49 protein-coding genes are annotated in these 48,581 nt (G+C 70.0%); 32 read left to right on the forward strand and 17 right to left on the reverse strand.

The genetic code is table 11. The features are described 5' to 3' along the window. The 5 genes from ABT367_RS20260 to ABT367_RS20280 form a co-directional block, all read left to right on the forward strand. Positions 1-1,607: FUSC family protein (locus ABT367_RS20260; protein ID WP_352254464.1), on the forward strand; the 1,607-nt coding region annotated here is incomplete at its 5' end. 75 nt (positions 1,608-1,682) lie between these two features. Further along, positions 1,683-2,069, forward strand: a complete 387-nt coding sequence (locus tag ABT367_RS20265) for a VOC family protein (protein WP_352254465.1) — start codon at positions 1,683-1,685, stop codon at positions 2,067-2,069. 16 nt (positions 2,070-2,085) lie between these two features. Next, positions 2,086-2,430: an ArsR/SmtB family transcription factor gene (locus ABT367_RS20270; protein WP_352254466.1), complete on the forward strand. Its 345-nt coding sequence runs from the start codon at positions 2,086-2,088 to the stop codon at positions 2,428-2,430. A gap of 28 nt (positions 2,431-2,458) precedes the next feature. Next, complete coding sequence (locus tag ABT367_RS20275; protein WP_352254467.1) at positions 2,459-2,917, forward strand: SRPBCC family protein; 459 nt, start codon at positions 2,459-2,461, stop codon at positions 2,915-2,917. Between the two features lie 190 nt (positions 2,918-3,107). Further along, positions 3,108-3,329, forward strand: coding sequence for a DUF397 domain-containing protein (locus ABT367_RS20280; RefSeq protein ID WP_165335632.1), 222 nt, complete (start codon positions 3,108-3,110; stop codon positions 3,327-3,329). Between the two features lie 59 nt (positions 3,330-3,388). Here ABT367_RS20280 and ABT367_RS20285 read toward each other — a convergent pair whose 3' ends face one another. After that, the gene (locus tag ABT367_RS20285) at positions 3,389-3,889 is read right to left on the reverse strand and encodes an ATP-binding protein (RefSeq protein ID WP_352254468.1); all 501 of its coding nucleotides are present in this window, start codon (positions 3,887-3,889) and stop codon (positions 3,389-3,391) included. Between the two features lie 276 nt (positions 3,890-4,165). On the opposite strand from ABT367_RS20285, the gene ABT367_RS20290 reads away from it, so the two are divergent. From ABT367_RS20290 to ABT367_RS20300, 3 genes are all read left to right on the forward strand, one after another. Then, positions 4,166-5,029 carry a helix-turn-helix domain-containing protein gene (locus ABT367_RS20290; RefSeq protein ID WP_352254469.1) on the forward strand — a complete coding sequence of 288 codons (864 nt, stop codon included), beginning with the start codon at positions 4,166-4,168 and terminating at the stop codon, positions 5,027-5,029. Positions 5,030-5,111: 82 nt separating this feature from the next. Continuing rightward, entirely contained in the window at positions 5,112-6,569 is a 1,458-nt protein-coding gene (locus ABT367_RS20295) for an aldehyde dehydrogenase family protein (protein ID WP_352254470.1), read from the forward strand. Positions 6,570-6,698: 129 nt separating this feature from the next. Continuing rightward, positions 6,699-7,247, forward strand: coding sequence for a DinB family protein (locus ABT367_RS20300; RefSeq protein WP_352254471.1), 549 nt, complete (start codon positions 6,699-6,701; stop codon positions 7,245-7,247). Positions 7,248-7,314: 67 nt separating this feature from the next. Here ABT367_RS20300 and ABT367_RS20305 read toward each other — a convergent pair whose 3' ends face one another. Next, complete coding sequence (locus ABT367_RS20305; protein WP_352254472.1) at positions 7,315-8,046, reverse strand: bleomycin resistance protein; 732 nt, start codon at positions 8,044-8,046, stop codon at positions 7,315-7,317. Between the two features lie 114 nt (positions 8,047-8,160). Between ABT367_RS20305 and ABT367_RS20310 the strand changes: the two genes are divergently transcribed. The 5 genes from ABT367_RS20310 (at position 8,161) to ABT367_RS20330 (ending at position 12,831) form a co-directional block, all read left to right on the forward strand. Continuing rightward, entirely contained in the window at positions 8,161-8,811 is a 651-nt protein-coding gene (locus ABT367_RS20310) for a PadR family transcriptional regulator (RefSeq protein ID WP_352254473.1), read from the forward strand. A gap of 277 nt (positions 8,812-9,088) precedes the next feature. Beyond that, positions 9,089-10,177 carry an ATP-binding cassette domain-containing protein gene (locus ABT367_RS20315; RefSeq protein WP_352254474.1) on the forward strand — a complete coding sequence of 363 codons (1,089 nt, stop codon included), beginning with the start codon at positions 9,089-9,091 and terminating at the stop codon, positions 10,175-10,177. Between the two features lie 92 nt (positions 10,178-10,269). Then, positions 10,270-11,019, forward strand: a complete 750-nt coding sequence (locus tag ABT367_RS20320; RefSeq protein WP_434975506.1) for an ABC transporter permease — start codon at positions 10,270-10,272, stop codon at positions 11,017-11,019. 287 nt (positions 11,020-11,306) lie between these two features. After that, complete coding sequence (locus ABT367_RS20325; RefSeq protein ID WP_352254476.1) at positions 11,307-12,548, forward strand: exo-alpha-sialidase; 1,242 nt, start codon at positions 11,307-11,309, stop codon at positions 12,546-12,548. Between the two features lie 25 nt (positions 12,549-12,573). Next, complete coding sequence (locus ABT367_RS20330) at positions 12,574-12,831, forward strand: hypothetical protein (RefSeq protein ID WP_352254477.1); 258 nt, start codon at positions 12,574-12,576, stop codon at positions 12,829-12,831. A gap of 66 nt (positions 12,832-12,897) precedes the next feature. Here the strand turns inward: ABT367_RS20330 and ABT367_RS20335 are convergent, their stop codons facing one another. Beyond that, a complete protein-coding gene (locus tag ABT367_RS20335; RefSeq protein WP_352254478.1) occupies positions 12,898-14,325 on the reverse strand; it encodes a glutamate decarboxylase in 1,428 nt (475 codons plus the stop codon). Between the two features lie 318 nt (positions 14,326-14,643). Between ABT367_RS20335 and ABT367_RS20340 the strand changes: the two genes are divergently transcribed. Next, a complete protein-coding gene (locus ABT367_RS20340) occupies positions 14,644-15,402 on the forward strand; it encodes a MerR family transcriptional regulator (protein ID WP_199549653.1) in 759 nt (252 codons plus the stop codon). 61 nt (positions 15,403-15,463) lie between these two features. Here the strand turns inward: ABT367_RS20340 and ABT367_RS20345 are convergent, their stop codons facing one another. Next, on the reverse strand, positions 15,464-15,832 hold the full coding sequence (locus ABT367_RS20345; RefSeq protein ID WP_352254479.1) for a YbjQ family protein: 369 nt from the start codon (positions 15,830-15,832) through the stop codon (positions 15,464-15,466). Between the two features lie 188 nt (positions 15,833-16,020). Here ABT367_RS20345 and ABT367_RS20350 point away from each other — a divergent pair, with 188 nt between their 5' ends. Then, positions 16,021-16,710, forward strand: a complete 690-nt coding sequence (locus ABT367_RS20350; RefSeq protein WP_352254501.1) for a DedA family protein — start codon at positions 16,021-16,023, stop codon at positions 16,708-16,710. 45 nt (positions 16,711-16,755) lie between these two features. Here the strand turns inward: ABT367_RS20350 and ABT367_RS20355 are convergent, their stop codons facing one another. Both ABT367_RS20355 and ABT367_RS20360 read right to left on the reverse strand, forming a co-directional pair. Then, positions 16,756-18,384, reverse strand: coding sequence for a threonine/serine ThrE exporter family protein (locus tag ABT367_RS20355; protein WP_434975502.1), 1,629 nt, complete (start codon positions 18,382-18,384; stop codon positions 16,756-16,758). Positions 18,385-18,567: 183 nt separating this feature from the next. After that, complete coding sequence (locus tag ABT367_RS20360) at positions 18,568-19,056, reverse strand: inorganic diphosphatase (protein WP_165332960.1); 489 nt, start codon at positions 19,054-19,056, stop codon at positions 18,568-18,570. A 91-nt stretch (positions 19,057-19,147) separates the two neighbouring features. On the opposite strand from ABT367_RS20360, the gene dacB reads away from it, so the two are divergent. The 6 genes from dacB to folE all read left to right on the forward strand — a co-directional run bounded on the left by dacB (position 19,148) and on the right by folE (position 26,847). Then, positions 19,148-20,686, forward strand: coding sequence for a D-alanyl-D-alanine carboxypeptidase/D-alanyl-D-alanine endopeptidase (gene dacB, locus ABT367_RS20365; RefSeq protein ID WP_434975503.1), 1,539 nt, complete (start codon positions 19,148-19,150; stop codon positions 20,684-20,686). Between the two features lie 201 nt (positions 20,687-20,887). Then, the gene (locus ABT367_RS20370) at positions 20,888-22,018 is read left to right on the forward strand and encodes a zinc-dependent metalloprotease (protein WP_352254480.1); all 1,131 of its coding nucleotides are present in this window, start codon (positions 20,888-20,890) and stop codon (positions 22,016-22,018) included. Between the two features lie 184 nt (positions 22,019-22,202). Next, positions 22,203-23,213 (forward strand): tRNA lysidine(34) synthetase TilS, encoded by a 1,011-nt coding sequence (tilS, locus tag ABT367_RS20375; protein ID WP_352254481.1) that lies wholly within the window; start codon positions 22,203-22,205, stop codon positions 23,211-23,213. Between the two features lie 69 nt (positions 23,214-23,282). Then, positions 23,283-23,843 carry a hypoxanthine phosphoribosyltransferase gene (gene hpt / locus ABT367_RS20380; protein ID WP_352254482.1) on the forward strand — a complete coding sequence of 187 codons (561 nt, stop codon included), beginning with the start codon at positions 23,283-23,285 and terminating at the stop codon, positions 23,841-23,843. A 214-nt stretch (positions 23,844-24,057) separates the two neighbouring features. Then, positions 24,058-26,121, forward strand: coding sequence for an ATP-dependent zinc metalloprotease FtsH (gene ftsH, locus ABT367_RS20385; RefSeq protein WP_352254483.1), 2,064 nt, complete (start codon positions 24,058-24,060; stop codon positions 26,119-26,121). A gap of 120 nt (positions 26,122-26,241) precedes the next feature. Beyond that, positions 26,242-26,847, forward strand: coding sequence for a GTP cyclohydrolase I FolE (folE, locus tag ABT367_RS20390; RefSeq protein WP_199549647.1), 606 nt, complete (start codon positions 26,242-26,244; stop codon positions 26,845-26,847). Positions 26,848-26,911: 64 nt separating this feature from the next. On the opposite strand, the gene ABT367_RS20395 is transcribed toward folE, so the two are convergent. The 6 genes from ABT367_RS20395 to ABT367_RS20420 all read right to left on the reverse strand — a co-directional run bounded on the left by ABT367_RS20395 (position 26,912) and on the right by ABT367_RS20420 (position 31,950). Beyond that, entirely contained in the window at positions 26,912-27,397 is a 486-nt protein-coding gene (locus tag ABT367_RS20395; RefSeq protein WP_352254484.1) for a DUF3180 domain-containing protein, read from the reverse strand. Positions 27,398-27,513: 116 nt separating this feature from the next. After that, the gene (gene folK, locus ABT367_RS20400; RefSeq protein ID WP_352254485.1) at positions 27,514-28,113 is read right to left on the reverse strand and encodes a 2-amino-4-hydroxy-6-hydroxymethyldihydropteridine diphosphokinase; all 600 of its coding nucleotides are present in this window, start codon (positions 28,111-28,113) and stop codon (positions 27,514-27,516) included. Then, the gene (gene folB / locus ABT367_RS20405) at positions 28,110-28,478 is read right to left on the reverse strand and encodes a dihydroneopterin aldolase (RefSeq protein ID WP_199549645.1); all 369 of its coding nucleotides are present in this window, start codon (positions 28,476-28,478) and stop codon (positions 28,110-28,112) included. Before folB ends, folK begins: the two co-directional genes overlap by 4 nt. A gap of 219 nt (positions 28,479-28,697) precedes the next feature. Further along, positions 28,698-29,168 carry a nuclear transport factor 2 family protein gene (locus ABT367_RS20410; protein WP_352254486.1) on the reverse strand — a complete coding sequence of 157 codons (471 nt, stop codon included), beginning with the start codon at positions 29,166-29,168 and terminating at the stop codon, positions 28,698-28,700. Continuing rightward, positions 29,165-30,079 carry a dihydropteroate synthase gene (folP, locus tag ABT367_RS20415; RefSeq protein ID WP_352254487.1) on the reverse strand — a complete coding sequence of 305 codons (915 nt, stop codon included), beginning with the start codon at positions 30,077-30,079 and terminating at the stop codon, positions 29,165-29,167. The genes ABT367_RS20410 and folP overlap by 4 nt, the downstream gene beginning before the upstream one ends. Before the next feature lie 77 nt (positions 30,080-30,156). After that, positions 30,157-31,950, reverse strand: coding sequence for a phosphatidylglycerol lysyltransferase domain-containing protein (locus tag ABT367_RS20420; protein WP_352254488.1), 1,794 nt, complete (start codon positions 31,948-31,950; stop codon positions 30,157-30,159). Positions 31,951-32,143: 193 nt separating this feature from the next. Here ABT367_RS20420 and ABT367_RS20425 point away from each other — a divergent pair, with 193 nt between their 5' ends. Then, positions 32,144-33,262, forward strand: a complete 1,119-nt coding sequence (locus ABT367_RS20425) for an alpha/beta hydrolase (RefSeq protein WP_352254489.1) — start codon at positions 32,144-32,146, stop codon at positions 33,260-33,262. Positions 33,263-33,475: 213 nt separating this feature from the next. Here ABT367_RS20425 and ABT367_RS20430 read toward each other — a convergent pair whose 3' ends face one another. Next, complete coding sequence (locus ABT367_RS20430) at positions 33,476-34,636, reverse strand: betaine/proline/choline family ABC transporter ATP-binding protein (protein ID WP_352254490.1); 1,161 nt, start codon at positions 34,634-34,636, stop codon at positions 33,476-33,478. 131 nt (positions 34,637-34,767) lie between these two features. On the opposite strand from ABT367_RS20430, the gene ABT367_RS20435 reads away from it, so the two are divergent. The 5 genes from ABT367_RS20435 (at position 34,768) to ABT367_RS20455 (ending at position 39,462) form a co-directional block, all read left to right on the forward strand. After that, a complete protein-coding gene (locus ABT367_RS20435) occupies positions 34,768-35,496 on the forward strand; it encodes an ABC transporter permease (protein WP_352254491.1) in 729 nt (242 codons plus the stop codon). Beyond that, positions 35,493-36,170 carry an ABC transporter permease gene (locus ABT367_RS20440; RefSeq protein WP_352254492.1) on the forward strand — a complete coding sequence of 226 codons (678 nt, stop codon included), beginning with the start codon at positions 35,493-35,495 and terminating at the stop codon, positions 36,168-36,170. The genes ABT367_RS20435 and ABT367_RS20440 overlap by 4 nt, the downstream gene beginning before the upstream one ends. Before the next feature lie 80 nt (positions 36,171-36,250). Further along, the gene (locus ABT367_RS20445; RefSeq protein WP_434975504.1) at positions 36,251-37,240 is read left to right on the forward strand and encodes an ABC transporter substrate-binding protein; all 990 of its coding nucleotides are present in this window, start codon (positions 36,251-36,253) and stop codon (positions 37,238-37,240) included. Between the two features lie 112 nt (positions 37,241-37,352). Further along, on the forward strand, positions 37,353-38,399 hold the full coding sequence (locus tag ABT367_RS20450) for a hypothetical protein (protein ID WP_352254493.1): 1,047 nt from the start codon (positions 37,353-37,355) through the stop codon (positions 38,397-38,399). A gap of 58 nt (positions 38,400-38,457) precedes the next feature. Beyond that, a complete protein-coding gene (locus ABT367_RS20455) occupies positions 38,458-39,462 on the forward strand; it encodes an SAM-dependent methyltransferase (RefSeq protein ID WP_352254494.1) in 1,005 nt (334 codons plus the stop codon). Here the strand turns inward: ABT367_RS20455 and ABT367_RS20460 are convergent. Beyond that, positions 39,427-40,578 (reverse strand): NADH-quinone oxidoreductase subunit D, encoded by a 1,152-nt coding sequence (locus ABT367_RS20460; protein ID WP_352254495.1) that lies wholly within the window; start codon positions 40,576-40,578, stop codon positions 39,427-39,429. The genes ABT367_RS20455 and ABT367_RS20460 overlap by 36 nt on opposite strands. A 53-nt stretch (positions 40,579-40,631) precedes the next feature. Here ABT367_RS20460 and ABT367_RS20465 point away from each other — a divergent pair, with 53 nt between their 5' ends. Both ABT367_RS20465 and ABT367_RS20470 read left to right on the forward strand, forming a co-directional pair. Then, entirely contained in the window at positions 40,632-41,129 is a 498-nt protein-coding gene (locus tag ABT367_RS20465; RefSeq protein ID WP_352254496.1) for a PH domain-containing protein, read from the forward strand. After that, the gene (locus ABT367_RS20470; RefSeq protein WP_434975505.1) at positions 41,126-42,532 is read left to right on the forward strand and encodes a PH domain-containing protein; all 1,407 of its coding nucleotides are present in this window, start codon (positions 41,126-41,128) and stop codon (positions 42,530-42,532) included. Before ABT367_RS20465 ends, ABT367_RS20470 begins: the two co-directional genes overlap by 4 nt. A 153-nt stretch (positions 42,533-42,685) precedes the next feature. Here the strand turns inward: ABT367_RS20470 and ABT367_RS20475 are convergent, their stop codons facing one another. Beyond that, complete coding sequence (locus ABT367_RS20475; protein WP_352254506.1) at positions 42,686-43,342, reverse strand: DNA alkylation repair protein; 657 nt, start codon at positions 43,340-43,342, stop codon at positions 42,686-42,688. Between the two features lie 265 nt (positions 43,343-43,607). Between ABT367_RS20475 and ABT367_RS20480 the strand changes: the two genes are divergently transcribed. From ABT367_RS20480 to ABT367_RS20490, 3 genes are read left to right on the forward strand one after another with little or no spacing between them, the layout of a single operon-like run. Further along, positions 43,608-44,813: a sensor histidine kinase gene (locus ABT367_RS20480; RefSeq protein ID WP_352254497.1), complete on the forward strand. Its 1,206-nt coding sequence runs from the start codon at positions 43,608-43,610 to the stop codon at positions 44,811-44,813. Between the two features lie 48 nt (positions 44,814-44,861). Further along, entirely contained in the window at positions 44,862-45,533 is a 672-nt protein-coding gene (locus ABT367_RS20485) for a response regulator transcription factor (protein WP_199549631.1), read from the forward strand. A 3-nt stretch (positions 45,534-45,536) separates the two neighbouring features. Further along, complete coding sequence (locus tag ABT367_RS20490; RefSeq protein ID WP_352254498.1) at positions 45,537-46,169, forward strand: AAA family ATPase; 633 nt, start codon at positions 45,537-45,539, stop codon at positions 46,167-46,169. Positions 46,170-46,347: 178 nt separating this feature from the next. On the opposite strand, the gene ABT367_RS20495 is transcribed toward ABT367_RS20490, so the two are convergent. Continuing rightward, entirely contained in the window at positions 46,348-47,151 is an 804-nt protein-coding gene (locus tag ABT367_RS20495; RefSeq protein WP_352254499.1) for an HAAS signaling domain-containing protein, read from the reverse strand. A 220-nt stretch (positions 47,152-47,371) separates the two neighbouring features. Continuing rightward, entirely contained in the window at positions 47,372-48,496 is a 1,125-nt protein-coding gene (locus ABT367_RS20500; RefSeq protein WP_352254500.1) for a DUF5937 family protein, read from the reverse strand. Positions 48,497-48,581: the final 85 nt, after the last annotated feature.

Consider the following 48,581-nt stretch of genomic DNA (forward strand, 5'->3'; position numbering starts at 1 on the left):
GGCTGCGCCACGACCCGACGGCCCCCTTCGACCCGGCGCCCCTGATGGCGGCGCGCGAGGCGGCGGTCGTCACCGCACGCCAGGCCCGTACGCGCCCGTCCGAACTGCACGGCGCGCGCGGCCTCGCGGAACGGATCCGCCCCGTCCTCGCCTCCCTCGCCGACCCGGCCGTGGGCGCCGCCGACGAGGGCCGCGAGCGCGACCGGGTACGCGAACTGCTCGCCGCCGCGGGCGAGATCCTCGACACCGCGGCCCGCGCGATCCGCCACGGCGAACCGGTCGCGCTGCCCCCGGGCGCGGTCGCGGCCCTGCGGACCCCGGACACCGGCGCGATCCTCACGGGACCGGCCGCCCGCGCGGCCCGGCGCCTCGCGGCCCTGCTCGACGACGTGGTGGAGACGGCCACCCCGGACACGGGCGCGGCCGCGCCGAGGACGGTGCTCGAACGCCTCGCCCTGGTGCTGCGCGGCAAGTCGCCCGAACTGTCGCTCCCGGCACGGCGGTTGAAGCTCTCGTCCGCCGAGACCGCCCGGGCCGTGCAGTCCGACACCCGCCCCATCCCGCTGATCCGCCCCGGCGTCCAGGCCCTCGGACCGCGCGCCGCCCGCACCTTGCGGGACGAGTTCAAGGTGACCGGGTCGCCGTATCTGCGCCATGCGATCCGTGTCACCGCGGTCGTCGTGCTCGGCTATGTCCTCGGCCACTTCCTGCCGTTCGGCCACGGCTACTGGGCGCCGCTGGCCTCCGTGATGGTGATGCGCCCGGACTTCTCGCAGACCTACGGCCGCGCGGTCGCCCGCTTCGGCGGCACGATCGTGGGCGTCACGCTCGCCTCCGTCGTGGTGTTCGCCACCGAGCCGGGCGTCCCGCTGTCGGTCACGCTCGCGATCATCTGCGCGGGCCTGATGTACCTGCTCCTGCGCACCGGTTACGTCGTCGGACAGGTCCTCGTCGCCGCGTACATCGTCTTCCTGCTCGGCACGATCGGCGCGGACGTCGGCCAGACCGTCTACGAGCGGGTGCTCCTCACCCTGCTCGGCGGTGTGCTCGCGATGCTCTCGTACGCGGTGTACCCGGCCTGGGAGACGCCGAGGCTGCGCACCAAGCTGGCCGACTGGCTGGTCGCGGACGGCCGTTACGCGGCGGCCGTCATCCACCAGTACGCCGAACCGGCCGGCCCCGGTGAGGTGCGCCAGGCGCTCCTCGACTCCCGCGCCGCCCGTATCGCCTGGCAGGACGCGCTGAAGCGAGCCGCCACCGAACCGGTGCGTCACCGGGGCCTGTCCCGTGCGGCGGCGGACGGTGCCGGTGAGGCGCTGGCCCAGATCGCCCGGATCGGGATGCTGATGGAGGCCCACCTCCCCGAGCGCGGCGCGACCCCGGTGCCCGCCGCGGCCCGACTCGCCGACGCGCTGCGGGAGTCGGCGGACCAGGGTGCGAAGGCGGTGCGCGAACGCAGGGTGCCGGACTGGAAGCCCGTACGGGAGTGCCTGGAGAACTGGGACGGCGAGGGCGTCCCCGACCGCGTGGTGCTGCGCGGCGCGCGCCTGCTGCTCGACGCCCTGGAGGAGCTGTCGGACGCCCTGGAGCCCGCCCCGGACCGGTGATCCCACCCCCGTAGGTATCCGTAGGAAATCACCTACGCTTGACAGGTAGGAAATCCCCTACCTATCGTGGCGTGCATGACCATCACCCACGCCTCCTTCATCACCGTCCCCGTCTCCGACCAGGACGCCGCCCTGCGCTTCTACACCGAGACCCTCGGCTTCAAGGTCACCGAAGACCGCCGGATGCCGCCCGGCCGCTGGCTGCAGGTCGCACCCGAGGGCGCCCAGACCGTGCTCACGCTCTCCGGTCCCGGCATGGGCGGATTCACCCCGGGCCAGACGCAGGGGATCATGTTCCTCACGACCGATGTCGACGCGGACGCCGAGCGGCTCGAGGCCGCCGGAGTCGAGGTCTCCGGACCCGACCCCATGCCGTGGGGCCGGATGGCGGGCTTCAAGGACCCCGACGGCAACGGGTTCATGCTGCTCACGCCGGCGCATCACGCGTACGGAACCGACTGAGACCGGAAGGACCGAAGTGGCCACCACCAGCGCCGCACCCGAGGACAGGGTCTTCGCCGCCCTCGCCAACAGCACCCGGCGCGAGGTGCTGCGGCTGCTGCGCGAGGACGGGCCGCAGCCCGTGCAGGCGCTCGCCGACCACTTCGACATGGCGCGCCCGAGCCTCTCGGAACACCTCAAGGTGCTCCGGGAGGCCGGTCTCGTCTCGGAGGAGCGCCAGGGCCGGCAGCGCATCTACCGGCTCGAGGCCCTGCCCCTCGCCGAGGTGCAGGACTGGCTCCATCCGTACGAGCGGTTCTGGCGCGACAAGTTCAAGGAGCTGGGCGCTCTGCTCGACCGGCTGCCCGACGATGAGGCATGACCCTTCCAGTACGAGATGAAGCGTGATCATGCCCGCGTACGAAGATGACGACGACCTCACCACGATCCGCGTCGCCCAGTTCCTGCCCCATCCGCCCGCCAAGGTCTGGCGCGCGCTCACCGAGCCCGAGCTGATCGGCCAGTGGATGATGCCGGGGGACTTCCGGCTCGAAGTGGGGCACCGCTACACGATGGCCGCGCTCCCGCGCCCCAACACCGAGTTCTCCGGGACGGTCGCCGCCGAGGTCCTCGCGTACGAGACGGAGCGGATGCTCGCCGTCCGCTGGCAGGACGCGGACCGTCCCGACGCCGTGGACTGGACGATCACCTGGACCCTGGAGCCGGAAGGGCGCGGGACACGTCTCTTCCTTGTGCACGAGGGATTCGACCCGGACGACCCCACGCAGCTCATGGCCCGCAAGATCATGGGAGGCGGCTGGCGTTCGTCCGTGATCACCGCGCTGGAAGCCGTCCTGGACGCTCTCTGACGGGAGCGCTCCCGCCGCAGAGCATCGCTGGGAGCGCGCCCGGGCCTGTAACCAGGCGCGCACCCCGCGTGCACGTGCATCTGCCCATGCATCTGCAGGTGAACACAGCTATGATCCGGGGCAGTTGACCGCACCGCATCATCAGTCACAGTGCCAACGGGAGCGACTTGTGGACCACGCGTACAACGGTATGGCGGCCACAGAGCTCGACGGGGTCGTCTGGCAGAAGAGCCGGCACAGCAACTCCCAGGGTTCCTGCGTGGAGTTCGCCAAGCTGTCGGAGGGGCGGGTGGCGATGCGCAACTCGAACTTCCCCGACGGGCCCGCGCTCGTGTACACGCGCGCCGAGATAGAGGCGATGCTGCTCGGCGTGAAGGACGGCGAGTTCGACCACCTGATAGCCGGGGCCTGATCGCAAAACGGCCGGGACGCGTGATCCGCATCCCGGCCCAACTCCCGTACGAACAAGCCTTATTCCGCACCCTCGAGCCGGAACAGCGCCCACACCACCTTGCCGCCCAGCGTCCCGGCGAGCGGATGCCAGCCCCAGCCGTCGGCGAAGGAGTCGACGAGGAAGAGGCCGCGGCCGCACTCGGCCGAGAAGTCCTCGTACGCCTCGTCCTCGCGCGAGACCGGGCTCTCCTGGCTGGGGTCGCGGACCGCACACACAAGGCGCGAGCTCCAGCGCATCAGATGCAGCCGTACGGGGGCGGAGTCTTCGCGCACCGTGTCGGCGGGAAGCGCGTGGCGCAGGGCGTTGGTGACGAGTTCGGAGACCACCAGGGCGACGTCGTCGAAACGCTCGTCGAGCTGCCACTCGGTGAGGGTGGAGCGGGTGAACTGCCGTGCCCCGCGCACCGCTTCGTAGCGGGCGGGCAAAGCGACCGAGGCCGCATTCGACACCGCGGAGGGGTCGATGGGGGGAAGCCCCTGCCGTAACGGCTCGAGCATGGTCGATCCATTCGTCCCCATGCGAGGCACTCCCGGTTCCGCGGCCGTAGCGATGTTGCGGTGGTGCGCGGGCCCATCGTTCCGAATGCGTACGGCGGATGCAAGGGCAGATGCACGTGCACGTGCCGGAGTTGGACCTTCAAGTACCAGTTCTTGCTTATTTCTTCCTGCGTATTCTTTCGTAGTCGTTCTGTGAGGAACCTGTTTCTGTAACCAGATGAGTACGCGCCGGAGCGTTTAATGGCAGACTTCGGCACCTGTAGGGGCCCGATGGGGGCTGGGGAGGGTTGAAGTTCAGTGACGGCTGGGGAGTCGAGCGGCTCAGTGGTGCGGCGCATCCTCCTGGGGTCGCAGCTGCGGCGCCTGAGGGAGTCGCGCGGGATCACGCGTGAGCAGGCCGGCTACTCGATCCGTGCCTCCGAATCGAAGATCAGCCGCATGGAGTTGGGACGGGTGAGCTTCAAGGCGAGGGACGTGGAGGACCTGTTGACGCTGTACGGCGTCACGGCCGAGGCCGAACGCGGGCCCTTGCTCGATCTTGCCCGGGAGGCCAACTTGGCGGGCTGGTGGCACAGTTACTCGGATGTGCTGCCCGGCTGGTTCCAGACCTATGTGGGTCTCGAAGGCGCCGCCTCGCTGATCCGCGCGTACGAAGTGCAGTTCGTACACGGGCTGTTGCAGACCGAGGCGTACGCCCACGCGGTCGTCACGCGCAATGCCGAGGGTATGGGGCATGCGGAGGTCGAGCGCCGGGTCGCGCTGCGCCTGGAGCGCCAGAAGCTGCTCGTCGACGAGCGCGGGCCGCAGCTGCACTGTGTGCTCGACGAGGCGGCCCTGCGCCGCCCGTATGGTGACCGAACGGTCATGCGTGGTCAGTTGGAGCATTTGATCGAGGTGTCGCAGCGGCCGAATGTCACCCTTCAGGTGATGCCGTTCAGCTTCGGCGGCCACTCCGGGGAGTCGGGCGCCTTCGCTCTGCTGCGCTTCCCCGAATCGGACCTTTCCGACGTCGTCTACCTGGAACAGCTGACCAGCGCCTTGTACCTCGACAAGCGCGAGGAAGTCGCGCAGTACGAGAAGGCCATGGAACGGCTGCAACACGACAGTCCGAATCCGGACCAGACCCGCGATCTGCTCCGGGGACTTCTCCAACTGTCCTGAAACACAAGTACGATGACTGGCTATCAGGAACTGTCGCAAGTGCTCACAAGCGCCCGGCAGTACAGCCAGACGCGGGGGTCGTATGTCCTTCTTCACCGACCTGGGCCGGCAGTACATCGACGGCGAGTGGCGTACGGGCAACGGCTCGTGGGACATCATCGACTTCAACCCGTACAACGGGGAGAAGCTCGCCGCCGTGACCGTGGCCACGCGCTTCGAGGTGGACGAGGCCTATCGCGCGGCCGAGCGCGTCCAGAAGGACTGGGCCGAGACCTCCCCGTATGCCAGAAGAGCCGTCATCGAGCGGGCCCTGCGCATCACCGAGGAGCGCGAGGACGAGATCGCCGAGGCGATCATCGACGAACTGGGCGGCACCTGGCTCAAGGCGCGCTATGAGGTCCATCTGGCCAAGGAGTTCCTGCGCGAGGCGATCCACCTCGCCCTGATCCCCGAGGGCCGCATCATCGCCTCGCCGACCGCGGGCAAGGAGAACCGGCTGTACCGCAATCCGGTCGGTGTGGTCGGTGTGATCAGCCCGTTCAACTTCCCGTTCCTGGTGACCATGAAGTCCGTCGCCCCGGCGCTCGCGCTCGGCAACGGCGTGGTGATCAAGCCGAACCAGAACACCCCGGTGGTCGGCGGCGGCCTGATAGCCAAGATCTTCGAGGACGCCGGCCTGCCCCCGGGCCTGCTCAACGTCCTCATCACCGACATCGCGGAGATCGGCGACGCGCTCATCGAGCACCCGGTCCCCAAGGTGATCTCCTTCGCCGGGTCCGACCGCGTCGGCCGCCATGTCGGCGCCGTCACGGCCACCCACTTCAAGAAGGCCATCCTCGAACTCAGCGGCAACAGCGCCCTGGTGGTGCTCGACGACGCCGATGTGGACTACGCCGTGGACGCCGCGGTCTTCAGCCGCTTCGTCTACCAGGGCCAGGTCTGCATGGCCGCCAACCGCATCCTGGTGGACCGCTCGCTGTGGGAGGTCTTCACCGAGAAGTTCCTCGCGCGCGTACGGGCGCTCAAGACCGGCGATCCGCGCGACCCGGAGACCGATCTCGGCCCGGTGATCAACGAGTTCCAGGCCGAAGCGCTCGGCACGCTCGTGCAGCAGGCCCTCGACGAGGGCGCGACCGCGCTGATCCACGGCCGCACGATCGGCAATCTCGTCGAGCCGACCGTCCTGACCGGTCTGCCCTCGGACTCCCCGATCCTGCGCCAGGAGATCTTCGGCCCGGTGGCGCTGCTCGTGCCCTTCGAGGACGAGGCGCACGCGGTACGGATCGCCAACGACACCCCGTACGGCCTGAGCGGCGCCGTGCACACCGGGGACGTCGAGCGCGGCGTGCGCTTCGCCAAGCGCATCGAGACCGGGATGATGCACGTCAACGACGGGACCGTGCACGACGAGCCCTTCGTCGCCTTCGGCGGCGAGAAGTACTCGGGGCTCGGCCGGCTGAACGGGGACGCGACCGTCGAGGCCTTCACGACGCAGAAGTGGATCTCGGTGCAGCACGGGCGGAGCCACTTCCCGCTGTAGGTCCTGCTCGGCGCTGTGCGGTCCGTAGCTCTTCCGTGGCGCTGTGCATCTAGGACAGCGGTTGACCGCAAGGGTCCGTAGCGTGGTGTCTGTCAGCAAGGGACAGGCGCTGTGAAAGGCGGACGGACCATGGTCACCCACGTATCGGCAGAGAACCCCGGCGATGAGCGCGGCGCGCTGCTCAACTTCATCGAGGAGGCCCGCGGGGGCCTGCGCCGCTCGGTGCTCGGTCTGAGCGACGAGCAGGCCTCGTCCAAGCCCAGCGCCAGCGAACTCTCGCTGGCCGGTCTGATCAAGCATGTCGCCGAGGTCGAGCAGGGCTGGATCGCCAAGGCCAAGGGCGAGCCGGAGCGCGTCCGGCGCGACGAGTCCAACTGGCACGAGTGCTTCACGCTGGTCGGCGACGAGACGGTGACCTCGCAGCTCGCGTACTGGAAGCAAGTGGCCGACGAGACCGAGGAGTTCATCCGCTCGGCCCCCGACCTGAACGCCACCTTCGCGCTGCCGGACGAGCCCTGGTACCCCAAGGACGAGGCGGTCTCCCTGCGCTGGGTCGCGCTCCACCTGATCCGCGAGATCAACCGGCACGCCGGCCACGCCGACATCATCCGCGAGTCCCTCGACGGCAAGTCGGCCTGGGACCTGGTGGCCGAGGAGAGCGGGCAGAGCTGGGGGTAGGGCTTCGGGTCCTGGGGGCGCTCCAGGTTCCTGGGGCGCTTCGAGTCTTTCCTGGGGCGCTTCGAGTCTAAGGAAGCTCCAGGTCTGCGAGTCGCGCCAGGTCGTCGCGGACCGACTCCCGTTCCACTTCGGTGAGTTGGGCCGCGGCGGCCTGCGCTTGTTCCTGCGCCGTGCGGCCGGTCTCCTCGTCCCCGAGTCGCAGGGCCACATCCGCCCGCAGGGTGAGCAGCCTCAACAGCTGTACGGGAGTGGGCTGTTCGTCCGTCATCCTCAGCACCCGGTCGATGATCTTCGCCGCCCCGGCCGGGTCCTCCTTGGAGTCGGCGAACAGGGACGCGTTGTGCAGCGCCCGCGCGAAGGTCTCCTTGGGAGCGGGCTGGTGGCTCTGGTCCTCGCTGATCTGCTTCCCGACCCGGATGCAGTTCCCGCCCGGGTCCGTCATCAGGAACTGCCGCACGCCGTACGACATGTCCTTGAGCGTTCCGATCCGCGGCAGCCCCCGCGTGGGGATCCTCCCGTACGCCGCCTTGAGACCGGACCGGAAGGCCTCGTACAACGTGTCGACGTCGTCGGTCAGGACGTAACAGGTGCTGTACGACGCCTGCGGGTCATGCGCCTTCAGCCCGAAGAACTGCAGCTGGATCTCCCCGTACTCCACGACGGCGAACGGATTGGGGCTCTTCTGCTGGAAGGTGATCTCGAAGCCGAGCGCCGAGTAGAAGTCGAGCACGGGCTGGAGGGTCTGGCACGGGAGGATGGGGATCGTCTTTGCGGTCGCCTTCTTGGTGTGTCTGTCCATACGGGTAGCCTAGTCAAAGTTGAATAGAAGGCGCCCATGCTTCGTGCCGAACTTCGTACTCGTGCTTCGTACGCGTGCTTTGTGCTCGTGCTTCGTACTGGAAAGGATCCGTGCATGTCCGGCCCCTCCGCGATCCGTCTGCTCGTCCTCGGCGCCGTCCGCATGCACGGCCGCGCGCACGGCTATCAGGTGCGCAACGACCTGGAGTACTGGGGCGCGAACGACTGGTCGAACGCCAAGCCGGGCTCGATCTACCACGCGCTCAAGCAGATGGCGAAGCAAGGCCTGCTCCTCGCGCACGAGGTGGCACCGTCGACGGCCGGCGGCCCGCCGCGCACCGAGTACGAGGTGACCGAGAAGGGCACGGAGGAGTACTTCTCCCTGCTCAAGGACTCCCTCGTCGCGTACGACCAGAAAATGGACGTGCTCTCGTCGGCCATCGGCTTCATCGTCGACCTGCCGCGCGAGGAGGCGGTCGCCCTCCTGAAGAAGCGTGTGGAGGCGATCGAGGCGTGGCGGGCCGGCGTCACCGCGCACTACATCCCCGAGGACGGGCCCGAGCAGCTCGGCCACATCGGCGAGATCATGCACCTGTGGGTGCACTCGGCGGACGCCGGCGCGGAGTGGACGCGGGGTCTGATCGAGCGGATCGAGGGCGGGGCCTACACGTTCTCGGGCGAGGGGGAGCCCTTCGTGGGGGTGCTCGCCGAGGACCAGGAGAACCCGTATGCGTCGGGTGAGGTGCATCCGGGGGATCGGGAGTAGGGGCGGGGTGGGCAGGGCCTTGTGGGACGGGCCTTGCGGGGCGGGCCTGCGGGGCGGGCCTTGCGGGACGGGTGGGTCGGTCGGGCCTTGCGGGACGGGTGGGTCGGTCGGGCGGGGCTGGATCGGGCCGGGCCGGGCCGGGCGGGGCCAGGCGGGGCCGGGTCGTCGGGCGGCGGAGAATTTCTCGTAATCAAGTTTGACTAATGCTGGAGACGGGGAGTACCTTCGAGCACCTAGTCAAGTTTGACTAATGGGGTGCGAGGAAAGAAGGAGGCTCATGACCGACGCGATCACCGCTCTAGGCGTACGGAAGGCCTACGGCGACAAGCGGGCGCTCGACGGCCTGGACCTGACCGTCGCCCGCGGCACCGTGCACGGGGTGCTCGGCCCGAACGGCGCGGGCAAGACCACTGCGGTGCGCATCATGGCGACGCTGCTGCGGCACGACGAGGGGCAGGTGCGGGTCGCCGGGTTCGACGTGCGGACGCATGCGGACGAGGTGCGCCGGCGGATCGGCCTGCTCGGGCAGCACGCCGCGGTCGACGAGGACCTGAGCGGGCGGCAGAACCTGGAGATGTTCGGACGGCTCTACCACCTGGGTACGCGGCGGGCGCGTACGCGGGCCGGTGAACTGCTCGAACGGTTCGGACTCGAGGACACCGGGCGCAAGGCGGTCAAGCAGTACAGCGGGGGTATGCGCCGCCGCCTCGACCTCGCGGCCTCGCTGATCACGGATCCCGAGGTGCTGTTCCTCGACGAACCGACCACCGGTCTCGATCCCCGAGGGCGGGGCGAGGTGTGGAGCGCCGTGCGCTCCCTGGTCGGCGGCGGCACGACCGTGCTGCTCACGACCCAGTACCTGGAGGAGGCGGACCAGCTGGCGAACCGTATCTCCGTGATCGACCACGGCCGAGTCATCGCGGACGGCACCTCCGGCGAACTCAAGGCGAAGACCGGCGGCGACCGGATCGACGTGGTGCTGCGCGACCCGGCCCAACTGGCGCGCGCTGCCGCCCTGTTGCCCGGCGAGGCCTCGGTCGACGAGGACCTGCGGCTTGTCAGCGCCCCGGTCGCGGACCGGATGGCGGCACTCACACAGGTCGTACGGGCGCTGGAGGAGGCAGCGATCGAGGCGGAGGACATCGCGCTGCGGCGGCCGACGCTGGACGAGGTGTTCCTGGATCTGACGGGGCGGCCGCAGGGCGAGGAGCCGGCGGATGTGGGTGCGGGTGCGGGTCGGTCGCGCGCCGAGGAGCCGGCGGGTGCGGGTCGGTCGCATGGCGAGGCGTCGCAGGGTGTGGGTCGGTCGCATGGCGAGGAGCCGGCGGGTGCGGGTCGGTCGCAGGGTGAGAAGGAGGACGCATGAGTACGTCGACGATCGGCGCCACGGATACGGGGATCGGCTCCGGAGCCGCCAGGGGTACGCGGCTCGGCTGGGCGCTTGCCGACTCCTGGACCATGACCCGGCGCGAGCTGCTGCACTGGGCGCGCCAGCCCGTACAGGTCGTGGTGGGCCTGGCCTTCCCCGTGATGCTGCTCCTGATGTTCGGCTATCTGATGGGCGGCGGCACCGGCATCGAGGGTGACTACCGCGAGTATCTGGTGCCGGGCATGTTCGCGCTGACCATGGCGTTCGGCCTGGACGCCACGATGGTCGCCGTCACCCAGGACCTCAACAAGGGCGTGGTGGACCGCTTCCGCTCGATGCCGATGACCAACGGGGCGGTCCTGGTGGGCCGTTCGGCCGCGGACATGCTCCAGTCGCTGCTCTCGCTCGTGCTCCTGATGGCGGTGGGGCTCGCGGTGGGCTGGCGCTGGCACGGCTCGTTGGGGGCGGTGCTCGCGGCGATGGGGCTGCTGTTGCTGCTGCGCTTCGCGATGCTGTGGATGGGCATCCACCTCGCGATGGTGGCCGGCAAGCCGGAGCTGGTGATGGCCGTACAGATCCTGGTCTGGCCGGTCAGCTTCCTCTCCAACGCGTTCGCGACCCCGGAGTCCATGCCGGGCTGGCTGGGCGCGGTGGTCGAGTGGAACCCGATGTCGGCCACGGCCACGGCGGTACGTGACCTGTTCGGCAACGAGGGCGGTGTCTCCTCGGCTTCCTGGGCCTCCGAGCACGCCGCGCTGCTTGCGGTGGTGTGGCCGGTGGTCCTGGTGGCGGTGTTCTTTCCGCTGGCGGTACGGAGGTTCGGGCGGCTCAGCAGGTAGCCGGCGGGGTGTTCGCGGGTCGGCTACGGGCGGTTCGTGGGCCGGCGGAAGCGGCGGTGGGTGGCGGTTCGTGGGCCGGCCGTAGGTGGCGGGTGGCGGTTCGTGGGCCGGCGGTAGGTGGCGGTCCGTGAGGAGCCTGTCGGCAGCCTGCCGGCAGTTCGCAGGCCATCCGTCCCGAACATCGGCAAATAATCCCTCCCGGGACATGGAACCCCGAACCGGCCTGCGGTGTATCAGAAGTACCTGCCGACCGCCCGATGCGGTCGGCACCGCGGGCCGGGGGTGCCATGAACGGGGTATATGTACGGCGGGTGTTGGCCACGCTGCTCGGCGCGCTCGCCTTGCTGCTTGCGGGATGCAGCGAGGCGGGCGACAGGCGTGGCGGGGAGCCGGGCGATGAGCGGGCGTCGCGGTCGAAGGCGGCCGGAGCGGGAGCGGCCTCGCGGGGAGCCGGGAAGGGGGTGGATCCGCCGCGGATACCGTCCGCCGAGGGGCTGCCCGGCTGGGCGCACTCCCTGGGGTTCGCAGCGGACGGCTCGGGCTTCGTGCTGCTCGCGCAGTGCCCGGAGGGGGAGGAAGAGGGCACGGGCGACGGCTGTGTGCAGCGGGTCGCGGTCCTCGACAAGGGCGCGCGCCAGTGGCGGGTGGCGAAGGCCTCGCCCCTGGCGAACACGGCTCCGGACTGGGGTGTGACCGCGGATGTGCTGGTCCTGGGACCGGGCCGGGCACTGATCCGTGAGGGCAGGAGCGCGATCGGCGACCGGACTTGGTACACGGCGGACAGCGGCCGGACCTGGCGCAAGGGCACGACGGCCGTCCAAGGCACTGTCCCCTCCGTGCCCGCGCACGGTCGGCTGGTCTCGGTCTGCAGCGCGGAGGACGCCGAGGGCAACGGCTGTGGGCGCGCCCGCCTCGCCGTGATCATGCCGGACTCCGGCGAGCACCGGGCCCTGGCCCAACAGCCGCCGCTGGACGGGGTGGTGGACCCGGCCGGTGAGGCCGCCGGGGATCTGTACGTCCAGGGCAAGGCTCCCGGCTCCGGTCGGCCCACCCTGGCGGTCAGCTCCGACCAGGGCCGCTCCTGGAGCAAGTCCCCGCTGCCCGGGGCGGCGACCGCGCAGCACGGGACGTTCACGCTGGTGTCGGGCCGTGCGGGGGTCTTCGCTTTGCAGCGCGGCGGACTGCCGGAGGGGGAGGGCGTGAAGAACGGCCTGCTGACCATCCACAAGCAGAACGCCTCGGACCGGACCTGGACCCGGGTCTGGGCCTTCCGCCCCGGCGTCGAGCCGCGTTCGGTCCTGGGCGCGGTCGCGGCGGACGACAACTCCCTTACGGTCTACGGCGAACACGGCGTCTGGACCAGCGAAACGGGCGGCCGCACCTTCCATCAGGGAGAGGGCTCCACCGGCGTCGCGGGCTCCGCGTGGGAGACCCCGATCGGCTGGCTGTGGGAGAGCAGCACCGGACAGGGGGCGTACCGGATATCGAGTGACGGCGTGCACTGGCACACCTTCCAGCTGTCCGACTGACGCCCGCACACCGGAGGCCTGACCCATGAACGTCAACGACCTTGTACAGCAACGCATCGAGGCGGCCCGCCACCGGATCGCCACCACCAGACGCACCCGCGCCGAACTCACCGAGGCCCGCACCAGAGGCCTCACCCACCGCCACACCCACAAACTGCGCACCCTGGCACAACGCGAACACGCGGCTGAACGGCCCACTTCGGAACACGAGGCGGGGGCATCCCCCATCGGCCCACCTGGCGAATCCGAACGGTCCGGCCAACGCTGCACCTCCGGCGATTGAGGAGATCTGAATGGCCAGACCCCACCCGGACCGCCTCGCCGACGGCACCCCCAACCGAACCGCCCCTTAGTGATGAAACGCCGTCACCGCAGCCGCATCCGACCCCAACGGCCCACCCTGACCCCGAAGTTCCGGCAGCACCCGCCCCAGATCCTCGAGCAGCAGCGCGGCCAGATCCGCCGAGAAGCCGTTCCGGCACACGATCCGTAGGACCGAAAGATCCTCCCGGTCCGCGGGGAACGTATACGCCGGCACCAGCCACCCCCGCTCCCGCAACCGCCGCGACACATCGAACACGTCGAACGCCGTCACGTCCGAAGCCGTCGTGAAGGCGAACACCGGCAACTGATCGCCCCGCGTGAGCAGTTGGAAGTCACCGAGCGCCTCGATCCGTTCGGCGAGCCCGCGCGCCACATCGCGCGAGGCCTGCTGAACGGCCCGGTACCCCTCACGCCCCAGCCGTAGAAAGGTGTAGTACTGCGCGACCACCTGAGCCCCGGGCCGCGAGAAGTTCAGGGCGAACGTCGGCATGTCGCCGCCCAAGTAGTTGACCCGGAAGACCAGTTCCTCGGGCAGCTCCTCGGCCGACCGCCACAGAGCCCAGCCCACCCCCGGGTACACAAGCCCGTACTTGTGCCCGGAGGTGTTGATCGACGCGACCCGCGGCAGCCGGAAGTCCCAGACCAGATCCTCGTCCAGGAAGGGGGCGATCATCGCGCCGGAGGCACCGTCGACATGCACGGGCACATCCAGACCCGTGCGCTCCTGCAGTTCATCGAGCGCGGCGCAGATCTCCGCGACGGGCTCGTACGACCCGTCGAAGGTCGACCCGAGCACCGCCACGACCCCGATGGTGTTCTCGTCGCACAGCTCCACCGCCGAGGCCGCGTCCAGATGGAAGCGCGACCCCTCCATCGGCACGAGCCGTGCCTCGACCTCCCAGAAGTTGCAGAACTTCTCCCAGCACACCTGCACGTTCGCGCCCATCACCAGATTGGGCCGGGCCTCGCGCGAGGGATAGCGGTCGGCGTTGCGCCGCGTCCAGCGCCGTTTCAGCGCCATCCCGGCCAGCATGCAGGCCTCGCTCGACCCCGTGGTCGAGCACCCGACCGCGGCCTGCGGATCCGGTGCGTGCCACAGATCGGCGAGCATCGCCACGCACCGCCGCTCCAGCTCGGCGGTCCGCGGGTACTCGTCCTTGTCGATCATGTTCTTGTCCCGGCACTCGGCCATCAGGACCCCGGCCTGCGGTTCCATCCAGGTGGTGACGAAGGTCGCCAGATTCAGCCGGGCGTTGCCGTCGAGCATCAGCTCGTCATGGACCAGCTGATACGCGGTCGCCGGCGGCAGCGGCCCGGCAGGCATCCGGTGCCGGGGCGGCGCCTCGGTCATCCCGCTCACGGGGTTGGCCTCGCCGAGGAAGGGGTTCAGGGCGAGCCGGCGCAGATCGTGCTCGTCGCCGTGGTGCGGAGTACCGCCGCGGTGCAGGGACATGCTCGCCTCCAAGGATGACCCCCCTCGCCACACTAAACGGGCATACGGGATGTATCAGCTCGTAGGGTCTCAGGCCTGCACCTCACGGGGACCCCGGCCTGCACCTCACGAGGACAGCAGCTCGGACCTCACAGAAACTGCAGCTCGGACCTCTCGGGAAACTGCAGCTCGGACCTCACCGAAACCGCAGCTCGGACCTCCCGGGAACCGCCGCTCGCACTTCGCGGAAACTCCGGCTTGCACCTCACGTGACGTGAGGACTCAAGGTGAAGGCGTACCGGGAAACCGGACAGCACGGACCAGAAAGGATCGGCGGCCATGAGCTACTCCGTCGGACATGTCGCCGGCCTCGCGGGCGTCACGGTGCGCACCCTGCACCACTACGACGAGATCGGTCTGCTCGCCCCGAGCGAGCGCAGCTACGCGGGCCATCGGCGCTACAGCGACGAGGACCTCGACCGGCTGCAGCAGATCCTCTTCTACCGGGAGCTCGGCTTCCCGCTCGACGAGGTCAAGGTGCTGCTCGACGACCCCGGTGTGGATCCGCAGGAGCACCTGCGGCGCCAGCACGAGCTGCTCGCCGACCGGATCGAGCAGCTGCAGAAGATGGCCACGGCCGTCGAGCAAGCCATGGAGGCGAAGAAGATGGGCATCAACCTCACGCCCGAGGAGCGTTTCGAGGTCTTCGGCGAGCACGACCCCGAGCAGTACGAGGAGGAGGCCGAGCAGCGCTGGGGCAACACCGACGCCTGGGCCGAGTCGAAGCGCAAGACGTCCTCCTACACGAAGGAGGACTGGCTGCGGATCAGGGCCGAGGCCGACGACTGGACCCGGCGGATGATCGCGCTCATCGAGTCGGGGGCCGAGCCCGCGTCCGAGGCCGCGATGGACATGGCGGAGGAGCACCGCCTGCAGATCTGCCAGTACCACTACACCTGCACGCACGAGATCCACAGCTGTCTCGCCGAGATGTTCGTCGCGGACGAGCGCTTCACGCGCAACATCGACAAGGCGAAGCCGGGTCTGGCCGCGTACATGAGCGAGGCGATGATCGCGAACGCGCTGCGTCACCTGTAGCCGACGAGGCGTACGGCACCCTGCCGTACGCCTCGCCGCGCTGCGCCCGGACGCCGGCCGGTCAGGCGGACCGCGTGATCACCACAGCCGTCCCGTACGCACACACCTCGGTCCCGACGTCCTGCGCCTCGGTCACATCGAAACGGAACATGAGCACCGCATTGGCGCCCCGCGCCCGGGCCTGCTCGACCAGCCGGTCCATGGCCTGATTGCGGGTCTCCACCAGGGTCTTCGTGAGCCCCTTGAGCTCCCCGCCGATCATCGACTTCAGACCGGCCCCGATCTGGCTGCCCAGATGCCGGGACCGCACGGTGAGCCCGAAGACCTCGCCGATCACCTGCTGCACCTGGTAGCCGGGCACGTCATTGGTCGTCACGACCAGCACGTCGGACTGCGGTCCCTGCCCGCCGCCGAAATCCTCGATTCCCATCCGCCGACCCTTCCGTCGCGCCCGTCCCACCCCTCTCACCTGCAGAGCTTTGTCCCTTTTCGTCCCCGGTGCATCCTGGAAGCCCCCGGTGGAACCTGGTCCTGTCTCCCTGCGTTGATAGCTTTAGGCGGCCACGCCCCGCCGCGAGCTTTCATGCCCACGACACCCCCCAGGAGCCCGGACCCGTGATGACGACGCTTGCGCTCGGACCGAGCTGGCTCGATCCGGACTTTCTGCTGAACAAGTTCGGTCTGATCGGCCTGCTGCTCATCGTCTTCGCCGAGTCGGGCCTGCTCATCGGGTTCTTCCTGCCCGGCGACTCGCTCCTGTTCACCACGGGCCTGCTGGTCACCACCAACCAGCTCGACTACCCGCTGTGGCTGGTGTGCACCTTGATCGCGATCGCCGCGATCGTCGGCGACCAGGTGGGGTATCTCTTCGGCCGGAAGGTCGGCCCCTCGCTCTTCAACCGCCCGGACTCCAAGTTCTTCAAACAGGAGAACGTGACGAAGGCGCACGAATTCTTCGAGAAGTACGGCCCGAAGTCCCTGGTCCTGGCCCGCTTCGTGCCGATCGTGCGCACCTTCACGCCGATCATCGCGGGCGTGAGCCGGATGAACTACCGCTCGTTCATCACGTTCAACATCATCGGCGGCATCCTCTGGGGTGTCGGCGTGACGGTGCTCGGCGCCGCGCTCGGCAAGGTCGACTTCGTCCACCAGAACATCGAGGCGATCCTGATCGGCATCGTCCTGCTCTCGGTCGTGCCGATCGCCATCGAGTTCCTGCGCGCCCGCTCGAAGTCCAAGAAGGCCGCCGCCGAGGGCCAGGGCTCCGCGCCGGTGGCCCCCCAGCGCGGCCGCCACGCCAAGCGCTGACACCCGCGGCGGGCGGCAGGCCGTCCCCGGCCGGACACCCCGAGGTCAGAAGCCTCGCGTACGTTTGGCCGCCCGCCGACCCGCGGCGCCCGGCACCCGCAGCAGCAGCCGCGAGATCTCACTTCCGAGGTTCACGCCGATCGCGATGGCCATCGCCGTGGCCGCCGCCCGGGTGAGCGCCCCGAGGCCGCCCTGCACATCGTTCTGCGCGATCGACAGCACACCGAAGTACGTCGAGGAACCCGGCAGCAGCGGACCGATCGCCGCCGTGATGTACGGCAGGGCCGAAGAGAACCGGTAGCGCGAGAACAGCTGGCCGAACAGACCCACCACCCCGGCCGCGACCGCCGTCGCCGCCACCGGCGAGATATCGGCCGCGAAGTGCAGGGCTCCGAAGATCGCCCAGGCCACCCCGCCATTGAGCGTGACCATCAGCACCGATCCCCGCTCCTGCTGCAGCAGCACCGCGAACGCCAGACTCAGCGCCATCGACGCGAGGATCTGGGCCTCCGGCCGCTCGGTGATCTGCAGCGCCACATCCGGATCGAGCTGCGCCCCCAGCTGCACGCCCAGATACAGCACGGTCAGCACACCCACCACGATGGCCACGAAGAAGTACATGACCTCGAGGAGCCGGGCGGCCGCGGTGATGTAGTAGCCGGTCAGGCCGTCCTGCACGCCCGCCACGAGCGCCCGCCCGGGCAGCAGCGCGAACAGCCCACCGGTGATGACCGCGGAGCCGCTCACGGTCGACGTATGGCTGAGCGTGAGCGCCACACCCATCGCGGCCGGCGGCATCGCGGCCACCACGAACTGGTAGAACTCCGGCAGCCCTCGCCCGGCACACAGCCACGCGAGCCGGTCGCCGAGCATCGCGCCGAGCATGGCCGTGATGAACACCGGCGTATCACCGCCGACCAGAACGGATGCCGCACCGGCGAGCAGCCCGCTGGCCATGGTCAGCGCCCAGCCGGGATACGGGTGCCGGTTGCGCCGGATCTGCGCCAGTGCGCGGTACGCCTCCTCGAGGGAGACGTCGATGTCCTCGGCGCTGATGTCGTCGACCAGCTGGTACACGGCCTGCAGCCGCGTGTAGTCGGTGCCGCGGCGCCGTACGGTGCGCGAGGCCGTCACCGGGTCGTCGACCAGCGAGGGCTGATACGAGATCGAGAGCAGCGTGAAGGTGACGTTCGGCTCGCAGCGGTCGAGCCCGTAGGAACGGCAGACCGCGAACATCGCGGCCTCCACGTCCTCGGCCCCCTCACCGCCCGCGAGCAGCAGCTCCCCGATACGCAGGGTCAGGTCGAGCACACGAGGGACGGCGGGCCCCTCGTCCTCGTGCCGCTGTGTGGGCTCGGACGCGGGCCGGTCCGTCACCGGCGTACGCAGCATGGTGCGCATCCGGTCCTGCCAGGGCGCGTCCTTGGTCAGCCGGACCTTGGGGATGCCCTCGGCGGGCGTGAAAGCGCTGTGGTGGTAGCTCTGCGGGTGCGTGAACGCCGAGCTGTCCGTCTCCGGCGTGGGCGGAATCCGCAGCCCTTCCGGAATCGTGAACTCCGAGGTCGGGTGCTCCACCTCCGGCGCGGACACGGTCTCCACGCCGCCCACGGGGGCGAACGCGCTGCGTGCCTCATCGGACTGCGGTTTGCGGTCCTCGGCCTCCGGATCCGTCAACGCCCTCTTCTCCATCATCGGCACGGCCAGTACGCCCAGTATGCGTACGAACGCACGAACCGGCCCACCGGCCCCTCCCGTATCCGCGGACGGGCCGCCCCATCCGCATTCCGTATACGCGAACGGGCCGCTCGCCCCCTGGTTCAGGGACGAGCGGCCCGTTCGCCGCGACCGCTAAAAGGTTCAGTGGCCCTGGGTCTTGTAGCGCTCGTACGAACGCACGATCTCGGCCTCGGCCTCGGTGCGGCCGACCCAGTCGGCGCCCTCGACGGACTTGCCGGGCTCCAGGTCCTTGTAGACCTCGAAGAAGTGCTGGATCTCCAGGCGGTCGAACTCGGAGACGTGGTGGATGTCGCGCAGGTGCTCGACGCGCGGGTCGGAGGCCGGCACGCAGAGCAGCTTGTCGTCGCCGCCCGCCTCGTCGGTCATCCGGAACATGCCGATCGCGCGGCACTTGATCAGGCAGCCGGGGAAGGTCGGCTCGTCCAGGATCACGAGCGCGTCCAGCGGGTCGCCGTCCTCGCCGAGGGTGTCCTCGACGAAGCCGTAGTCGGCCGGGTAGCTGGTCGAGGTGAACAGACGACGGTCCAGACGGATACGACCGGTCTCGTGGTCCACCTCGTACTTGTTACGCGAACCCTTCGGGATCTCGATCGTGACGTCGAACTCCACCGGTGACTCCTCCATGATCAGCACATACTTCGAAAGACGCAGTGATTAAGTGTCCCTCACGCAAGTGTGTGATCGCGAAAGGGGCTGGTCCGTGGTGCCCGAGCTCAAGGACCGGGGGCTCGCAGAGAGTGCCGAGCTTCCGGAGCCGTCGAGGCCGCCGCGCCCACCGCGGTCGTTTCGGCGGCCGGGACCGCTGAAGACCTGGCAGTTCACGGCCGTCGCCGCCACGTTCGGTCTGGTGCTTTCGGCCGTGGTGGTGACCGCGGCCGGTCCCTGGGACTCAGGCCAGCGTACGGCCGAGCGGGCCTGGGCCGCATCGCGGGAAGCCGACGGTGGCGCAGATCACGGGCGTGACCGGGGCGAACCGGACCCCGCGCCCGCCGCCCCGGACGTCCTGTCCGCTCTCGGCGCCCCGCAGGGCTCCGTGCCCGCCCCGACCAAGAGCGCACTCGCCGACGTACTCGACCCGCTCCTGAAGGACCCTTCGCTGGGCACCCACCGCACCGCTTCCGTGGTCGACGCCCTGACCGGCGAGGAGCTGTACGGCGCGAAGTCCGGCGACGCGATCACCCCGGCGTCCACCACGAAGATCGCCACGGCGGTCGCGGCGCTCACCACGCTCGGCCCCGACCACCGCATCGTCACCAAGGCGGTCGCGGACCCCGGCGCGAACGAACTGGTCCTCGTCGGCGCCGGCGACCCCACCCTCACCGCCAGGTCCGACGGCAACGGCGGCTCCAGCCTGCGCGAACTCGCCCGGGCCACTGCCAAGTCCCTCGCGGAGCACCCGCGCGAGGGCAAGCTCCGCCTCTCGTACGACACCTCGTTGTACTCGGGCCCGGGCCTGCACCCCATCGGCCCGAACGAGAACATCGCCCCGGTCAGCGCCCTGATGGTGGACGAGGGCCGCCTCGACGACTCGGACAGCGGTCCGGCCGCGCGCTCCGGCGACCCGGCCGCCGCGGCCGCGAAGCGCTTCGCGGAGATGCTGCGCGAAGAAGGCGTACGGCTCGAAGGCGGCGCACCGCAGGCGTCGAAGGCCGGCGCGAAGGCGCAGGAGCTGGGCAGCACCTCGTCCGCGCCGCTGACGGCCCTCGTCGAGCGGATGCTGACCCACAGCGACAACGACATCGCCGAGGCCCTCGTACGCCAGGTCGCCCTCGCCTCCGGTGAGCCGGCGAGCTTCGACGGGGCCGCGAAGGCAGTCGAGAAGCGGCTGCGGGACCTCCAACTGCCGGTGGAGGGCGCCAAGTTCGCCGACGGCAGCGGCCTGAACCGCGCCGACCGCGTCTCCGCCCGCCTTCTGACGGCCCTGCTCGCCAAGGCCGCGGACCCGGCCCGCCCGGAACTCCGCCCGGCGCTCACCGGCCTCCCGGTCGCGGGCTTCACGGGGACGCTGAAGAACCGCTATGCCTTCGACGAGGCCTCCGGAGCGGCCCCGGGCACCGGCCTGGTCCGCGCGAAGACGGGCACCCTGACCGGCATCAACACCCTCGCGGGATCCGTGGTCGACGCCGACGGGCGCCTGCTGCTCTTCGCGTTCACGGCCTCCGGTACGGCGGCACCGCAGGCGGCCCAGTCGACCCTGGACCGGCTCGCGGCCACGGTGGCGAATTGTGGATGCCGCTGAAGGGGCGGGCCCGGCTGCCGCCCCGTAGGCGGCCGGACAGACCCCGCCCACCCGGGGGCCGAGCCCCTGAAAGGCTATCGGCGCCCACTGACAACGCCGCCGTCCCGCCTCGATCCCACCCCCTAGGGGCGAACCCCCGGAAACAACCCAGCGCCCCCCGAACCCTCACCACCCAGCCGATTGACAACGTACGGTTGACGCATGACGAGCATCGGCGGTGCCGCACAGGGGATGGTCGACTGGAATCTCGCGGTCGCGACAGCGACCCGCCTGGTGCGCCCAGGCCCCGAGGTCAGCCGCGACGAGGCGCGCGCCATCGTCGCGGAGCTGCGCCGGCACGCCAAGTCCTCGGAGGGACACGTCCGTTCCTTCACGAAGATGGCCACCGACGCCGCGCATGACACCCCGGTCCTGGTCGTGGACCGCCCGGGCTGGGTGCGGGCGAACGTGGCGGGGTTCCGTGAAGTCCTCAAGCCGCTCCTGGAGAAGATGCACGAGCGCCGCGGCGGAGGCGCCGGCGGCGCGATGCTGGGCGCGGTCGGCGGCAAGGTCACCGGCGTCGAGCTCGGCATGCTGCTCAGCTTCCTCGCATCACGCGTACTGGGGCAGTACGAGACCTTCGCACCGCCCACCAAGGAGCTCCCCGGCAGCGCCGTCGGCGGCGGCCGACTCCTGCTCGTGGCGCCGAACATCGTGCACGTGGAGCGCGAACTCGACGTCGACCCGCACGACTTCAGGCTCTGGGTCTGCCTGCACGAGGAGACCCACCGCACCCAGTTCACCGGGGTGCCCTGGCTGCGCGACCACCTCGAGGGCGAGATCCAGTCATTCCTCGGCGAGACCGAGGTCGACCCGATGACAGTCCTCGAACGCTTCCGCGAGGCGGCCTCCGCGCTGGCCGGCAACAAGACGGAGCGGGAGGACGACGACGGCGGCCCCTCCCTCGTCGAGATCGTCCAGACCCCCGCCCAGCGGGAGATCCTCGGCCGCCTCACCGCCGTGATGTCGCTGCTCGAAGGGCATGCGGACTTCGTGATGGACGGCGTGGGGCCCGATGTCGTGCCGTCCGTGGGGGAGATCAGGGAGAAGTTCCAGCAGCGCCGCGCCAAGGGCGCCTCGCGGCTGGATATGGCGCTGCGCAAGCTGCTCGGGCTCGACGCCAAGCTGCGGCAGTACCGCGATGGCGAACGTTTTGTGCGCGCAGTCGTTGACGAGGTCGGAATGGACGGCTTCAACCGCGTCTGGACCTCACCCAACACGCTGCCCACCAAGTCGGAGATCGCCAAACCGGCGGACTGGGTCGCGCGGGTGCACCGTAAAGCCGATTCCTGAGCAGCGCGCCGCCCCGGCAGAATCAAGCCTCCGTAATCACTCTTCTGAGGGACCGTGGGCCCGCGGAAGGCGTGCAATGCTCGGGGAACGACTCTCCTCTGTCACCATCGACGCACTCTGAGTGACGGAAATCCCCAGCATCACGCCCCCGTACTCCACGAAGCTCCACGAAGGGAACCGGACAATGGGTCCCCATCCTGCGGTCGCGGCGATACGCCTGGCAGTGCGCCGCGTACTCCACGACATCCTCACCGACAACTCCACCACCGAACTCCCCGCCGACGGCCCCCTGGTCCTCGTCGCCTGCTCCGGCGGCGCGGACTCCATGGCGCTCGCCTCCGCTCTCGCGTTCGAGGCCCCCAAACTCGGCATCCGCGCCGGCGCCGTCACCGTCGACCACGGCCTTCAGCCCGGCTCCGATCTGCGCGCCGCCGAAGTCGTCGTCCGGATGACGGCCCTGGGTCTTTCCCCCGTCGAATCGCTCGCCGTCACCGTCGGCCGCGAAGGCGGACCCGAAGCGGCCGCCCGCGACGCCCGCTATGCCGCGCTCGACGAGGCCGCCCAGCGCCTCGGCGCTTCCGCCGTACTGCTCGGACACACCCGTGACGACCAGGCCGAGACCGTCCTGCTCGGACTCGCCCGCGGCTCCGGGATCCGCTCGCTGTCCGGAATGGCCGAGACCTCGGGGGTCGCCGGCCGTTACCGCCGCCCGTTCCTGGGAGTCGACCGGCAGACCGCGCGCAAGGCCTGCATGGTCCAGTCGCTGCCCGTATGGGACGACCCGCACAACGCCGACCCCGCGTACACGCGCTCACGGCTGCGGCACGAAGGACTGCCCGCCCTGGAGAAGGCGCTCGGCAAGGGTGTCGTGGAGGCCCTCGCCCGCACCGCCCAGCTCTCCCGTGACGACGCCGACGCCCTCGACTCCTGGGCCGCGCAGGCCGAGACCACCGTGCGCGACGACACCGGGCTCCTGGAGTGCGCCAAGCTGTTCGCGCTGCCGCCCGCCGTACGGCGCCGGATCCTGCGCCGCGCGGCCATCGACGCCGGGGCGCCCGCGGGTTCGCTCTTCGCCCGCCATATCGAGGAAATCGACCGCCTCATCACCGGCTGGCGCGGCCAGAAGGCCATCAACCTGCCCGGCCGGGTCGTGGCCCAGCGGCAGGGTGGCAGACTTGTCATCCGGCAGGGCTGAAGCCGACTGCTGTTGCGGGCGGTACGTAGCCGACTGCTGAAGCGGCCGGCACCTCGGACGACGAAAGTGATGCGGGTGGACGCGAAAGACATGGGCACCGACCTCGAGAAGGTGCTCATCACCAAGGAAGAGATCGACGCGAAGCTCGCAGAGCTCGCCGCGAAGATCGATGCGGAGTACGCGGGCAAGGACCTGCTCATCGTCGGAGTCCTCAAGGGCGCCGTGATGGTCATGGCGGACCTGGCACGCGCACTGTCCACCCCCGTCACGATGGACTGGATGGCGGTGTCGTCGTACGGCGCCGGGACCCAGTCCTCGGGCGTGGTCCGCATCCTCAAGGACCTCGACACCGACATCAAGGGCAAGCACGTCCTGATCGTCGAGGACATCATCGACTCCGGTCTCACGCTGTCCTGGCTGCTCTCCAACCTCGGCTCGCGCGAGCCCGAGTCGCTGAAGGTCTGCACCCTGCTGCGCAAGCCCGAGGCCGCCAAGGTCGCCATCGACGTGGAGTGGGTCGGCTTCGACATTCCCAACGAGTTCGTCGTGGGCTACGGCCTGGACTTCGCCGAGAAGTACCGGAACCTGCCCTTCGTCGGCACCCTCGCCCCGCACGTCTACGGCGGCTGAGCTTCCGTACCCCGTACGGCCGTTGGGGCCCTGCTCGGATGGCGGCGGGAACCCTCGCCCGATTCCCCGCGTTGGAGCATGGGAAGGCGGGTTTATCGGCCGTCCCCTGCCGCGTCGGGTGACAATGCTGGGGTACCGTCCGAAGAACAGCTTTTTTGAAGCCTAATCAAACTCACTATGGCAGGAGGGACGGGGCGGTCTCCGCTCCGTATGGATGGACGTGAAGCGATACTTCCGTGGGCCGGTCATGTGGATCGTGCTGGCCGTCCTCGCCGTGGTCGTGTTGATGCAGGTCGTCGGCTCGTCCGGCGGCTACAAGACGGTGGACACCGGCGAGGTCTACCAGGCCATCAAGGACAAGCAGGTCCAGAGCGCCAAGCTCACCACCGGTGATGAACAGCTCATCAAGGTCGAGCTCAAGGACGGCATCAGCGATGCCGACAAGGACAAGTACGGCGGCAGCACCAAGATCCAGGCCAGCTACATCGGCGACCAGGGTGTGACGATCGCCAACACCCTGCAGGACAACTACGACAACGGTGACATCAAGGACGGTTACACCGTCTCGCCGTCGAAGCAGAACCCGTTCGTCGGCATCCTGCTGTCGCTGCTGCCCTTCGTCCTGATCGTCGTCGTCTTCCTCTTCCTGATGAACCAGATGCAGGGCGGCGGTTCGCGCGTCATGCAGTTCGGGAAGTCCAAGGCGAAGCTGATCACCAAGGACACCCCGAAGACGACCTTCGCCGATGTGGCCGGGTCGGACGAGGCCGTCGAGGAGCTCCACGAGATCAAGGAGTTCCTGCAGGAGCCGGCCAAGTTCCAGGCCGTCGGTGCCAAGATCCCCAAGGGCGTGCTGCTCTACGGCCCGCCCGGTACGGGTAAGACGCTGCTCGCACGCGCCGTCGCCGGTGAGGCCGGGGTCCCCTTCTACTCGATCTCCGGTTCCGACTTCGTCGAGATGTTCGTCGGTGTCGGTGCCTCCCGAGTCCGTGACCTCTTCGAGCAGGCCAAGGCGAACGCCCCGGCGATCGTCTTCGTCGACGAGATCGACGCGGTCGGCCGCCATCGCGGCGCCGGCCTCGGCGGTGGTCACGACGAGCGTGAGCAGACCCTCAACCAGCTGCTCGTCGAGATGGACGGCTTCGACGTGAAGGGCGGCGTCATCCTGATCGCCGCCACCAACCGGCCCGACATCCTCGACCCGGCGCTCCTGCGCCCCGGCCGTTTCGACCGCCAGATCGCGGTCGACCGCCCGGACATGCAGGGCCGCCTCGAGATCCTCAAGGTCCACCAGAAGGGCAAGCCGGTCGCCCCGGACGTCGACCTCGGCGCCGTGGCCCGTCGTACCCCTGGCTTCACGGGTGCGGACCTGTCGAACGTGCTGAACGAAGCGGCGCTCCTGACGGCGCGCAGCGACAAGAAGCTGATCGACAACCACTCCCTGGACGAGGCGATCGACCGTGTGGTCGCGGGCCCGCAGAAGCGGACCCGGATCATGTCGGACAAGGAGAAGAAGATCACCGCGTACCACGAGGGCGGTCACGCCCTGGTCGCGGCGGCTTCACCGAACTCCGACCCGGTCCACAAGATCACGATCCTCTCCAGAGGCCGTGCTCTCGGCTACACGATGGTGCTGCCGGACGAGGACAAGTACTCGACCACGCGCAACGAGATGCTCGACCAGCTCGCGTACATGCTGGGCGGGCGCGCGGCCGAGGAGCTCGTCTTCCACGACCCGACCACGGGTGCTGCGAACGACATCGAGAAGGCCACTGCCACGGCCCGCGCGATGGTCACGCAGTACGGCATGACCGAGCGGCTCGGCGCCATCAAGTTCGGCGGCGACAACACCGAGCCCTTCCTCGGCCGTGAGATGGCGCACCAGCGCGACTACTCGGAAGAGGTCGCGGCGCTGGTCGACGAAGAGGTCAAGAAGCTCATCGAGACCGCGCACAACGAGGCCTGGGAGATCCTCGTCGAGAACCGCGACGTTCTCGACAACTTGGTCCTCGCGCTCCTCGAGAAGGAGACGCTCAACAAGGAGCAGATCGCCGAGATCTTCGCGTCGATCACCAAGCGCCCGGCCCGCCCCGCGTGGACCGGCTCCGCTCGGCGTACGCCTTCGACGCGGCCCCCGGTGCTCTCGCCCCGTGAGCTCTCCCTGACCAACGGCGCCAATGGTGCGACGCCCGCGGTCACCGCCTCCACCACCGAAACGGGCACGCCGGAGCTCAGCAAGGCCCCGGCCCCCGCTCCGGAGGACCGCCCGGAGGCCTGACCTGCCGGGACCCACTGGTCTCGGCAGGCCCGGAATGGATGCCGCGCCCCCCAGGTTTTAGCCTTGGGGGGCGCGGCATTTCCGTATGCCCGTGACCTGACGTACAGGAACGAGGGACCCATGACCGACCCGGTGACGCTGGACGGCGAGACCAAGATCGGCGAGTTCGACGAGAAGCGCGCCGAGAACGCCGTACGCGAACTGCTCATCGCGGTTGGCGAGGACCCGGACCGCGAAGGCCTGCTCGAGACGCCGGCGCGGGTGGCGCGGGCGTACAGGGAGATATTCGCGGGGCTCTGGCAGAAGCCGGAGGACGTCCTGACCACGACGTTCGACATCGGTCACGACGAGATGGTGCTCGTGAAGGACATCGAGGTGATGAGCTCCTGTGAGCATCACCTGGTCCCGTTCCACGGGGTCGCGCACGTCGGGTACATCCCGTCCACCGACGGGAAGATCACCGGCCTGTCGAAGCTGGCGCGGCTCGTCGACGTGTTCGCACGGCGGCCGCAGGTGCAGGAGCGCCTGACCACGCAGATCGCCGACTCCCTGATGGAGATCCTGGAGCCGCGCGGCGTGATCGTGGTCGTCGAGTGCGAGCACATGTGCATGACGATGCGCGGGGTGCGCAAGCCGGGCGCGAAGACGCTGACGTCGGCGGTACGGGGTCAGCTGCGGGATCCGGCGACGCGGGCCGAGGCGATGAGCCTGATCATGGCGCGCTGAGCGCGCTGAACTTCCCGGACGAGGCTGAGCGCGCTGACCTTCCCGGACGAGAGGGCGTGGTGGCTCAGGCCGCCGCGCCCTCCGTGTCGTCGTCCTCCGGGAGCCGGAGGACCCGCTCCAGGAAGAGGGCCGCGGCGATGACCGCGATACCGGCCGCCACCGCGAAGGCCGCATAGACGGCCTGGTCGCGGCGGGCCGGGACGTCCAGGTGGGCCAGGAGGAAGATGCCGAGCCCGCCGTAGACCCCGCTGACCAGTGCCGAGACCAGGGCGCTCGCCTGGCCGAAGACCACCGCGCGGGCCGCCATCAAGGGCTCGACGCCCTTCGCGCCCGGCACGCGGTCGCGCTGGGCGCGCAGGCGGGAGCGGAGCGAGATCGCGGTGGCCAGGAGGGCGGCCGCGATGACCGCGAGCACGATGGGCGCGGCCAGCGGGACGCTCGGCAGGGTGCCGAGGGAGTCCCGCGCCACCAGCAGCTTGGCCAGGGCCCAGGACAGGACACCGGCCACCAGGAAGGTGACGGCCAGCGTCCTGATGCGCAGCTGCTTCACGGGTGCGTTCGCCTCCACACGGACGGGGCGCGGCCTCGTCCTCGTACGGGTCCGGGTGGGCCCTGCGTCCGGGCCCGTTGGGCCCTGTCGTACCCGGGCCCGTTAGACCTTAACGATTACTCGGGCAGCCGCAGTTCCAGGTCCACGCGCGGCGCGACGCCTTCGCGGGTGACGGAGGCGAGCAGCTCGGACACCGGTCCGCGGCCGGGGACGACGGCCTCGGGGTCGACGTCGTGCCAGGGCGCGAGCACGAAGGCGCGTTCGTGGGCACGCGGGTGCGGGAGCGTGAGCACCGGGTCGTCGGAGACGACGTCCTGGTAGGCAACGATGTCGACGTCGATCGTGCGCGGGCCCCAGCGCTCGTCCCGTACGCGGTGGAAGGCCTCCTCGACCGCGTGCGCGCGCTCCAGGAGCGAGGACGGGGGCAGCGTCGTCTTGATCACGACGACGGCGTTGAAGTACGAGGGCTGGGAGTCCGGGGCGACGCCCCAGGGCTCCGTCTCGTAGACCGGCGAGACGGCCTTCACCCGCAGGCCGGGGGTGTCCTCGAGGGCGTCCACGGCGCCTTGGAGGGTCTCCAGACGGTTGCCGAGGTTGGAGCCGAGGGCGATCACGGCGAATTTGGGGTTCTGCAGCGTGGTGTCGGCGGCGTCCACCTGTGCCACGACGGAGGCGGGAACGGGCTGGACCGTGGGGTCGCTTTGCACGTTGTTCATACTCGGCTCCGGGTGATCGTGATCGTCACATCGTCGAACGGGACGGTGATCGGGGCGTCCGGCTTGTGCACGACCACCTCGACCTCCTGGACCGGTTCGTGCTTGAGGCAGGTCTGGGCGATGCGCTCGGCGAGCGTCTCGATGAGGTCGACGGGCTCGCCTTCGACGGCGGCCACGACCTCCTCGGCCACCACGCCGTAGTGCACCGTCTTCGTCAGATCGTCGTCGGCGGCGGCCGAGCGGGTGTCCAGGCTCAGCACCAGATCCACGATGAAGGTCTGGCCCTCTTCGCGTTCCTTGGCGAAAACGCCGTGGTGACCACGGGCCTTGAGGCCGCGCAGCGCGACACGGTCCACGCGAATCACTCCTGCTCATCTCGGTTTCGTCGGGCTGCAGCCGAGTGCGGTCGGCACACCAGTCCCCTTCGAATCTACCTTCGGGTGCGGGTGGGGCTCGCCCGTGGGGGCTATGGACAGGTGATCCGGTGTTTGGTACGGGCGGCTGGTTGCGGGGCTTACCCACGGACGCGGTGGCGAACCCTTTTCGGGCTGCTGCCCACTCGGGAGGGGGATGTGCGTCCTCGGCTATTCGTTGCCCTCGACAGCCTCGTCGTCGCCCTCGTCATCCCGCTCCGCCAGCACAGGCGACGCATGGTGGGACCACAGCTGCCAGCCGGACGGTGTGCGGCGGAACAGGTTGGAGGCGACGACCAGCTGGCCGACCAGGGGGCCGAGCTCGCCGGCCTCCTCCGAGGGCGCGCCGCTGAGGATGTTCTCCGTACAGGTGACCAGGGCCGTGTCGCCGTGGACCGCGATCTTGAGGTCCGTGAGGAAGAACTGGATGTACTCCGTGTTCGCCATGATCAGGGCGTACGAGCGCAGCACCTCGCCGCGGCCCGTCAGGACCGGCCAGCCGGGGTGGACGCAGCTGACGCCTTCGCCTTCGTCGCCGGTGAGCCACAGGTCGGAGAGCGCCTCGAAGTCACCGCGTTCCATCGCTTCGTAGAAGGCGGTGTTGGCCTTCTCGACGGCTTCGAGGTCCACGCGTGACGTCACCGGTCTCCTTCTGGGGTCTGCGAGTCGGTCTGGGATTTCGATACGGACGGCGATACGGCACCTTCCACGGCGCGGGCCACCCGCACCGCGTCCGCGGTGGCCCGCACCTCGTGCACGCGCACCGCCCACGCACCCTCGTGCGCGGCGATCGCCGAGACCGCCGCGGTGGCCGCGTCGCGTTCGCGCGCGGGGGGCGGGGCGCCCTCGGGACCGGCCAGGACGCGGCCGAGGAAACGTTTGCGGGAGGCCGCGACCAGGACCGGGTACCCCAGCGCGCGCAGCTCGCGCATCTGCGCGAGGAGGGCCAGGTCGTGCTCGGCGCTCTTCGCGAAGCCGAGACCCGGGTCGACGACGATCCGCTCGGGGGCGATGCCGCCCTCGATCACCGCGTCCAGGCGGGTGCGGAGTTCGGCGACGACTTCGCCGAGGACATCCCCGTACACCGCAAGACTGTTCATGTCCTGGCTGAAGCCGCGCCAGTGCATCACCACGAACGGCGCTCCGGCGTCCGCGACGACCGGGATCATCGCCGGGTCCGCGAGGCCGCCGCTGACGTCGTTGACGAGCAAGGCACCGGCGGCGAGGGCCTGTTCGGCCACCGTGGCGCGCATGGTGTCGACCGAGACAGCGACGCCTTCGGAGGAGAGGCCGCGGACGACCGGGATGACCCGGCGCAGTTCCTCGGCCTCGTCGACGCGGGTGGCGCCCGGGCGGGTGGACTCGCCGCCGACGTCGACCAGATCGGCGCCCTGGGCGACGAGGTCGAGGCCGTGCTTGACGGCGGCGGTGGTGTCGAACCAGCGGCCGCCGTCGGAGAAGGAGTCCGGGGTCACGTTGACCACGCCCATGACCGCGCAGCGGTCCCAGTCGGGCAGTCCCTCGACATGTCCTCGGCCACGTGACGTACTCATACGCCAAGCCTAGGCCCGTGCGGGGGTTGGTTTGCCCCGCTCGTACGAGGAGCGGGGCAAACCGCCCGTCCCGGGCCTCAGGCCGCCCGGATCTCCCGTTCGCCCGTCACCTCGTGCGGACAGACCGGGGCCGGCCGCCGCGCACCCCGCAGGAAGCGGGGTGGGGCGAGGGTGACGAAGCCCTCCGCCTGCATCGCCGCGAAGCCGATCCGCGGCAGATCGCGCGAGCTGCGGAAGACCACGAAGCGCGGCTCCCAGCGCGGGCGGAACTTGGCGTTGAACTTGTAGAGCGACTCGATCTGGAACCAGCGCGACAGGAAGACGAGCAGGCCGCGCCAGGTGCGCAGGACGGGGCCCGCGCCCAGCTGCTCGCCGCGGGCGAGGGCGGCGCGGAACATCGCGAAGTTCAGGGACATCCGCTCGATGCCGAGGGCGGGGGCGGCCTGCAGGGCGGCGACGATGAGGAGCTCGTTCATGCCCGGGTCGGCGCTGCGGTCGCGGCGCATCAGATCGAGGGAGACACCGTCCGGGCCCCAGGGGACGAAGTGCAGGACGGCCTTCAAGTCGGCGCCCGGGGAAGGGGATTCGGGGTCGGCGAGGTGGGCGGTGGCGATGAGGCAGTCGCCGTCCGCGGGGTCGCCGATACGGCCGAGCGCCATGGAGAAGCCGCGCTCGTTGTCCGTGCCGCGCCAGTCGGCGGCGGCGCGGCGGACGCGGTCGAGTTCGTCCTCGGACAGGTCGCTCACGCGCCGCACCCGCGTCGTGTAGCCGGCCCGTTCGATGCGCTTGACCATCTGGCGGACGTTGCGCATCGCGCGCCCGGAGAGCGAGAAGCCGGCGACGTCCACGATCGCCTCGTCGCCGAGTTCCAGGGCGTCGAGGCCGCTCTCGCGGGCCCAGACCTCGCCGCCGGTGCGCGAGCAGCCCATCACGGCCGGGGTCCAGGAGTGGGCCTCGGCCTCGGCCATGAAGCGTTCGATGGCGCCGGGCCAGGCCTCCACGTCGCCGATCGGATCGCCGCTCGCGAGCATCACACCGGAGACGACGCGGTAGGTGACCGCGGCCTTGCCGCTCGGCGAGAAGACCACGCCCTTGTCACGGCGCAGCGCGAAGTGGCCGAGCGAGTCGCGGGCGCCGTGCCGCGCGAGGAGCGCGCGCAGGCGGTCCTCGTCCTCCGGGGTGAGGCGGGCGGCCGGGTGTTCGGGGCGGAAGGCCAGATAGATCGTGGTCAGGGCGGTGAGCAGGCCGAGGGCGCCGAGACAGGCGCCGATCGTCCAGGACGTACGGCCGTAGTAGTCGACCGGGCCCTCCATGCCGACCAGGCCGAGGACGACGTGCCTGAGCAGCTCGGCCACCGAGGGCTCGCCGACCGCGCGCTGGGCGTGGGTGCCGACGATCACGCAGCCGATGCCGAGCGAGAAGACGCTCATGAGCAGGAAATTCGTCAGCGCCTTCCAGCGGCTGCGGGGATCGGGCAGGGCCGCGAATTCACTCCGATGGCGGAGCAGGAGGGCCAGGAGCAGCAGCGGCAGGACGACACCGGCGATCGAGTGCCGGTACGTGAACTGCGCCAGGGCCCCGAGCGGCAGCAGCACCACGGCCGCCCGCCAGGCGCGGCGCTTGCGGCGGCGCAGGCCGTGCGCGAGCAGCAGGAGCAGGACGCCGGCGCAGATCGCGAGGGCGGCGGCGTACGGGCCGAGGGCGCCCGGCAGGACCTGGGCCAGGGCATGCATCCGGCTGTGCCTGAAGCGCGGGAAGACACCGGCGGCGACGTCGAGCAGACCGATCAGGGTGCACGCGGTCGCGATCAGGGACGGGACCTGCGCGGGGCGCGGGCCCCGGGGGAGGCGGCGGAACGCACGGGCGCGCATCGTAGAGGGAACCTTGTCCGTTTTTTCCGCATCTATCCAGCTGGACATTGCACCCCGTGGTTCTGCGAGAGCCGAGGCCCAGGCGCTGTCGCGTACCGGGCGAATTGCGCCCTATAGGACGGTATGGCCGGGAGTCGGGTTCATTGCAGACGGTAAAAAACGCCCAAACAAGACAGGTAGAACAGGCAATCCCATGGGTCTCACGAGCAACGCAGCGCTGGCAGTGGCCGTCCTTCTGGCCGTGCTCCTGTTCGTCGGCACGGTCTGGTTCTGGCCGCGCCTGGCCGGGCGGAACTGGCGCGCCGTACTCGGCCGGGTCGTACTGCTCGCCCTGACGCAGGTCATGGTGTTCGCGTCCGTGGGGCTCGCGGCCAACAAGGAGTTCGGTTTCTACGCCTCGTGGGCCGACCTCTTCGGCCAGGAGCAGGAGCCCGGCGTGGTCGTCGACCACGACACCGCGGGCGGTGCGAGCGGTCCGGTCAAGGTCACCGGCACCCAGTCCGTGAACGTGCCCGGCGGCTCCCAGCCGCGGGTCGGCGGCCAGATCCAGAAGGTGGACATCGCGGGCCCGAAGTCCAAGCTGGCGAGCCCCGCGTATGTCTATCTGCCGCCGGAGTACTTCCGGCCCGAGTACAAGGACAAGCAGTTCCCGGCCTCCGTGGTGATCACCGGCTACCCGGGCACCGCCGAGAACCTGATCAAGGGCCTGCACTATCCGCAGACCGCCAACAAGCAGGCGCGCGAGGGCAAGATGCAGCCGATGATCCTGGTGATGCTGCGCCCCTCGATCGTCCCCGGCCGCGACACCGAGTGCGTGAACATACCGGGCGGCCCGCAGACCGAGACCTTCTTCGCCGAGGATCTGCCGGCCGCGATCCAGGGCGAGTACCGCGTCGGTACGAAGCCGGAGAACTGGGGTGTGATCGGCAACTCCACCGGTGGCTACTGCGCGTTGAAGATCGCGATGAAGCACCCGGACCGCTTCGCCGCCGGCGCCGGACTCTCCGCCAACTACATGGCGCCGATAGATGACCAGACCGGCGACCTCTTCCACGGCGACACCAAGGTCAAGCAGGAGTCCGACCTGATGTGGCTGCTCGACCACAAGCCCGCGCCGCCCGTCTCGCTGCTCGCGACCAGCAGCAAGGAGGGCGAGGACAACTACCAGGACACCCTGAAGTTCATCGACAAGGTCAAGGCGCCGACCAGGGTCTCCTCGATCCTTCTCGACTCCGGCGGCCACAACTTCAACACCTGGCGCCGGGAGATTCCGGCGACGCTGGTGTGGATCAGCGGGCGGCTGAAGGCCTGAGCGGGCTGAGGGCCTGAGCGAGCTGAGGGCCTGACCGGGCTGAGGGCCTGAGCAGGCTGAGGGCCTGACCGGGCTGAAGGCCTGAGTGCGCGGTGGGGCGGGCGTGATGTCAGTGGGCGCCGATAGCCTTGGAAGGGCTCGGCCCCCGGGAGGGAGGGGTCTGTCCGGGTCACGGGCAGCAGCGCCCCCGGGGCCTGTCCTGTGGATCAGGCCCTAGACCCCGGTGATCGTCTCCAACTCCACTTCCGTACGCGCAATGGCCCGCGCATCCGCCGCCGTGGACCGTCGCAGCGCCTCGTGCAGGGTGGCCGGGGTGAGCACACCGAGGAAGCGGCCCTTGGTGCTCTCGTCGATCACCGCGATCCAGCCGGCGTCGTGCTGCAGCATCGTGGAGAACGCCCGCTTCAGCGAGGCGCCGACCGGCAGCCAGGCCTCCATCCGGCGCGCATGGTCGGCCACCGTGCCCGAGACGAGGTGGCCGGAGCTCACCCAGCCGTGCAGATTGCCTTCGGCGTCGAGCACGACCGCCCAGCCCGCGTCCTCGGCTGCCATGCGCGCGCCTGCGGTCTTCGCCGAGTCCTCCAGGCGTACGACGGGAGGCTGTTCGAGGTCCGTCTCCTCGATCGGGGTGACCGACAGGCGCTTGAGGCCGCGGTCGGAGCCCACGAAGTCGGCGACATAGGGGTTCGCCGGTGCGCCGAGTACGGCGGCGGGGGCGTCGTACTGCTCGATACGCCCCTGGCCGTAGACGGCGATACGGTCGCCGAGCCGTACGGCCTCCTCTATGTCATGCGTGACGAAGAGCACCGTCTTGTTCACTTCCTGCTGCAGCCGCAGGAACTCCGTCTGCAGATGCTCGCGTACCACCGGGTCGACCGCCCCGAACGGCTCGTCCATCAGGAGTACGGGCGGATCGGCCGCCAACGCCCTTGCCACGCCCACTCGTTGGCGCTGGCCGCCGGAGAGCTGCTCCGGGTAGCGGTCGCCGTAGACGGAGGGGTCGAGACCCACGAGGTCGAGGAGTTCGGCGGCGCGCTGCTTGCCGTCGCCCTTCTTCCAGCCGAGGAGATGAGGGACGGTCGCGGTGTTCTCCAGGACCGTCTTGTGCGGGAAGAGGCCGACTTGCTGGATCACATAGCCGATACGGCGCCGGAGTTGGACCGGATCGATTTCGGATATGTCTTCCCCGTCGAGAAATATCTGCCCGGAGGTCGGCTCGATCAGCCGGTTCACCATCTTCATGGTGGTGGTCTTGCCGCAGCCCGACGGGCCCACCAAGGTGACCAGTTCACCCGCCGCGACCTCGAACGACAGGTCGTCGACGGCCATGGTGCCATCGGCGTACCGCTTGCTGACATGCTCGAACCGGATCATGACTCCCCATTGTGGTGGGCTCGTTGTAAACGCCATGTTGCTGCAGGACGACAGTCCTCGGCGATTGTCAGTGCTTGGGTTTAGGGTCACCAGTCATACATAGGTTCGGCGTGACGGGGGAGGTGAGCGCCGTGGACCAAGAGAACTGCCTGGTGACGAACGACTGGGTGTGCGCCGAGTACCTGGATTCGCGCAGCCAGGAGCTGATCGACGCGACCGTCCAGCATGTGTGGATCACGGCCGCCTCCGTGCTGATCGGCCTGCTCGTGGCCTTCCCGCTGGCGCTGCTCGCGCGCAGGGGCAAGGGCTTCGCGGGTCCGGTGCTCGGTCTGACCACGGCGCTCTACTCGATCCCGTCGCTCGCGATGTTCTCGCTGCTGCTGCCGGTCTTCGGGCTCTCCCCGGCCCTGGTGATCACGGGCCTGGTGCTCTACTCGCTGACGATTCTCGTACGGAATGTGATGGCCGGACTCGCCGCGGTTCCCGAGGAGTCGCGGGAGGCGGCGCGCGGGCTCGGATACGGTCCCGGCCGGCTGCTCTGGGAAGTCGAACTGCCGCTGGCGCTCCCGGCGATCCTCGCCGGTGTGCGGATCGCCACGGTCTCGACGGTCGCGCTGACCACGGTCGGTGCCATCGTCGATTACGGCGGGCTCGGCGGCCTGATCATGGACGGCCTCGACAGCGACTTCAAGGCGCAGGTGCTCACCGCCTCCGTCCTGTGCGTGGTGCTCGCGATCGTCGCGGATCTGCTGTTGCTGCTGCTCCAGCGGCTGTTGACCCCCTGGACGCGGGTGCGCGACGCCGCACCTGGCGGCCGCATACGTGACTCCCGGATCGCAAAGGTGACGGAACCGGCATGAACGCGATCTCGGGTGCGCTGGAGTGGCTGACCACAGGCGCCAACTGGCAGGGCGAGAAGGGGGTGCTCAACCGCCTGGCCGAGCACCTCTACTTCACCGGGGTCTGCCTCGCCGTGGCCTGCCTGATCGCCCTGCCGCTCGCGCTCTGGCTCGGGCACATCGGCAAGGGCGGTGCGCTCGCGGTCAATCTCTCCAACGTGGGCCGGGCGATCCCCACTCTGGCCATCCTCGTGCTGCTCACCATGACGCCGCTCGGCCGCCATGGTGATCTGCCCACGCTGATCGCGCTGGTGCTCTTCGCCATACCGCCGCTGCTCACCAACGCCTATATCGGTATGCGCGAGGTCGACCGCTCCGTCGTGGAGGCCGCGCGCGGGATGGGCATGAGCGGGCGCCAGTTGTTCCTGCGGGTCGAACTGCCGCTCGCGTACCCGCTGATCATGACGGGCCTCCGCTCGTCCACGGTGCAGGTGGTGGCGACCGCGGCCCTGGCCGCGATGGCCGGTGAAGGCGGACTCGGCCGGATCATCACGTACGGCTTCGCGGTGCAGAACACCCCGCAGGTGGTGGCCGGCGCGATCCTCGTCGGCGGGCTCGCGCTCCTCGTGGAGCTGGTGCTCGTGCTGATCGGCAAGTGGTGCGACCCGATGCGCAGGCGTACGGCGGCGGTGTGATCCGTGTTCTCTTCGCAGAGCCCTTTCGAATCTGCCGAATCTTTCGCATATCCCTTGAGACAACCCTGAATGGTGGACCCATGAAAAAGTTCCCGCGTGGCATACGGATGGCGGCGGCCACGGCCGCGGTCGTGGCTCTCGGCGCGGGGCTCACCGCGTGCGGCGGCGACAGCCTGGAGGACAAGGGCTCCGGCGGCGAGAAGAGCAGCGGCGGCAGCGACAAGAAGGGGTCGCTGGTGGTGGGTTCGGCCGGATTCACCGAGTCCAAGGTCCTCGCCGAGCTGTACGCGCAGCTGCTTTCCGAGGCCGGATACGACACGTCGATCAAGACCGTCGAAACCCGCGAACTCTATGAACCCTCCCTGGAAAAGGGCGATATCGACGTCGTTCCCGAGTACGCGGCGACGCTCGCGGAATTCCTCAACGCCAAGGTGAACGGTCCGGACGCGCCCAAGGACAAGCCGGTGGCGTCCAGTGATGTGGCCAAGACCGTCGCCGAGTTGGAGAAGCTCGCGAAGCCGCGCGGCCTCAGCGTGCTTCCGGCCGGCGAGGCCGTCGACCAGAACGCTTTCGCGGTCAGCAAGGAATTCGCCGAGAAGAACAACCTCAAGACCCTCTCCGATCTCGGCAAGTCCAAGCTCAAGGTGAAGATCGCGGCCGGTGAGGAATGCGAGGTCCGGCCGTTCTGCGCACCCGGCCTCGAGAAGACGTACGGGATCGACGTCGCCGGAATCGACCCGAAGGGTGTCGGCACCCCGCAGTCCAAGCAGGCCGTGAAGAACGGTGACGACCAGCTGGTGCTCACCACCACGACCGACGCGACCCTCGAGAACTTCGACCTGGTCCTGCTCGAGGACGACAAGAACCTGCAGAACGCGGACAACGTGCTGCCGGTCGTCAACACCAAGGACGCGGGCGCCAAGGAGATCGCGGACGCGCTGGCGAAGCTCACGCAGACGCTCACCACGGAGGACCTCACCGAGCTCAACCGGAAGGTCGACGCGGAGCGTGTGAAGGAGGCCGACGCGGCCAAGGAGTACCTGGAATCGAAGGGTTTGATTGAGAAGTAAACAGCTGGGCGGTGAGGGCGGTGGAGTGTTCCGAGCGGAGTTCAGTAACTGGAAGGGAACAGATTGCCGGGCGGGGGTCCGAGTGATGCCTACGCGCGGTAAATTTCTGGCCATGCCACGTGGACGCCACCGCCATTCCCCCCCACTGCACCGACTGCTTCCCCCGTCGACGGTCGCCGCCGTGTCCGTCGCCGCCGCGGCGAGTACCTGGCTGGTTCCCGACACCGTGGTGCTGCGCGCACTCGCGGGGGTCGCGGCGGCCTCCGCCGTGGTCGGCGCGATCGTCATGCGCCGCTGGGACCGGCTCGCCGGCAAACGGGTCGCGGAGCTGACGCGGGCGCGGGCGAGCGACGAATGGAAGCACGACGAGCGGATAGCCGAGCTGGAGACGGACCTCGACGAGTCGCGTGAACTGCGCGGCAAGTTGGAGGCACGACTGCGCTCGAAGCGGGGCGAACTGGCCGCGCTGCGCGGGGAACACGCGGCGCTCCTGCGCCGGTACGCGACGGCGGAGACGGAGCGCGCCAGCGCGCTCGAGGGCCGGCGTCAGCTCGCGATCGAGGCGGCCGCTCCGGCGCGGGCGCTGCCGCCAGCGGGTGCGGACACCGAACCGCGGGGCACGGTGACGCTCTACCTGAAGGCGAACGCCGCGCTGGACAAGCTGGCACGGGTGCCGCGCCAGCGGGCCGCGGATTCCGTCAATTCCGTGAACTCCGCTCCTGCCGCCTCCTCCGCTCCTGCCGCCTCCTCCGCCAACGGGAAGTCCGCTGCCGCGGCGCCCGAGCCCGAGGAGGCGACGGAGCAGGGGAAGCCCGAGGCGGCCGTCGCTCATGAGCGTCCGGCCGCCGCCCTGCCCCCCGCCGCACGTCCCGCCGCGGCCGTGGTGCCGCACGCCCGGGTGCGCCGGCCGCTGATCGGCGGCTTCGACTTCTTCGGTACGAAGTCGGGCGGCGGCGCCGTGCAGATCGAGGCGGTGCAGAACGAGGACCTCGCGGATGTGGTCGGGGCGGAGGCGCTGGCGCTGCACAAGGCGGAGGCCGAAGGGGAGTTCAAGTCCCGGGCCGGTGCTGAGCGTGCGGTCGGTGAGGTCATCGACCTCACGGCTCACGACGAGACCGAGCAGATCGATGTGGCGGAGCTGAGGTCGGCGATCTCGTAGTGCCGGTGCGTCCGGCTCGTGGTGCGGGTGCGTCCGGTCCGAAGTGGATACTCGTCCCGTGAGCAGAACGTGGCGGGACGCGGCCGAGGAAGCGTTGTACGGGCCCGGTGGGTTCTACCTCCGTACGGAGGGGCCTGCCGGGCATTTCCGTACCTCTGTGCACGCCTCCCCGCTCTACGCCCGCGCCGTGGCCACCCTCCTCACCCGAGTCGACCGTGCCCTCGGGCACCCGGCCACCCTCGACTTCGTCGATGTCGGCGCCGGGCGCGGGGAGTTGACCTCGGGTGTGCTCGACGCGCTGGAGCCGTCGGTGGCCGCGCGGACGAGGGCGTACGCCGTGGAACGGGCGGGCCGGCCCGAGGCGTCGGACAGCCGTGTCGAGTGGGTTGCCGAAATCCCCGTCACCGTCAACGGGTTGCTCTTCGCCAACGAGTGGCTCGACAACGTGCCCGTGGACGTCGTGGAGGTGGACGAGGACGGGATCGCCCGCCTCGTCCTCGTACAGGAAAAGGACGGCACCGAGACGCTCGGGGAGCCGCTGCCGCCCGGGCCGGACAGCGACTGGCTCGCGCGTTGGTGGCCGCTGACCGACGAACCCGGCAGCCGCGCCGAGATCGGCCGGCCCCGGGACGAGGCATGGGCACGGGCGGTCGATGCCGTACGTGGCGGACTGGCCGTGGCCGTCGACTATGCGCACAGCCGGGCGCAGCGGCCCCCGTTCGGGACGCTCACCGGCTTCCGCGACGGCCGGGAATGCCGGCCCGTACCGGACGGCTCGTGCGATATCACGGCCCATGTCGCCCTCGACGCCTGCGCCGGCCCCGGATCCGTACTCCTGACGCAGCGGGAGGCCCTGAACAGCCTCGGTGTAACGGGCGGCCGCCCTCCGCTTGCGCTCGCCACCACCGACCCGGCCGGTTACGTCCGCGCGCTCGCGAGCGCGGGCGAGGCCGCCGAACTCACCGCCCGCGGTGGCCTCGGCGACTTCGGCTGGCTGCTCGAGCCGGTGGGCATCGCGCCGGACGCGCTACTTGTCGATGTCGCCGACCACGAAGAACAGTGACCCGAGAATCGCCACCATGTCCGCGACCAGCGTCCCCGGCAGCAGCTCGATCAGGGCCTGGATGTTGTTGTACGAGGCCGAGCGGAGCTTGAGGCGGTACGGAGTCTTCTCACCCTTGGAGACCAGGTAGTAGCCATTGATGCCGAGCGGGTTCTCGGTCCAGGCGTACGTGTGGCCCTCGGGCGCCTTGAGCACCTTCGGCAGCCGCTGGTTGATCGGGCCGGGCGCCAGGTCGGCCATCCGGTCCAGGCACGCGTCGGCCAGATCGAGCGCGTTGTGCGTCTGCTCCAGAAGGACCTCGAAACGGGCCAGGCAGTCGCCCTCCTCGCGCGTGACCACCTTCAGCGTCGACTGCAGCTCGCCGTACGCGAGATACGGCTCGTCGCGCCGCAGGTCGAAGTCCACGCCGGAGGCGCGGGCGATCGGCCCGCTCACCCCGTACGCGTGCACCGCCTCGGCGCTCAGCGCGCCGACGCCCCGCGTACGGCCGCGGAAGATCTCGTTGCCGAGCACGAGCCGGTCGTACACATCCATCCGCGAACGCACCGAGGCAACCGCGGCGCGGGCGCGCGACGTCCATCCCAGGGGCAGGTCCTCCTTGAGGCCGCCGACCCGGTTGAACATGTAGTGCATCCGGCCGCCGGACACCTCCTCCATGACCGCCTGGAGTTCCTCGCGCTCCCGGAAGGCATGGAACACCGGGGTGATTCCGCCCAGTTCGAGCGGGTACGAACCAAGGAACATCAGGTGGTTGAGGACGCGGTTCAGCTCGGCAAGCAGTGTGCGGGTCCACACCGCGCGCTCGGGCACCTCCATGCCGAGCATCCGCTCGACGGCGAGGACCACGCCCAGCTCGTTGGAGAAGGCGGAGAGCCAGTCGTGGCGGTTGGCCAGCATCACGATCTGCCGGTAGTCGCGCGCCTCGAAAAGCTTCTCGGCGCCGCGGTGCATATAGCCGATGACCGGCTCCGCACTCACGATGCGTTCACCGTCGAGCACCAGCTTCAGGCGCAGCACCCCGTGCGTGGACGGGTGCTGAGGGCCGATATTGAGCACCATGTCGGTGCTCTCCGCGGCTCCGCCGACCCCGATCATGGTCTCCGTCTTGGGACTCATGCGAACAGTCTCTCGTACGTAGGGTGGTATGCGTGAAGGCAGGGGATACGGGGATGACAAGTGGAGCCGCCGGGGTCCCGGCACGGAAGGACCCCGAGTGGCAGGGGCTGCCGGCCGCGATGCTCAGGCTGCGCAGGCTGCTGCTCGTGCTGTGGCTCGTGCCGATCACGGTCGCCACCGCCGTACTTCTGTGGCTGTTCGCCGCTCCCGGGTGGGCGCTGTTCGCGCTGATCCCCGGGTTCTTCCTGGTGTGGGGCTGGCCCATGCTCGGGCGGAACTGGCGCTCGTGGCGGTACGCCGAGCGCGCGGACGACCTGCTGATCCAGCGCGGGGTGATGTGGCGCGAGGAGACGGTCGTCCCGTACGGGCGGATGCAGCTGGTGGAGGTCGAATCAGGGCCGCTGCAGCGTAAGTTCGGGCTTGCCTCACTTCAGCTGCACACCGCCGCGGCCGCGACGGACGCCACGATCCCGGGGCTCGACCCCGCCGAGGCCGAACGCCTGCGGGACCGGCTCACCGAACTGGGCGAGGCCCGATCGGCGGGGCTGTGAACGAGACGCCGGAGACCGAGGAGACACCGGGGACGGGAGAGTCCCCGGAGACCGAGGAGACACCGGGAACGGGTGAGTCCCCGGGGACCGAAGAGACACGTGCTCCTGTAGTCGAGCGGCGCCTGCACCCCGTCACCCCGCTGCGCCGCGCCTGGGCGCCGGTCGCGGTCGGGGCGGGCTGGGCGTTCCACGATCCGGACGGCGCTTACCGCAGGGTCTCCGACCTCGCCGCGGAAACCGTGCTGCTCGCGGGCGGCGCGCTGGTGCTCGTCGCCTCCCTCTACGGCTTCCTCACCTGGTGGTTCACGCACTTCTCGGTCACCGACACCGAGCTGCGGATCCGTACCGGCCTGCTCTTCCGCCGCACCGCGCACATCCGGCTCGACCGCCTCCAGGCCGTCGACCTCAACCAGCCGCTGCTCGCCCGCTTCCTGGGCGTCGCCAAGCTGAAGATGGACGTCATCGGCGCGGACAAGAAGGACGAGCTGGCGTATCTGAGCGAGCCCGACGCCCGCTCCCTGCGCGCCGAACTCCTCGCCCGCGCGGCCGGGTTCGCGCCCGAGCACGCCCGCGAGGTGGGCGAGGCGCCGGCCGCGGTCCTGCTCCACGTACCGCCGAACATGCTCGCCATGTCCCTGGTGCTCTCCGGCGGGATGTGGGCCTGGGCGATCACCGGCATCACCGTCCCCGTCGTGCTGTGGTTCCTCACCGAGTCGCTTCCGCTGGTCATCGGCACCGGGCTGCCGCTGCTCGGCGCGGCGGGGGCGAGCAGCGTGGGGCGCTTCATCAAGGAGTACGACTGGACCGTGGGCGCCTCCCAGGACGGGCTCCGCCTCGACCACGGACTGCTCGACAAGGCCCACGAGACGGTGCCGCCGGGCCGGGTGCAGACCGTGCACATCGTCGAGCCGCTCCTTTGGCGGCGGCGCGGCTGGGTCCGTATCGAGCTGGACGTCGCCGGGTCCTCCAACGACGTCCTGGTGCCGGTGGCGCCCCGCTCCGTGGCGGAAGCGGTGATCGAGCGGATCCTGCCGGGGGTCGTGGTGCCGTCCGAGCTGTCCCGGCCGCCGTCCTCGGCCCGCTGGTGCGTGCCGCTGTGGTGGCGCGGCTACGGCCTCGCCGTCACCGACACCGTCTTCGCCGCCCGCCACGGCCGGCTGCGCCGCAAGGTCTCGCTCGTCCCGCACGCCAAGGTGCAGAGCGTACGGCTGGTCCAAGGACCGTGGATGCGGCGGCACAAGGTGGCCGATGTGCACGTCGAGACCGGCGCCAACACCTCGGTGGCGGCCCGTCTCAGGCCGTCCGCCGAGGCCTCGGAACTCCTGGAGTCCCAGGCCGAACGCTCCCGTACGGGACGCCGGACGGCCGGTCCCGACCGGTGGATGTCACAAGCGGGGGCGTGACGGGCGGCGGCTGAGGCTTCCTGGCGAGGGCTGCTCGGTGGCTGCGGCTTCCTGGCGATGGCTGCTCGGTGGCTGCGGCTTCCTGCCTATGGCTGCCCCGCCGCTGTGGCTTCCCGGCCGATGACTGCATCTGCGGCCGCGGCTTCCCGCTGATCACTGTTCGGCGGCCGCGGCTTCCTGCCGCCGCACCATCTCGTCGATCCAGATCGGGACGTACGGAGAGACGCAGCCCGGCGAGGTCGGATAGTCCTTGAGCACCTCGAGGCGCTCACCGATGGCCAGCGCACGGGCCCGGTACTCGGGGTGCTCGATGCCGATATGGCCGAGCACCATGTTCATCGCCCACTGAAGCCGCTCAGGCGCGTCCTTCATCTCGGCCTCGATCACATCGAGCAGTCCGCCGAGATCGAGACCCTCGGGCTTCTTCAGCACGCGCTCGCCGGTCAGCGCCCAGCCCGCGCTCGCGACGACCGGATCGGGGTCGTCGGTCCAGGCGAGCCGCAGCTCCTCGGCGTGCTTGCTCTTCTTGACCACGTAGTTCACGAGCCAGTCGTGCACCTTGGGCGTACGGGACTGCCGCAGCATGGCGTCGAGCTCATCGCGCCCGAAGGCCTTCGGCCGGCAGATCAGCAGCGCGAGCAGCTTCGCCGCGGTGTCATCGGTCGCCCACAGCTCGACGGCGAGCTCCTGCTGCGTCTTCAGCCGCTTGCCGATGGCCCGCAGCTTGCCGAGGTTCACCCCGTGGTCGTCGCCGTTCTTCTCGTTCACCGCCCGAACCTTCGGCTCCTCGAGAGCGGCAAGCTCCGACATCAGCTCGTCGACCTGGTCCACGACGGGCACCTCCGGTTCCTTCTCGTACGGCCGGGCCGGTCGGAATCGTAGGGCCGGGCCGGTCGGAATCGTAGGGCCGGGCCGGTCGGAATCGTACGGCCGGGCTGGTCGGAACCCCCAGGAAACCACCCCTCACCCCCAGCACAAACGACCACCGCCTCCACCTTGGGGAGTACGCCCCCCACCCACGTATCGCCCCTGCGGTTGACCCCAGCACGTGCCCCCCGTATCTACGCTGGGTTACGTGCAGCGCCTCTACGACTTCCTCCGCAGACACCCCACCGGTGTCGACAGCTTCTGGGCTGTCGTGCTGTTCGCGGTGACCGCGGTGGGACTCGCCACGGAGGCCAGCCAGGAGTCCCGCGACCCCGACGTGCTGACCGTGATCCTCGCGCTCGTCCAGTGCCTCGCCGTCGCCCTGCGCCGCCGCGCCCCCGAGCAGATGCTGCTGCTGGTCGCGGCCGGCGGCCTGGTGCAGCTGATCACCGACAACGACGTGATGGTCGCGAACTTCGCGATGCTCGTCGTCATCTACACGGTCGCCACCCGCGACGTCACCTGGGCCCGGCGCTTCGCCCTGGCCGGCGGCCTCGTCGCAGCCCCGCTCGCCCAGCTGCGCTGGCACGAGGACAACGACACGGGCACGCTGGGCACCATCCTGCTCACCGGCTTCATGATCGTCCCGTTCCTGCTCGCCTGGGTCATGGGCGACTCCCTGCGCACCCGCCGCGCCTACTTCGCCCAGCTCGAGGAGCGCGCCACCCGCCTCGAGCAGGAGCGCGAGGCGCAGGCCAAGGTCGCGGTCGCCGCCGAGCGGGCCCGGATCGCCCGGGAGCTGCACGATGTCGTGGCGCACAACGTGTCCGTGATGGTCGTACAGGCCGACGGCGCCGCGTACGTCATGGACCAGGCCCCCGACCAGGCGAAGAAGGCCCTGGAGACGATCTCGGGCACCGGCCGCCAGGCCCTTGCCGAGATGCGCCGGCTGCTCGGCGTACTGCGCACGGGGGAGCCCGCCGAGGGCGGCGAGTACGTGCCGCAGCCCGATGTCGAGCAGATCGACGACCTGATCGCGCAGTGCCGCGAGGCCGGACTCACCGTCGACTTCAAGGTCGAGGGCACCCCGCGCCAGCTGCCCAGCGGCGTGGAGCTGACCGCGTACCGCATCGTGCAGGAAGCCCTCACGAACACCCGTAAGCACGGCGGACCCAACGCCGGGGCCAGCGTGCGCATCGTCTACTTCGACGACGGCCTCGGGCTGCTCGTCGAGGACGACGGCAAGGGCGCACCCCATGAGCTGTACGAGGACGGCGGGGCCGACGGCCGCGGCCATGGTCTGATCGGGATGCGTGAACGCGTCGGCATGGTCGGCGGCACCCTGGACGCCGGGCCCCGGCCCGGCGGAGGATTCCGCATCAGCGCCCTGCTGCCGCTCAAACCGGCCCACTGACACCTGTCACTGCACTCCATCGCATTTCCGTCCCCGGGAAGGACCCCCATGACCATCCGCGTGATGCTCGTCGACGACCAGGTGCTGCTGCGCACCGGGTTCCGGATGGTGCTCGCCGCGCAGCCGGACATGGAGGTGGTCGCGGAGGCCGGCGACGGGGCCGAGGCGATCGACGTGCTGCGGGCCACGGCGGTCGACGTGGTCCTCATGGACGTGCGGATGCCGAAGCTCGACGGGGTCGAGGCGACCCGTCGTATCTGCGCGCAGGAGAACCCGCCGAAGGTGCTCATCCTGACGACGTTCGACCTCGACGAGTACGCGTTCTCGGGTCTGAAGGCCGGCGCCTCCGGCTTCATGCTGAAGGACGTACCGCCCGCCGAACTCCTCACCGCCATCCGTTCGGTGCACAGCGGCGACGCGGTCGTGGCCCCCTCGACGACCCGCCGCCTGCTCGACCGCTTCGCCCCGATGCTCCCCAACACCGGCGCGCAGCCGCCCCAGAAGGAGCTCGAACTCCTCACCGGCCGCGAGCGCGAGGTCATGATCCTGGTCGCGCAGGGCCTGTCGAACGGCGAGATCGCCGCACGCCTCGTCCTCTCCGAGGCCACCGTGAAGACCCACGTCGGCCGCATCCTCACCAAGCTGGGCCTGCGCGACCGGGTGCAGGTCGTCGTCCTCGCGTACGAGACGGGCCTGGTGCGCGCGGGCGGCGGGAGCTGAACCGTGCTCATCTGGATCAACGGACCCTTCGGCGGCGGCAAGACCCAGACCGCGTACGAGCTGCGGCGCAGGCTGCCCGGCAGCGTGGTCTGCGATCCGGAGCACGTGGGCTTCGGACTGCACCGGATGATGCCGCCCCAACTGCGCGGCGACTTCCAGGATCTGCCGGCCTGGCGCCAGGGGGTCTACGAGGTCCTCGATCTGGCCCTCGCCAAGCACGACGGCCCGGTGCTCGTGCCGATGACCGTCATCGAGCCCGCGTACTTCCAGGAGACGGTCGGCCGGCTGCGCGAACGCGGCCACGACGTCCACCACTTCGCACTGCTCGCCGCGCGCGAGACGGTCCTGAACCGGCTGCGCGAGCGGGCGTTCGGCCGGGCGCTGCAGCTCGTGGCCGGCAAGAACGCGCCCCTGAAGCGCGAGTCCTTCGCCGTGCGCCGCCTCGACGCCTGTCTGGAGTCCTTGGCGCGGCCCGAGTTCGCCGAGCAGCTGTGGACCGATAGGGTCCCGATCCCCCAAGTCGCCGACAGGATCGCCCGGTCGGCGGGCCTGACTCTGCTGCCGAACACGGACGGCCCGGTGCGGGGGCGGGTGCGGCGGGCGGTGACCGGGGTGAGGCACATCAGGTTCGACTGAGCGGCACTGAGCGGCACTGAGCGGCCGGGGTGCGGGACAGACCCCTCCCTCCCGGGGGCCGAGCCCCTTTGAGGCTATCGGGCCCCACTGACAACGGCCGGTCTGGCTACGGTGGTTGGCCGGTCACACCTCCCGGCCCGCTCGCGGCGCCCGGCAAGGTCACAGCCCCCAACCTCCCTCACTCCGCCTCCGAATCCCTCCGCGCCCGCGCCTTCTCCGTACGCCACGACACCACCGCCATCAGCACCAGCGGTACGACGGCACCCGCGAGGAGCCCGCTCGCGAAGCCCGGACCCGACGCGGCGTCGCCCTTCGCCAGGCCGACGACGACCGCGACGGCCACGAGCGCCACACCGGTGAGCGCGAGCGTCCGGCGGAAGCGGCGGCCGAACTGGGTGCGGCGCCTGGGTGCCGGCCGGGGCGGGGGAGTCGGGAGTCCGGGCCCAGGCCCCTCGGCGGCCGAGAGGGGCCGCTTGAACCAGGCGTACACCAGCCAGGTCCCGCACGCCTCCCAGCCGTCGGACGCGAGCCGGTCGTTGAGGCGCTCGCGGCCCTCGCGGTGCTCGCGGTGCTCGTGGTGCTCGCGGCCCTCGCGGCCGAGCAGGGAGACGAGTTCGCGCCGGTACTCCCAGCGCAGCGGCCGCTCGATATCGCGCCGGCTCACGAACCGGCCGAGCCCGTCGATCCGTTCGACCTCCCAGCCCTCGGCGCCGAAGCGGTTGAGCAGCGCCTCGTCGGCATAGGTGTCGGCCGTCCAGCGCCAGGTCTCGACGGGGCTCTCCGCAGCGGTCCCGCCATCGGGCGGAGCCAGCTGCGCGGCGAACTCCCCGGCCGGCCCGAACTCCTGCGGCCCCTCGGCCCCCGTCTGCTCCAGATGTGTGGCGAGGTCCGCGACCGTGGCCTCGATCCGCTCCTCGGGCAGCCCCGACTCGCGCAGTGCGGCGGCCAGTTCGGCCAGATAGCCCGCGTTCCCGTCGCTCATTCCACACGCCCCTTGGCCGGCAGGTCTCGTGCCGACGCCTCGAACGCCGGCCGCTGCCCGCCCTTGATCCGCCCGAAGCGCGCCGCATCCAGCGTCTTGGCGATCTCGTATCCATCCGGCGGACCAGGGGTCGGCGATCTATCCGGCGGACCAGGGGTCGGCGATCTATCCGGCGGACCAGGGGTCGGCGACCACGAGGCGATGCGGTCGAGTCGGTGGCTCAGCGCAGCACTCCTTCGATGAAGTCACTGCCCAAGCGGGCCACCTTGGACAGGTCCAGCTGGTGGAGCACGTAACGGCCCCGTCGCCTGGCGGTGATCAGCCCGGCCTTCCTGAGCACGGCCAGATGCCGCGAGATCTCCGGCGCGCTCATCCCGTGCACGTCCACCAGTTCGCTCGTGGTGTACGCGCCCCGCGCCAGGTTCCGGCACAACCGCATCCGTACGGGGTGCGAGAGGGCCTCCATGCGGCGGGTCAGCTCGTCGACCGAGGCCGCCGTGGACAGGGACTCGCCCGCGACCGGGTAGTGGATCACAGGCGTCCAGCCGTACCGGTGCAGCACGAGCAGATGCGGCCGGCCCATCACCGTGGGGACGAGCCGCAGCGTCCCGCCCTCCGGAATCGCCGCCCGCCCCACGACCAGCTTGTCGATCTCGATCTGCCGGTCGTCCTCGGACAGGGTCAGCGCCTTGGACGCCGAGGTCAGCATCGTGCCGAGCCCCTTGCGCTGCAACAGCTCGGTCTTGTGCCGGGCGTCGGCGGCGAGTTGATGGTGCACTCGCGCCCATACGTCTCCGAAGAAGGCCTCGTCGCAGTCGAGCAGCAGCCGCCGTATCCAGCCGCGGACGGCCGGCGGATCGTCGAGCAGCCGCTGGGTGAACTGCACCTGCCGGGCCCCGCGGGTCGCGGCGAGCTCGAGCACGCGCTGCCGGGCGGCCGGGTCGGAGAGCAGCGGGGCCGCGGCCAGCTTTCCGTACGCCAGGGTGCAGGTGAACTCCAGCGCCGCGTCGACGAACTGCTCGTCGTCCAGCTTGTCCAGCTGGTCGAGCTCCTCGGCGAGGGTGCCGGCGGGCAGCGCCGCGGGATCGGTCAGGCCGGAGAACGGCATGAAGATGTCCGAGAACGTGGACCGCCACAGAAAGTCCGCCTCGCACAGCATCTCCGCGAGGCACTGGTCGAGCCCGGCCATCACGGAGGTGGCCCAGCCCTGCAGCCCCGGGTGGTGGCCCGGCTCGGCGAGCGCGTGCAGGGTCATGCTCAGCTCCGCCAGCGGGGAGGGCGCGACGGCTATCCGCTCGTGGAGCCGCTCCTGCGGCAGGGTGCTGATGTCGAGGCTGAAGCTCATGCCGTCCAGTCTGCCTTCCGCTACGCGCGCCCCGACCCTCGATTGACGCCTCCCGTCAATCGAGGGTCGGGGCGGTCCTGCAACC

The sequence above is a fragment of the Streptomyces mesophilus genome (assembly GCF_040300965.1).
GTDB lineage: Bacteria > Actinomycetota > Actinomycetes > Streptomycetales > Streptomycetaceae > Streptomyces > Streptomyces mesophilus_A.

Coding starts and splice junctions, on each gene's coding strand:
- ABT367_RS20265 (WP_352254465.1), top strand. CDS start 1,683: ATGACCATCACCCACGCCTCCTTCATCACCGTCCCCGTCTCCGACCAG.
- ABT367_RS20275 (WP_352254467.1), top strand. CDS start 2,459: ATGCCCGCGTACGAAGATGACGACGACCTCACCACGATCCGCGTCGCC.
- ABT367_RS20280 (WP_165335632.1), top strand. CDS start 3,108: ATGGCGGCCACAGAGCTCGACGGGGTCGTCTGGCAGAAGAGCCGGCAC.
- ABT367_RS20285 (WP_352254468.1), bottom strand. CDS start 3,889: ATGGGGACGAATGGATCGACCATGCTCGAGCCGTTACGGCAGGGGCTT.
- ABT367_RS20295 (WP_352254470.1), top strand. CDS start 5,112: ATGTCCTTCTTCACCGACCTGGGCCGGCAGTACATCGACGGCGAGTGG.
- ABT367_RS20300 (WP_352254471.1), top strand. CDS start 6,699: ATGGTCACCCACGTATCGGCAGAGAACCCCGGCGATGAGCGCGGCGCG.
- ABT367_RS20305 (WP_352254472.1), bottom strand. CDS start 8,046: ATGGACAGACACACCAAGAAGGCGACCGCAAAGACGATCCCCATCCTC.
- ABT367_RS20310 (WP_352254473.1), top strand. CDS start 8,161: ATGTCCGGCCCCTCCGCGATCCGTCTGCTCGTCCTCGGCGCCGTCCGC.
- ABT367_RS20315 (WP_352254474.1), top strand. CDS start 9,089: ATGACCGACGCGATCACCGCTCTAGGCGTACGGAAGGCCTACGGCGAC.
- ABT367_RS20320 (WP_434975506.1), top strand. CDS start 10,270: ATGACCCGGCGCGAGCTGCTGCACTGGGCGCGCCAGCCCGTACAGGTC.
- ABT367_RS20325 (WP_352254476.1), top strand. CDS start 11,307: ATGAACGGGGTATATGTACGGCGGGTGTTGGCCACGCTGCTCGGCGCG.
- ABT367_RS20330 (WP_352254477.1), top strand. CDS start 12,574: ATGAACGTCAACGACCTTGTACAGCAACGCATCGAGGCGGCCCGCCAC.
- ABT367_RS20335 (WP_352254478.1), bottom strand. CDS start 14,325: ATGTCCCTGCACCGCGGCGGTACTCCGCACCACGGCGACGAGCACGAT.
- ABT367_RS20340 (WP_199549653.1), top strand. CDS start 14,644: ATGAGCTACTCCGTCGGACATGTCGCCGGCCTCGCGGGCGTCACGGTG.
- ABT367_RS20345 (WP_352254479.1), bottom strand. CDS start 15,832: ATGGGAATCGAGGATTTCGGCGGCGGGCAGGGACCGCAGTCCGACGTG.
- ABT367_RS20350 (WP_352254501.1), top strand. CDS start 16,021: ATGACGACGCTTGCGCTCGGACCGAGCTGGCTCGATCCGGACTTTCTG.
- ABT367_RS20370 (WP_352254480.1), top strand. CDS start 20,888: ATGACGAGCATCGGCGGTGCCGCACAGGGGATGGTCGACTGGAATCTC.
- tilS (WP_352254481.1), top strand. CDS start 22,203: ATGGGTCCCCATCCTGCGGTCGCGGCGATACGCCTGGCAGTGCGCCGC.
- hpt (WP_352254482.1), top strand. CDS start 23,283: ATGCGGGTGGACGCGAAAGACATGGGCACCGACCTCGAGAAGGTGCTC.
- ftsH (WP_352254483.1), top strand. CDS start 24,058: ATGGACGTGAAGCGATACTTCCGTGGGCCGGTCATGTGGATCGTGCTG.
- folE (WP_199549647.1), top strand. CDS start 26,242: ATGACCGACCCGGTGACGCTGGACGGCGAGACCAAGATCGGCGAGTTC.
- folK (WP_352254485.1), bottom strand. CDS start 28,113: ATGAACAACGTGCAAAGCGACCCCACGGTCCAGCCCGTTCCCGCCTCC.
- folP (WP_352254487.1), bottom strand. CDS start 30,079: ATGAGTACGTCACGTGGCCGAGGACATGTCGAGGGACTGCCCGACTGG.
- ABT367_RS20420 (WP_352254488.1), bottom strand. CDS start 31,950: ATGCGCGCCCGTGCGTTCCGCCGCCTCCCCCGGGGCCCGCGCCCCGCG.
- ABT367_RS20425 (WP_352254489.1), top strand. CDS start 32,144: ATGGGTCTCACGAGCAACGCAGCGCTGGCAGTGGCCGTCCTTCTGGCC.
- ABT367_RS20430 (WP_352254490.1), bottom strand. CDS start 34,636: ATGATCCGGTTCGAGCATGTCAGCAAGCGGTACGCCGATGGCACCATG.
- ABT367_RS20440 (WP_352254492.1), top strand. CDS start 35,493: ATGAACGCGATCTCGGGTGCGCTGGAGTGGCTGACCACAGGCGCCAAC.
- ABT367_RS20445 (WP_434975504.1), top strand. CDS start 36,251: ATGAAAAAGTTCCCGCGTGGCATACGGATGGCGGCGGCCACGGCCGCG.
- ABT367_RS20450 (WP_352254493.1), top strand. CDS start 37,353: ATGCCACGTGGACGCCACCGCCATTCCCCCCCACTGCACCGACTGCTT.
- ABT367_RS20460 (WP_352254495.1), bottom strand. CDS start 40,578: ATGAGTCCCAAGACGGAGACCATGATCGGGGTCGGCGGAGCCGCGGAG.
- ABT367_RS20465 (WP_352254496.1), top strand. CDS start 40,632: ATGACAAGTGGAGCCGCCGGGGTCCCGGCACGGAAGGACCCCGAGTGG.
- ABT367_RS20475 (WP_352254506.1), bottom strand. CDS start 43,342: ATGTCGGAGCTTGCCGCTCTCGAGGAGCCGAAGGTTCGGGCGGTGAAC.
- ABT367_RS20485 (WP_199549631.1), top strand. CDS start 44,862: ATGACCATCCGCGTGATGCTCGTCGACGACCAGGTGCTGCTGCGCACC.
- ABT367_RS20495 (WP_352254499.1), bottom strand. CDS start 47,151: ATGAGCGACGGGAACGCGGGCTATCTGGCCGAACTGGCCGCCGCACTG.
- ABT367_RS20500 (WP_352254500.1), bottom strand. CDS start 48,496: ATGAGCTTCAGCCTCGACATCAGCACCCTGCCGCAGGAGCGGCTCCAC.